The sequence below is a fragment of the Amycolatopsis sp. NPDC051071 genome, assembly GCF_040682875.1.
Taxonomy (GTDB): domain Bacteria; phylum Actinomycetota; class Actinomycetes; order Mycobacteriales; family Pseudonocardiaceae; genus Amycolatopsis.
The window spans coordinates 1-56934 of the sequence record NZ_JBFBBY010000039.1 but is presented as its reverse complement, the minus strand read 5'-3'; the positions used below and the strand labels follow the sequence as shown (position 1 = coordinate 56934).

The following is a 56934-nucleotide window of genomic DNA, read 5'->3' as shown; positions in this document are numbered from 1 at the left end:
AAAACCTGGCGTATCGTGATGCGGCCGTCGATCAGACCGGGCAGGTAGCCCACGACAGGCTTGTCCAGCTCGACCTTGCCTTCGCCCGCGAGCTGCAACAGCACCGTCGACACGAACGTCTTCGTGATGCTGCCGATCCGGAACCGGCCGTTCGCCGGCACCGGGCGGTTCGAACCCAGTTCCGCCTTGCCGGAGCGCGCGGTGAACCGCTGGCGGCCGTCGGTGACCCTGGCCTGCACGCCGAGCGCTCCCCCGCTCCCGGTGACCTGGTCCAGCGTCTCCTGCACGACCTTGCGGTCGACGCCGGTGTCCGCGCTGTTGTCGGCGAGCGCCGTGCCCGTCGTGGCGACCAGTCCTGCCACGGTGAACGCGGCCACAAGTCGAATCTTCCGCAGCGACCGCATCAATTTTCTTTGCATGATAAGAAAATCTCCCCTCGAAGCCCGAAGGCTCTCCCCCAGTGGCGGTCCGCCGCCAAGGCGATCACCAACCACAGTACCGAAAAACGCGACCACTCGAAGAGAGCAGAACTCCGCCGCGTAGCGCTCGGGGACACTGGGCCCTCGGCAAGCGGATGACCTGGTCGGGTCAAGGCGTCTCTGAGTCTCAGACACTCGGCCTGTGACGGTCCGGCGGGTATCGCGACCCGATCGCGTGGCCGCCTCCCTGTCGGGTCACGGGATCTGCCTCCTCGGTGAGAGTTCCTCGCCGAACCCGACACGACCGTGTTGATCTTCCCGGAGCCTCTACCGCGCTTCCTGGCACTATCTTAAATTCAAGTGGGCTAACTCTCGACACGACTGCGGAGGTTGACGATGCCTGCTCCGAAAGACGACGAGGAACCCCTGTCCGGTCAAGCTCGCCGGGACTTCCTGAAGGGCGCCGCGGCCGCGGCGGCCTTGGGGGTCGGCGGGGTCGCCGCCGGCGGACTGCTGGGCGGGGAGGCGGCGCAGGCTTCACCAGAGCAGAGCGGCTTGCCGCCGATCGGCGCGGAGATCCCGTGCAGCTGCCTGGCGATCAACACGCCGCTCCAGATCAGGACGTCCTTGGTCAGCGTGGATTTCCGGGGCGGGATCAAGGTCAGGGTCGACGTCAACCCGGACGACCCGATGAATTCAGTCCGGCTGCGGGTCATCGGGCACCGGGTCTCCGCCGAGCTCCCGGGTGGGGACGGGAGGGAACAAGGCGGGACGATCACGATCGAGCAGAACGACGTGGACGTCGACGCGAAAAGCCTGCTGCGGATGACCAACCGGTTCCCGCCGCGGTACGAGCAGATCATGGTCCTGAGCTTCACCATGACGATCGACCAGCCCGAGGATCTGCTGCGCCGGGCGGGGATCCGCTCCAGCAAGGCCTACGAGCCACTGGTGCTCACCACGAAGGACCCCGCGAAACTGGTCGGGCAACTGACCCAGTTCCCGCCGAGGGGGGACCTCTACCGGTTGCAGAATCCGGTGGACCTCGTGCTTCCGGACGACCCGGACACGACGATCGCGACCATCCAGAAGTTCCCGGTGAAGGTCGGCGGGCTCTGATCCGTGAACCGGCCCGGTTCAGTCCCGCGGGGCCGAACCGGGCCGTTCGACGAGCCCCAGCACTCTCGAGCAGCGCAGGACGGCGTCCGGTTCACCGGTCAAGGTGAGCTTGCCGGTGGCGAGCGCCTCGAACGGCCCCAGCACCCCTGCTCCGATACGGACGAAGGTGGTGGCGTCGGTGCGGATGCTCATCGCCGGCTCCGGGGCCGGGCCGCGCGCGGTGGTCAGCGTGCCGCGGTCGATGGCCAGGTGAAACGTCTCGTCATCGACGTGGAACTCGTAGGTCTCGCTGACTTCCGGCAGACGGCTCGGGTCGGCCATGGCCTGGACGGCCAGTAGCGCCCAATGCGGCCGGGTGATCATGTCGGCGCTGGGCTCGCCGAGCAGGGCGGTGCCCCATTTGGACAGAGCCAGCACCGGTTCGCGCAGCCGTTCCCCCAGCGGCCCCAACCGGTAGGCGTGGCCGGACGCGGTGTCCTCTCGCTCGACAATGCCTGCCGCGCACAGTTTCTTCAGCCGGTCGGCGAGCAGGTTGGTGCCCATCCCGGGCAGATCGGCGAGCAGCTCGGTGTAGCGGCGAGGTCCGAGCAGCAGCTCCCGCACGAGGAGCAGGGTCCAGCGTTCGCCGACGGTGTCGAGCGCGGCAGCCAGCCCGCAGTACTGCCGGTACTGCCGTTCCCGTCGCGCGGTGGTCGTCACCGCCTCAGGGTACTACTGGATATTCAAGTACGGGGTGAGGGCTGCCCGGAGGCCCCCGGGTACGGGCACTGCTTCCAGTCCGCGGGGACCACGGGTCATGCAGGCGACGGCCTGGTGTCCGCGGGCGACCAGCTGGGGCACCGCGATCTCGGTCCGGAAGTAGTCGAAGGCCATCGCGACGCGGTTGCCGTCGAGTTCGGTCAGTGTCATGCGCAGCTCTACGACGTCGTTGGCGGTCAGTTCCCCGAAGTACTCGCAACCGCAGGCGGTGGTGACCATCGCGAACCCGTCGGACAGCGCGGCGAGCACGTCCGGAGCGTGTTCGGCGAGAAAGCGTTCGCGGCAATGGCCTTGCCAGCGCACGTAATGCGCGAAATAAACGTTGCCGACGAGGTTGGTCTCTTCCAATGTCACCGGATGACGGTGGCGATACGAACGCGTCACGACGTACCCCCGGCGGTCAGGACGGCGATCGCGATCGGGCGGGAGAACCCGGCGACGGGCAGCACGACGGACGCGATCCGCGCGTCACCGGCGTGCAGGACGAGCCAGCCGCCGTCGTAGACACCGGAAAACCGCACCGTCGAGGGCGTGATCTTCCGCTGTGCCAGGCATCTTGAGATGGCCGAAACCCGGGCGGTGAGGGTTTCCCGGGGATCGGCGCAGGGGCCCTCGATGACCCGGAGCAGCTCGGCGTCCGGTGTCGCTGATCGCGTCCCGACGGGTTCCCAGGCACCGGCGGTCGGACAAGTGCCCGTGGTGTCCACGGTGAACGGCTCGCCGATCGACACACGCAGCGACCGGTCGAGCCCGAGTGCGGCCGCGGTTCTCGTGATCAGGACCGGCACCAGCGACACCGGCCACGGCCGATCGGCGGGGAGCGGCCCGGAATCCGCCAGCCGCAGGCCGGTCCATCGGACGGCGAGCTGACCTTCGGCGTCCTCGGCGGTGACGTCCCAGGTGTAACGGCCGTTCTCGGCATGACGCTCCGCTCCGCGCAGCCGCCAGGCGCCCCGGGGACGCGGGGACATCTCCACGCGGTCACAGCCGATGGGCAGCAGCCGTCGCGCCGGGACACAGGCTTGCAGGACATGGATGGTGGCATCATGCGCGGCCGAATCCCCGAGCACTGAAGGGAACCAGGGCTCGCCGGCGGCGATCGTGGCACGGCAGGACCACGGGTCCGGCACGGCGACATCGACGACACGGCGAAAGTGCCCGCCGTGGAACAACAGCCGGTCGTACAGCTCGGCGGGCTCGATTCGACCGTGATCCGGCACAGGGTCCGGCATGGGCCCGGCGGAGGCCGGGTGCAACGGGAATTCGGCGTAAAAGTGGTCGACGTCGAAGCCTGCCTCAGCACCGCGCAGGACCGCGGTGATCGTGTCGCCTTCGCGAAGCGCGCAGACGCGGACGACGTGCTCACCGGTGTCGGGAACGACGATCGGCCGGTCGAAGCGGACGTGCTCGGCGACGGTCAGTGCCCGGCCGGCGACCGCGGACGCGGCCTGCGCCATGGCTTCCAGGCCGACGACGGCGGGGAGCAGGGCGAGCCCGTCGACGCGGTGGCCGTCCAGCCACGGGTCGGTTCGCAAGGACAATGTCGCGTCGGCGACGATCTCGACGTCCGGATGGCGGACGCGGATCCGTCGCAGGAACCGGCCGCTGTCCGTCGAAGGGGTGTCCTGGCCGAGCCTGCCGTGTACCGCCACGTTCACCGGAGTGCCGGGCGCGGCGAGCAGCCGCAGGAGCAGGGACGTCCCGTCCGTGACCGGGATCGGCGTGGCTCCGGCGCGAGCGAGGGCCCGCGCGGCCCCCATGCGCTCGGCCATCCCGGTACCCGACCAGGCGGTCCAGTCGAGGTTGAGCACCCGGCAGTCCGGCAGCCGCCGCGCCCAGCGCCGCGCTTCGGCGCGCAGGAGGCCGTTGGCCAGCGCGTAATGACTCTCCCCCGCCATTCCGTGCGTGCCGATCACCGAGCCGAAGGTGACCAGCAGCCGCAACGATTCCGTGGGCAAGGCTTCGAGCAGCACGCGGAGCCCGGTGAGCTTGGGCCGCAGATGACGGTGAAAGTCCTCGGCACGCAGTTCGGTGAACCGGGCGGGAGTGTTGACACCACTCGCGTGCATCAGCGCGGTCACCGGGCCGGTTTCGGCGGTGAGCTTCTCCACGGCCGTCACGACGCCTTCGGGATCGGCGACGTCGACGGGCTGGTAGGCGACCCGGATGCCCTCGGCACGCAGCGCGTCCAGATTGGCCCGCAGCAGTGGATCCGATTCCGGGTGGCCGCGGCCGACGACGGCCAGACTGAGGCCGGTGGCCATCGCGAGCGCGCGGGCGCAGGCGTGACCGATGCCTTTGCCTCCCCCGCTGACCAGCAGCACGTCCCCTGCGCCGAGCGGAAGGCCGCTCGCCTGTTCGGGCACCTGAAACCATCGCTCGACGGGTTCGGTCAGGCCGCCGTCCTCGCCGAGAACGAGTTCGCGAAACCGGCCCGGTTCGGCGTGCAGCCCGGAGAGGTCCGTCTCGCCTTCCGGTGCCTGGACCAAGGTGATGCCCACGTCCGGGTGCTCGTGATGCAGTGAGCGGAAGAATCCCGCGAGGTCTCTGCCGTGGCTGGCCACGACCAGAGCCTTGCGTTCGATGGCCTTCCGTCCGGCGTCGAGCAGCGCTTCGACGTCCTCGGGATCGGGGAGACACACGATGTCGGTGGGCCGCCAGCGTCCTGGACTCGCCGTCACCAGTGTCTCGGTGAAGCAGCCCAGCCAGGGCCGGACGCCGGGGACAGCCGTGTCGACACCGGGGCCGGTGGTCTCCGGCAGCCGTTCGATCTCGGTGATCAAGTCGCCGACCGACGTGTCGGTGATGGCCATGGACACCGAAGGCGGCGTCCTGCCGAGCGCCGAGGCGGCCTCGACCACGAACTGGGTGGCGCGCAGCGAACTCAGGTTGAGGTCGCTGAGCAGCCGGGCACCCGGCTGGATGAGCGCGGCGTCGAGTTCGGTGGCCTCGGCCAGCAGCTCCGTGATCGTGGTGGCCGCGTCGCGGACCGGCACGGCGTCCAAGGCGGGTCTCGGCGCGGGGACGACGGGAGCCGTCACCGCACAGGGATTGGCCAGGAACACCCGCTCCCGGTCGAGGTCGATGGGCCGAGCGGCTCTTCCGGCGAACAGCGGGGTGAGCTCCGCGACGGCGCCCGCCGCGAACAGCGCGGCCGCGGTTTCGGCGGTCACACCGTCGCCGGACGCGCCGGAATCCATGCTGACCGCCGGTATCCGGGTGTCCTGGGCCACCAGACCGGCCAGGGCACGGCCCGGACCGGTCACGCAGAACAAATCGGTCTCGCCTGTCACCGCCGCGACCGCGTCCCGGAACAGCACCGGCGCGCACAGCTGGGTGACCAGCAGTTCGGTCAGATCGTCCGACGCCGTGAGCGATCGCCCATACACAGTGGACACGACATTCCTGTCCACAGAGGACAGTGTGGTACGCGTCAGTTTCGCATGCCCCAACGTCGTGCGCCACGGTTCGGTGCAAGCGGCCATCGCCGGGCTGTGAAACCCGTGGGAGACCGGGAGCCACGTCGCCGTGACGCCTTGCGCGTCCGCCATCTCGGCCACCACACGGAGTTCGGACACCGCACCCGCCAGAACCCGCGCCCAGGAACCGTTGTCCGCCGCGATCACCAGACCGGTACCGGCACACAGCGCCTGCGCCTTGGCGGCGTCGGCGGCCACCGCGAGCATCCCGGTGCCGGTGGCACCGTACTCGGCCATGATCCGGCCCCGTTCGGCCACGAGCCGCTGAGCGTCCACATCGGACAGACGGCCAGCCCAGACGAGCGCGGCGATCTCGCCGACGCTGTGGCCGATGGCGGCCGCGGCGTCCACGCCCAGGTCGTCGAGCCGGGCCAGCGCGGACCGGCAGGCACGGTAGAGCGCGGGTTGCGCCTGCGCGGTGTCGACCGGACCCGTGCGGTCGGCACCCTGTCCGGGGAACAGAAGCGTGACCCGGCCCGGCACCTCGTTGCCCAGCCACAACCCCGGCGAGGTCGACAAATTCCGGGGCAGCAGCGCGGGGAGTTCCGCGGCGGCACGGGCGGCGAGCGTGGCGAGTTCGTCGGGGGTGCGCACCACCAGTGCGGCCCGGACCGGGCCCACCGCCGGGAGACGGCCGTATCGGCAGGCCAGGTCGTGGACTTCCGAGTACGACAGCCGCGCGGCCGCGCCGGCGATCTTGCCGAGTTCACCGGCGACCTCGGCGAGGTCGTGCCCGCTGACGGCGATGACCTCGGTCTCCGGGCTCGGCCGGGTCGCCACGGGGCGAGCGACGGAGCGGCGGTGCGGTGGGGTCGCCGCGCCCAGCACGACGTGGGTGTTGATGCCGCCGAATCCCATCGCGCTCACCCCGGCCAGCCGCCGAGTGTCCGCCCACGGTTCCGCTGACGGCAACACACGCAAGGTCCCACCGAGTGCCGGGTGGGGGTTCATGCAACCCGTCGTCGGCGGCAGCAGTCCCGAGGACAGGCTCAGCGCCGCCTTGAGGACACCCGCGACACCGGCGGCCGCCTTCGTATGCCCGATGTTCGCCTTGACCGAACCGAGCGCCGCGACGGCAGGGGCGCCGGAGCGGACGCGGTCGAGCGCGGTCATTTCGACGACATCGCCGACCGCTGTCCCGGTCCCGTGGCCTTCGTAGAGTCCGACGTCGGCGTGGTCGATCCCGGCCATCTCACTCGCCCGCCGCAAGGCGAGCAGCTGACCTTCCACCTCGGGGCGGGTGATACCGCCGTGCCCGTCCGAGGAGACGCCCCAACCGCGGATCTCCGCGTACACCGGCATCCCCGCCGCGTGCGCGTCTTCGGCACGGACGAGCGCGAGCATGCCGCAGCCTTCGCCGGGCCAGAACCCGGCGGAGCGCTCGTCGTAGATCCGCATGTCCTCGGCGGCGAGCGCACCGGTCTTCGCGAAGCCGACCAGTTCGAACGGGTCGAGGGACAGATCGACCCCGCCCGCCAGCGCGAAGTCGGCGGCGCCGGTGGTCAGCGCGCGGCAGGAGGTGATCACGGCGAGCATCGACGACGCGCAGGCACCGTCCACTGTGTACCCACCGCCGTGGAAGCCGAAATGGTTGCAGATCCGGCCCGCGATGGTGTTGGCAAGGCTTCCGGCCAGTGTCTCGTCCCCGACTTCGGGAAACGCGGCGAGATACCGGGCTTCGACCCGGTCCAGCACGGTGTCGTCCACGCCGGGCAGGGTGGCGCGCAGGACGTCACGGACATAGGGCCAGCGCAGCCGCAAGGCATGCGCTCTGGTGACGTCGCCGGTGAGGCTGTTGCCGACGACGACGGTCACCCTGTGCTTGTCCAGTCCCGCGCCGCCGGGGCGGTCCGCGTCGGTCAGCACGCGGGCGGCGGTCTCCAGTGCCAGCCAGTGCGCGGGGTCCGTGGCACGGAACACCGCGCCGGGGACCCGGAATTCGTCGCGATCGAATTGCCAGCCCTCCAGTACCGCGGCCTGGGTGCTGTAGGTCCGGTCCGGGGCGGACGCGTCGGGGCTCCAGTAGTCGGCGAGGGCGAGCCGTTCGGACGGCAGCCGCCGGAACGCGCGCCGCCCGTGTACCACGGTCTCCCACAGCCGGGCGGGATCGTCGGAATCGGGGTACCGGCACGCCATCCCCACGATCGCGATCGGCTCGCCGCGCTCCCGGCGGGTCACGCCGGTTCCCGTGCCTGCACCGGCGTGGCGGGCGCGATCCGCGGTGACGGCACCAGGACGCTCCACTGCGGACCGTGACGGGCGGCGACGACCAGTACGACCCCGCGCAGCACGCAGGTGATCACCAGCGCGAAGAACAGCCCGAACACGACGTGGAACTGCACGAGCACCCCGTAGACCGCCGCGGTGGCCACTCCGAAGACGACCTGGTTGCGGCGGCTCGCGGGGGTGGTACCGGGGTCGGTGATCATGTAGTTGGTGAACAGGATGAACGCCGTCCCCGTGACCGGCAGGAGCGCGCTGATCAAGGAGACGTCGGTGACCAGTGCTCGCAGCAACGCTTGCGCGCCGAAACCACCCAGCCAGCCGAGGATCAGGGGGACCTTGCCGGTCAGCTTGGCGTTGAGCATCGTCCCGGCGAGCAGCAGCAGCGCGGGCACGACCGCACCCCACCAGCCGGTGACCCATTCGGTGAACTGGTACGGCGGTGCGATGCCGACCCAGGGGAAGAGCAGCAGGACGACCACGATCCCGGTGTTGCTCGGGTTGAGCACGTGCTTCGCTTTCCCGGCGACCCTGACGCGGACGACGTACTTGGTGGCCACCCCGACCCCCACGGCGAAGACGGTGGGCATGAACCGATCGTTGGCGTACAACAGCATCGCGCAGGCCACGCCGGTGATGTAGGCGGGCAGCAGGAAGTCCACGACGGCACCGGGCTTCCCCCGGTAGCGTGGGCGGCGCCGGTCCACGGCCGCCTCCACCGACTCCAGCGCGATCTCGGTCGCGAGCGCGGCGAGCACGGCGACGACCGGGGTGAGGTATGCCTGCTCGAAGCCGAGGACGGTGTGCCCGAGCACGGTCAGTGCGGTGATCGACATCCCGAATCGGCGCAGTGCCGCGGAACGCCGTTCAGCGGGCGATTTACTCACCGTTCCTCCTCGATCGTGCCGTCGGATCCGAGACGCAGCGAATGCCAGCCGGGCGGAAGCGTCGTCGTTCCCGCGTGGTGCCCGCCGCAGGCGTCCCGCCAGGCCAGCCGCACCGGCACGCGTGCCGGTGGCCGGTCACCGAGCCCGAAGTGCAGGTCGGGGGCGTTGACACCGTTGTGCCCGTTGGCCGGGTACAACTCCTGCAGCCGGGTCCCGCCACCTGGTGCGGGTACCTCGGCCTCCGCGCCGATCGCGGGCGTCGTCGGCCCGGAAACGCCGGCGCGGCAGGCCGTGTCCCCGGCGGGACGGCGCAACCGCAGCCCCAGGAACGCACCGGCCGAAGCGGTGTTCCGGTACAAAGTGGACGGTTCCCATTGGTTGGCGACGACGAAGTCCAGGCGACCGTCACCGTCCACGTCGCCGACGGCGAACGCCCGGCTGACCGTGTCGGTGCCGACACCGATCCGGTCGGCGACGTCGACGAACCGGCCGTCCCGGTTGCGGGTGAAGAACGTGTTGCGGTCGTGCCCGGACAGGTCGGTGCCTTCGGTGAACCTGGGCCACAGTGCCGGATGGCGCAGCACGAGATCGTTCGACATCGCGGTCTCCTGCAGTTGCGCCCAGCGATCCACCCGTCCCTTGACGAATCCGGTCGCGTGCATGACCTCCAGCGACCCGGTGTTGTCGAAGTCGGCGGCCTTGACGTCCCACGACCAGCCGGAACGCGAAAGCCCGAGTTCCTCACTGCGGTCTTCGTAGGGTGCCTCACCCTGCCGTAGCCGAACCGCGGCCGCGGCGCGATCCGTCGTGGCGACGAAGGCGAAGTTGCTTTCCTGCAAGGCATAGGGCTCGCCGATGTTGCTGACCAGGATGTCCGGGACACCGTTCGCGTCGAGGTCGGCGAAGGTGGCACCCATGCCCTTGAAGGAGTCGTTGCCGAGCGCCTTTGATTTCGGCGTCGCCGCGTGCCGCGTCCCGGTGGCCATTCGGAACGCCACGTGTCCCTGGCCGGATTCGTTGACCAGCAGGTGATCGGGGCCGAAGTCATTGGCGACGTAGAGGTCCGGCAGCCCCCGGCCGCCCAGATCCTGTGCGGCGAGCGCGAGCGCCCATCCCGTCCGGACCTCCGGCGGGAACGCGTCAGGGACCTCGGCGAATCCTCCGGCACCGGTGGCACGGTACATCCGCAGGGTGCCCGCGTTCGTCGCGTGCGAGAGCGAGTCGTTCATCACCAGTTCCGGCTGCCGCGCGGCAGGATCGAGCACCCGGGATCCGTCGGGGAAGTAGTTGCCGAACACGAGGTCGACCTGTCCGTCGCCGTCGAAGTCGCCGATCGTGGCGGCGTTGGTGTTCCACACCTGCCACGGACTGGCCAGTTCACGGGCGTGGAATCCCGCCGCCGACGCCGCGACGCCGGGGGTGCGCTGGAAGATCACCGGGGACCGGCCCCAGTAGTAGACGACCACGTCCTGCCAGCCGTCTTCGTCCACGTCCACCGGCAGGCACCCCATCGGCGCCGCGAAGGACGGCATCTCCAGGCCTGCCGGAGTCAGGGTGAACGGCTCGTACCGCGTGCCGGTGGTCGGCGCGGGCTCCACGGTCACCGTGTCGGTGCGCGGATCCACCAGGCAGACGTCGTGGGACACCGTGCCGCCGTCGGCGGCGAACAGTGCCGTGGCCGCGCCCACGGACGAAATCCAGGACCGGATCTGGTCATAGGCCGGGGCGACCGTCCGCACCCGCCGCTCACCGGGGACACCGGCCGGGCTGACCGGATGTGCGGTGAACGCGAACTGCTGTGCCAGTGACGTTTCCTCGGCCGTGGACGGTGGTGGTACCACGGTGAACGCGAAGACCGCGGCGCAGCCCAGCAGGGCGACGACCCGGGTGAAATGACGGCGGGCCAGACGCCTCATCCGCTGTTCCTTTCCCACAAGTGCCGGATTTCCGCTCGCCAGCGCTGGTAGTGCGCGAGTGTGTCCGGCCGCGGCCCCAGTACGGCCAGCGACCGGTCGGTCCAATCGGCGACGACGTCGGTGTCGGACCCCGCGAGCACTTCGGCCGCTTTCCCGGTGTGTGCGGGCACGATCCCGCTGACCCGCCGTGCCGCGCAGGCGAACGCGCTGCCCTGTGCGAGATGCGCGCGGAAACGGCCGGACAGGTCGGCGAGCCGGGCGAGTTCACCGGCGTCGGTGCCGCCCGCATAAGTCGCGGCGAGCCCGATCCCGCTCCACAGATCAGCCTGCCGCCCCTGCGGGAACTCGGCGATCCGCAACGCGACACCGTCGGGGTCGGCGCATTCGCAAAACCACAACGCGCGACCCAGCCCCTGGTCCCGGACCTGCCGGACGCCGCTGGGCAGCCCACGCTCGACGCGGTGCCGCCCGATGACCTGGTCGGTGTGGAAGAACCCTTGGTGGAAGCCGAAACCGTCCCAGGACAGCCAGCGCAGCAGCGGATCCGCCGACGACGGCCCCCGGTACGGTCGCAGCCGCAACCGCGCGTACGCCCAACCGGCTCCGACATGCACCAGATGCGGATAGTCCACCGCCGGTCCGCGAAGCAGCGCGGCGACCCGGCCCCGCCGGACGGGAGCGAGCAGGTCAAGTAACGCGCACCCCATCCCCGCGCCCTCGAACGCGAAACCGCGCAGTTCGGGCCCCACCGTGGCCACCCGCACGGACAGTGCCTCCCCTGATGTCTCGAGCGAAGCGTTCAGCCCGGTCAGGAACGCCCGCCCCGCCGATTCGAGGACACCCCGGGCCGGACCGGGACGCAACCGGAACCGGCGGCGCCCGAAGTCGGCCTGGGCCATGTCCTGCCGTGACAACCACGCCACGACGCTCACTTCGCCTCCCCACGCGCGGCCAGCACACTTTCCATCAACGCGGTCACCAGCGACGGCCCGGCTTCCCGCTGGAAGTCGACCTCCGGATAGAACTCACGCACCGTGCCCTCCAGCACCACCAGCGAAAGGATCGGGAACACGAACTGCGGGTCGGCGTAGAACCCGTGCCGCCGCTGGATAGCGAAAAGGCGGGTGGCGAAGGAAACCAGGTCGAACTCGGCGGCACTGCGCCCGGCGCGCTCGGTCACCAATGCGGCGAGTTCGGCGCGGAACGCGTGCTGATCGGCGCTCGGAGCGGCCCCTGCCGTGGACAGGACGATGTCCGCGCAGGCTTCGCCGTCCCCCTGGCTCATGCAGTAGAAGAACGCGGCGAACTTCTCCCGCGCCGGATCCGACAACCGCACTGTGAACCCCGCGTCCAGGATCACGATCGTGCCGTCACCGCGGAAGTAGAGGTTGCCCGGATGCAGATCGCAATGCACCACACCATCGAGGAACAACATCCGGTACACCGCACGCAACGCGGTCACCACCGCACGCCGCCGCTCCGCCTCCCCCATTTCCTGAGGTCTCAGACGGGTGAGACCGTCGACGAAGTCCATCACCACGAGGTCCCCAGTGGACAGTTCCCGGTCCACGGCGGGCACGGTGACGCCGCCGACCTCGGCCATCGCGGCCCGGAATCCGTCGAGCGACTCAGCCTCGCGTTCGAAGTCCAGCTGAGTGCGAATCGTCTCGGTCAGCTGGCTCACGATCTCCACCACCGGGACACCCCGCAACCCCGGCAGCCTTGCCACCAGCCGGGCTCCGCGTTCGAATACCGCGAGGTCGGCCGTCAACGACCGGTCGATACCCGGCCTGCGCACCTTGACCGCGACGTCGCGACCGTCCGGCAGCCTGACCCGATATACGCACGCGATACTGCCCGCGCCGACCAGCCTGGTGCCGACCGCGCCGAACCGCGATCGCACCAACTCCCGCGCCTGAGACGCGGGCATGGGCCGGACTTGGTCGTACAACCGGGAAAGCGCCCGGCACAGCCGCGGCGGCAACACGTCCGAGCGCGTGCTCAGCAACTGAGCCGCCTTCACGAACGCCGGCCCCAACGCGACCACGGTGCCCGCCGACCAGCCATGCCGGGCAAAATCGTCTTTTCGCAGGAGCGAACGCACGGTCCAGAATGCCCGCAACGCGATACGCCCGCCAAGGACCCACAGGACACGTACGACCCGGAGTGCCACCGCACGATCACCGACCACCTGGCTCGTCATCGGTATGGATCGCTCCCTCCGGCCGCCTACCCAGGTCACGTCGATCGACGCTACAACCCCGAATCCGCGATCACTCTCGCCTCATCGCGACACCAGCCGTTCCAGCGACCACCAGGGATGAAGTACCCCGATGAATGAGTAACGCCGAACAATCACACACGCGGTAACCGATCACGACACACGCTTGTCGTCGCACTAATCCGATCACGCACCGGACAAACCAACGAGGTAGCCGACGACGGCCGAAACTACGTAGCGAGACCGGCAGCGCGCATCACCATTCCTGCCCATACAGGTGAAACCACCGGCAACAGAGAGAATTCCAGCTCCGAAGCACACCGCACTCAGCTCTCAACACCGTCCGCGACATGGCAGAGAAGGAAAGCCCTTCAGAGGGACAGCGGTCCGTGTTCGAGGACGGTCTTCGCAAGGGCCTGAACCAAGTGATTGTCGTCCGCGGTGCACCAGATGAGGGCCCAGCGCGCGATGGGGGCGTCCTGGATAGGGACGTAGCTGATGTCGTCCCGGCGGGCGTAACGGATGCCGTGCGCGTGCACGGGGGATATGGCCTCTCCGGTAGCGAGGATGGGGAGCATCTGCTCGAAGTTGGTGACGGTCGGCCCGACGGCGAGCGGTCGGCCGCTGGGGGTGCGGGCCGGAACGATCGCTTCACGCCAATAGTCCGGCGTGACGCCGCCTATCATCACCTCGTTCGCGAGGTCCTCGTAGCTGACCGAGTCCTTCTCGGCCAGTGGGTGTGTGGCTGAGAGGGCAAGGACGACCGGCTCGGTGAAGACGGTCGGGCCCACGGTCAGGTCCGGTTCCCGCACGGGCAGCCACAGCAGCGCGACATCGACGGTGCCCGCGCGCAGCGGTCCGAAGGGATCGGCGAAGCTCAGTGAGCGGATCTGCAATTCGCGTCCGGGGTGCTGGTGCCCGAAGGCCTGGAACACCGGGCGTAGTTCGTCGGTGTTCCAGGAGACCATGCCCAGCCGCAGCACTTCGGTACTGCCCCGCGCGGTACGGGAGGCGCGGTCCAGGCTCGCCTGGAGATCGGTACGGACCGCCGCGAGATCGTCCCTCAGCCGCGCGCCGAGCGGCGTCAGGGCTACGTGTCGGCTGGACCGCTCGAAGAGCACACCGCCGATGCGCCGCTCCATCTTCTTGACCACGTGACTCACCCGGGGCTGTGTGACGTGCAGCCGCTCGGCGGTTCGCCCGAAGTGCAGCTCCTCGGCCAAGGTCAGATAGATCTCGATGTCACGCAACTCCACGTGGCTCCCCGTCCAGCGCACCGATTACCTCCAGCTAATGGAACGGTATCCGATCCGTCGTTGCCCGATGCCGGGGCTTCGGATGGAATGGGATTCGGCCGCGATCACGCTCGGCTGCCCCGTCCGGAACCACGAACCGAGGAATGCCTTGACCGACAGCTCATCCACCACAGCTCTTCCTTCTCTTCCGCCGCTCGCCGCCCAGGCGGAACACCTGATCGAGTTGGGTGTGCACGAACTCGCGGAGCTGTCCGCTGACGACCTGCGTGCCTTCGCCGAGGACGCCGACGGTGAAAGCGGTGGCGCTCTGCTCGCCGTCCACCCGGACCGGGTTCCCGCCTCCGCCCTCGCACCCCTGCTCCGCCGCGACGGCAAGCCGGGCTTCGTCGTCACTGACATGAGTGATGTCGACCGTTTCGCCCCTTGCTCGATCGACCTGCCGGACGCTCCTCTGTACCTCGTCACCGGCATCGATCGCGGTGACCGCATGGCCAACTGGAGTCCGGAGGAGGCCCTGCCCGCCCTTGGCGAGGAGGGACGCACCCCGCTGCTGCTGGCCGAGGGCATCCACTGGGTCCTCCAACAGCCGTCGGCGCTGGAACGCAACCGCTGCTTCATGACCATTGGTTCCCGGCTGCGCAAACCGAACGGTGCCTTCGACGCGCGCACCCCGGCCCTCTGGATCAGCAACGGCACCGGACGGGACGGGCGCGAGCGGCGCGATGCCCCTAAGGTCGGCTGGTGCTGGTGGGAGAACCGCCACACCTGGCTGGGCTTCGCCTCCGCTACGGGCCGCAGGCTCTGACCATCCGGTCGCCGACGACCTTCTGGAGAGGACACACCGCGTGACACACCCCGTTCCCGCCGACCCGACCACCGTGCATCCCATGCCCGGGCAGCCGCGCGTGGTGCTGCTGAAGCCGCTGGTCACTTCGCCGCTGATCGAAGTCGGAGAGTTCTCGTACTACGACGACCCGGTGGAGCCGACCGCGTTCGAGACCCGCAACGTGCTCTACCACTACGGGCCGGAGAAGCTGGTCATCGGCAAGTTCTGCGCGCTGGGCGAGGGCACACGGTTCGTCATGAACGGTGCCAACCATCGCATGGACGGGCCCTCCACCTTCCCCTTCCCCATCATGGGTGGTTCCTGGGCCGAACACTTCGACCTCATCTCCGGCCTGCCCGGCCGGGGCGACACGGTCGTCGGCAACGATGTCTGGTTCGGCTACCGCTCACTGGTGATGCCCGGTGTCCGCATCGGCCACGGAGCGATCGTCGCCTCCGGTTCCGTGGTCGTGGACGACGTCCCCGACTACGGAATCGTCGGCGGCAACCCGGCCAAGCTCATCCGCCGCCGCTACAGCGACGCGGACATCGACCGCCTCCTGGCTGTGGCCTGGTGGGACTGGCCGCTCCGGCACCTCACCGATCACGTCCGCACTCTCATGTCCGGCAGCGTCGACGACCTGGAGAAAGCCGCGGCCGAACTGGTGTGACGGCCGGACGAGATCCCGCCGTGGCATCCGCGTTGCCTAGCGTGGCGTGGGTGGCCGTAGAACACTTTCCCGTAATCAGTTCTGGTGCTCGACGTGCCGGGGCGCCGGTTCATCGACCGGCCTGGACCACGACCGAGGAAAGGGCAGCCCCATGAAGGTCCTGGTAGTAGGCGGAACCGGCTTCATCGGACAGCACATCGTGCGTGAACTACTGGCACGCGGGCACGAGGTCACGGTGCTGGTCCGCACGCCACCCACGAACCTCCCCGCCGCGGTAACGGTCCGACTCGGCGACCTCACCGATCTGTCCGAGGAACGGCTCGACACGATCGTCGCCGGCCACCGAGGCATCGTCGTCGCGTCGGCCGCCGCCGTCGCCGCACCGCGCGACGCCGACATCGCCACGTTCTTGCATGACACCAACGTCGCGCCCGTCGCCAGGTTGCTCGCCGCCGGATGCCGGGCACAGTGCGATCGGGCTGTCATCCTCGGCAGTTTCTACGCCACCCTGCAGCGCGAAGATCCATCACTCCGTCTGGCTGAACTCAGCCCGTACATCGCCAGCAGAATCGAACAAGCCGAGCACGCACGCGCCGCGGTCAACGCGGAAACCTCCGTGGCCGTTCTCGAACTCCCCTACGTCGCAGGCACGACTCCAGGCCGGCAATCACCTCTCGAACCCATGCTGCACAGCCTGTCCGTCAGTAACACAGGCATGTTCGTCTACCCAGGAACCATCGCCGTCGTCACCGTCACCCAGGCCGCGCAGGCAGCCGTCGCGGCGCTGGACCGTCGCGCCGATGGCAACTATCCGGTCGTCACCGCGAACCTCCCGTGGGCCGACCTCTTCACCCGTCTCGCAACCTCAATCGGCCGCCCGCCGAAACGCATCTGGAAGCTCTCCCCGAGAGCCATCGAACTTCTGATCCGCTGGGAAAGTATTCGGCAACGCCGCCAAGGATTCACCATCGGTTTCAACCCGGCACAATGGAGCGACCTGCACGCCACCGCCATGATCCTCGACCCCGACATCGCCCGCGCCGAACTCGGTGTCGAGCCCGACGACCTCGACAAGGCCCTCCAAAACGCCGACCCGACACCACGAGCCGCCACGGAGCTACCCTGACCGCCGGGCGCAGGCCCGGGTATGACTTTCGGTCCTCCAGCCGAACCCATGATCCGGACGGAGTGGTGCGGGCGCTCTCAGAGAGCGCTCTTGCGGCCAATCTCGCAGCGGCTGGTTTCCGCCGAAGCCCCCAGTTTCCCGACCTGCTCGACGTCGTGGGCGACGTCGCACACCGGGTTACCCAGGCACTCGCCAACCGGCTCGCTATCCGCGCGGTGCCCGACGCCGAGCTACGCGCCATCACCGACGCCGCGGTGTCGACTTTCCTGAAAGTGTTCGGAAAGTAGCCACGCCCGACGTCACCCTTCGGCGGCGATCTCCCCGGCGAAGGCCCGGGCCCGGCCGTCGCCGTCCGGATGCCAGACCACACCGAGCACCGACTCCGGCAGCCCGGTGAGCGGCACGAAAACGACCGAATCCCGCCGTCCCTGGTGTTCGGCCGTCGAGCGGCACAGCACCATGCCGCCCTGGCCCGCGGCGGCGAAGCCCACGCCTTCCTGCAGTGTGCCGGCGGCCGGTCCGCGCGGTATCCGGCGACCTCCGGGAGTGCGGTCGGGGGCTTGGGCGTGGCGCCAGTATTCCGGGGCTGGGCCCCGGATCCCGATCAGCGGGCATTCCGCCAGCTCCTCGACGTCGACGGATTCTCTGCCGGCAAACGGATGCCGAGGCGAGACGGCGAGCATCTGCGGCTGACGAGAGAAAACCGGGCCGAGCACGAGATCCGGTTCTGCCACCGGAAGCAGCACCACCGCGGCATCGATCTCCCGGCGGCGGAGTGAGCCGAACGGATCGGCCAGCGGGATTTCGGTGAGCTCCACGGCGCAGTCCGGATGCCGCTTCTCGAATCCGCCGATGGCGTTCGCGAGCCGGTCGTCGATGATGCCCTGGAAACCAATGCGCAGCACGTCGCCGATCCCTCGCGCGGTGGCACGCGTGTGATCGACAGCGTCCCGCAGCGCCTCGTACGCCGGACGCAGTTCGGCGAGGAACTTCTCCCCCAGCGGAGTCAGCTCCGCCCGGCGGCTCGTGCGCTCGACGAGTGTCGCGCCGATCCGGCCCTCCAGCGAGCGGAGCAGCTGACTGACCCGGCTTTGCGAGACATACAGGCGTTCGCCCGCACGGCCGAAATGCAGCTCCTCGGCGAGTACCAGGAACGCCTCCAGCTCACGGATCTCCAGGCCGCTCATCGGTCTCCTCCACCGTGGATCCAGTAGTCCTGCTCATGGAAGGATGAGACATCGGCCGTTGTTCCCGGCCACGCGCGACGGTTGCCTGGAACACATGACGCTCAAGGCGACAAGACAGAGGAAAAGCGGCTGGCCGTCGGTGGGCGCGCTCGCCGGGGCGACCTTCACCGTGGTCACCTCGGAAATGCTGCCGGTGGGTCTGCTGACCCCGATCAGCCACGACCTGCGGATCACCGAAGGCACGGCGGGCCTGACGCTCACGGTCACCGGCCTGGTCGCGGCCGTCTCCGCTCCCCTGCTGATCCCGGCGCTCACGAAGTTCGACCGGCGGGCCGTGCTGTGCGCGCTGATGGCGCTGCTGACGGCCGGGAATCTGCTGGCGGCGTGGTCACCCGGGTTCGGCGTCATGCTGGTCGCGCGGGTGCTGGTCGGCATCGGCATGGGCGGCGTGTGGGCGGTCGCGGCGAGCCTGGCCGTGCGACTGGTCCCGCCGAGGTCGGTCGGATCCGCGACCTCGCTGATCTTCAGCGGAATCGCCGTGGCGTCCGTACTGGGTGTCCCGGCAGGCACCTACCTAGGGGAATTGATCGGCTGGCGGGCCGCCTTCGCCGGTGCCGGAGGGCTTTCGCTGGTGGTACTGGCCGCGCTGGCGCTGTCACTGCCGTCGTTGCCGTCGGAAGGAGACGCTCGCCTTGGCGCGATGCTGCGGCTCGCCGGTGTGCCGAAGGTGCGCGTCGGGCTGATCGTGGTGGCGCTGATCGTCACCGGGCATTTCGCCGCGTACACGTATGTCCGACCGGTACTGGAAGAGGTCTCCGGGGTGAGCGCGGGACAGATCGGCACGCTTCTTCTGGTCTACGGGCTCTTCGGGGTCGCAGGCAATTTCGCCTCGGGCGCCGGAGCGGCACGATCGTCACGGGTGACCCTGCTGGTGCTCGGCGGGACATTGTCGGCGACGATGGCGCTAATGCCGATCCTGGGGCTGACCACCCTGGCGGCAGCGGCCTTGCTGGCGGTCTGGGGCCTGGCCTACGGCGGCGTCTCGGTGGCCTCGCAAGCATGGCTGCTGATGGCCGCACCGGAGGCCCGCGAAGCGACGTCGGCTCTGTTCGCCGGAGTGTTCAACGCGGCGATCGCGCTCGGCGCGTTGGCAGGCGGGCTGGCCGCGAACGCGGCGGGGACCACCTCGGTGCTGTGGCTCGGCGGGATATTCGCGGCCGGGGCAGTGCTGGTCCTTACGGGCGGCAACCGGAAAGGCTTGACAAATGCAAGATGTTCCGGGCGACGCGCCCACCGCCGCGTATGACGGGATCTTCGCCGCGCTGGCCCACCCAACCCGGCGACAGATCCTCGTCACCCTCTACTTCGAGGGAGGCGCGATCGCGGCAGGCGACATCGCGCGGATGTTCGAGTACTCCTGGCCGACGACCTCCCGCCACCTGCTGGTGCTGGAAGACACCGATGACTGATTCGAACCCGAACTCCGGCACCCCGGACGCGCCGATCCTGTTCCGCCTCAACGTCGAAGTGGCAGACACCGGTCCGGCCGCTGCCGAAGTCGCTGTACTTCACCGTCGCCGACCTCGACGCGGTGTACGTCCGCGCTCAGGACCTCGGCTGCTTGTCGACCGAACAAGTACACGGCGAGCCAGGCGGCGAGATCACCGTCCGCCCATGGGGAGAGCGTTCGTGCTACGTCGACGACCCGTGGGGCAACTCCCTGTGCTTCGTCGGGGCAGGCACTGTCTACCAGGGCTGAGCGGCCCGACAGCGGCTTGGGTCACCAGGTGAGCACCAGGGCGAGCCACCCCCCGCCGCCCGCGGCGAGCCCGCCGAAGACGAATCCCAGCCACCGCGGGTAGTGGTAGTCGTCGACGATGAGTTCGTGCACCAAGGCGATGAGCAGGCCGACCGCGGCGAGCGCGATGAGGACCACGTCCATGGTCACGGTGTTGCGCAGATCCACGACCGTGGTGTCCTTGCGCAGGAACACGACCTCGCCGGTCGCCGTGGAGACCTGCACCACCACCGGGGTGCCCGGCTCGGTGTCGATCGCCTGTTGGCCGTCGCCGAACTCGAAGTCCCCGGTCGCGCCGCGGACGGTGATGAAGTAGGTGTAGTACGAGCCTGTGTCCTGCGACGACGCGTGGCGCTCCTGCCGGTGCGAGACGACCGTGCCCTCGATGCTGAAGGTCGGTGCGTCCCGCACGTTCAGGTCGTGGACGGCGTAGGTGAGCACGCCGGCCGAAACGCCGAACCACAGCAGGGTTCCGAGGAACCGTAGTACCACCATCACCCCAGCATGGGGCGGGGTGCGGCAGGCAGGGAGGGTATAACCGCCCTCAGCCCGCTCCGTGACGACGGTCAGGCCGTCATCGCCGAGATCGGTCGAGCGCTGGTGATCAGTGCGGCTCGCCGAACCAGTGCCCGAGCGCCGGTTCGAGGCCATCCGGGTCGCCCGCCCAGCACACGTAGCCGTCCGGCCGGATGAGCATCGGCTCGGTACCGGCACCCTGACCCGCGCGGTCCACCCGGTCCTGCCGGTGGTCGGCGACCTTGGCGAACTGGTCGGCCGGGTCGATCAGGACACCGCGTCCACGCCGCAGCAGCTCGTGCGACCGGACCGGGCCAAGGTCCAGATCCGGCGCGGGAAGGCCGACGAGCGGCTGCTTTTCGGTGCCCGGCATCGGATAGCGGATGCCCATCCCGGACAACATGTCGTCGAGGTGGTATTGCACGTCCCGCAGTCGCGTGAGGTCCGCGAACAGTTCCTTGGCCGCCATCAGATCCGGGTCGCCGGTGCCTTCCTGGTCCATCAGCAGGCTCTGTGCCTGGACGTTGCGCAGCACGGCGGCCGCGACCGGATGACGTTCGCTGTGGTAGGTGTCGAGCAGGTGCTCCGGAGCCCAGCCGCGCACCGCGGCACCCAGTTTCCATCCCAGGTTGAGCGCGTCCTGGATCCCGAGGTTCATCCCCTGCGCGCCGATCGGGAGATGGACATGCGCGGCGTCGCCGGCGAGGAACACCCGCCCGTGCCGGTACCGCGCCGCCTGGCGGGCCGCGTTGGTGATGCGGCGTGCGTACCGAAGTTCGAGCAGTTTCACCCGGGAGCCGAAGACGGCACGCAGCCCCTCGCGGATCTCGTCCTCGGTGACCGGAACCTCTCGAGGCAGTGACCGGCCCGGCCCGCCCAGCGAGAGCCGGCGCAGCGGCCTGCCCTGCGGATCGGTGCCGAGCGGGAACACCATCGCCCAATGCCCGTCCTCGCTCCGGGTGTGCGTCCTCGTTTGGTCGTCACCACTCAACCGCACGTCGGCGGCGACGGTGGTCAGCGTGCCCGGTCTGCCGGGGAACTCGGCCCCCAGCAGTGATCGAACCGTGCTGTGGCCGCCGTCCGCGGCGACCAGGTATCGGGAGCGGACGACATCGCTGTCCGCGAAGGTCGCGGTGACCCCGTCCCCGTCCTGCGCGATGCCGGTCAGTTCGTGGTCGCGCCGCGTGTGGATGCCTTGTGCGGCAAGGTGTTGCTCGAAGAAGCCCTCGATCACCACCTGCGGGATGGACCGCCACGGATGGCGGTGCCTGTCCCGGGTGAGCGGGAGCGTGACAGCGGCGAAGTGGGCGATGCCGATCGGGTGATTTCCGGTAGCCAGCAACGGTTCCAGCAAGCCACGCTGGTCGAATGCCTCTTGCGTGCGGGATTGCACGCCACCCGCCTTCGACAACGTGCTGCGCTGCGGCAGCTTGTCGACCAGCACGGCTGACACCTCCGCCAGCCGCAGTTCGTTGGCCAGCGTCAGCCCGGTCGGGCCCGCGCCGACGATGAGTACATCGGTGTCCATAGGTTCTCCCCTGGTTGTGTCGATCAGGACGAGAGCAACGCTCCGCCTGCCGACACAGACGCGCCAGAAACAGGCTTGATTGCGTCGGTATCCGACACTGGTTACGCTCGGACCGGTGGAATCCGACTACGACGAGCTGGATCGTCGGCTCGTGCACGCCTTGCAGATCAACGGCCGCGCCCCGTTCAGCACGATCGCCGAGGTCCTCGGCGTGTCGGATCGCACCATCGCCCGCCGCTACGCCCGATTGCGGTCGGCGGGGGCGGTGCGGGTGCTCGGCGGGGTCGACCCGACCGCGCTGGGCGCGGTGCTGTGGTTCCTGCGGGTGCGCTGCGCACCCACCGCGTCGGTTCCGGTCGCCGAGGCACTGGCCCGACGCCCCGACACGTCCTGGGTGAGCCTCACCTCCGGCGGCACGGAGATCACCTGCACGGTCCGCACCGAGAGCGAGACCGACAGCGAAACGCTGCTGCTGGGCAAACTCCCAGGCACCCCACGCGTCGAGGGAGTGACCGCACACTCCGTGCTGCACACGTTCTACGGCGGCCCGGACAACGTGATCGCCAAGCTCGGGTCACTGGACGAGGAGGCCATCGCACGGCTGCGCCCGCTCCCCGTGCCGCACTGGCCGGGACCGGTACAGCTCGACGACGGCGACCGCAAACTCCTCGCCACACTCGCCAACGACGGCCGAGCCGAACTTGAGCAACTGGCCGCGGTGACCGGCTGGTCACCGACGACGGTCCGGCGCAGGATGACCGAACTTCGCGAACGCGGGGTGCTGTACCTGGACATCGACATCGACGGAAGCCTGTTCGGCCTCGGCCCCCGGACCCTGCTCTGGCTCTCGGTCGCGCCCACGCACCTGGAAGAGGCCGGTGCGGCACTGGCCGGGCATCCCGAGATCGCGTTCGCCGCCGCCACCACCGGGCCGACGAACCTTTACGCGAGCGTGGTGTGCGCGAACCAGCGGGAGCTGTACCGGTACCTGACCACCCGGGTGGCCATGCTGCCCGCCATCACCCACATCGAAACCGCACCGGTGATCAGAACCGTCAAGCAGGCCGGGAACCAAACATAACGACACCAAGCCGCGGACACGCTGACAGGGCCTCAGTTGCCTCGACACCCTGAGACACCAGCTGCGCCGTCGATTCGCCGCTCATCGGCACGAGAGTGCGTTACGTGCGGCTCCGTGGTTGGTGTTCCGGTAGCGCGGACAGTTCGGCTGGTGGCTGTCCGGGGTGCACGACGCCGAGTCGGTGGTGTCCTGGAAGCAAAAACACTGATCAATACCTCGAGCAGCCCGCTATGCGCCACGGTCGTTCAAGACACCCACCGCCTCGCGGTGAATGTCGTCGACCTCTTGGTCAAGACGCACCGCGGCCGCTCGGTACCGAGGCGAATCCGGCCTGACATCCGAAAATCCGCACACCGAGGAAGAGAGCGTTCGCCAGTCGCCCTCGACAGCGCATCAGCGATACTCGCCCACCATGTCCCCGTCCTCCCTGGTGATCTCAGCCCGAGCACCCCGGCGCGGTGCTGTGGAGGGAACTATCGTCGGAACCAGCGCCGCCGCTTCACCGGCTTGTCCGCGGAGTCGGTCGGCTGCAGTCCCAGCCTTCCGGTCAGGAAGAAGGTCCCGGTCACGATGTTGCCGCGCGCGGGTGGTTGCTCAAGGTCGGTGGCCGCGATAGCGACATCGAGTTCGATCGCGGCGATGGTCCGGACCCGGAGCCGATGGAATGCCGTGCCGGTAACGGTGTTCACGGGAGCCTCCACCTCGATGACCTCGCCGGCGAACAGCGCGTGGGCGGAGGGCGTCCAGTCGGACGAGGATTCCGCCAACGAGAAAGTTCCGGAGGGGATGAAGTGGTCGGCGGCGAACTTCAGCTCGTCATCGACCTGCGAGGCGAAGTAGGCTTCGGCATCGGCGTGCACGGTGACGTCTTCGGCCAGAGCTGCCAGCACCAGGGAACCGTTCTCGAGCCGCCCGCCGGAACGGGCGAGGACCGCTCGGTCCTCCAGCTCCACCGCGACGGGACAGACCGACTCCCCATCGACACTGTCGAGGAGTTCGAGCATGGCGGTCTCGTCATCGACGAGGTGCACGCCTCGCACCGGTACCGCGGGCGTTGTGCTTGCCAGACAGGGCAGAAGAAACTCGATCTTGCCGTTGCGGACCTGTGCGACCAGCCGGGCGCCAGAGGGATCAGTCCACACATGCTCGCTGATCTTCGCAGCGATCTGCCGCGCGGTGCCCGCACTGATCAGCGAGACCACCCTCTCTCCGAACTCATCCTGATTGGCGATGCCGATCCCGATCGCCTCGAAGTGGCTGGACACAATTACTCCCCCTTGTTCCACCGTCCACTGAAGACTACCGCCAGGCCGAAACAAGGTCATCCCGGTTTACGCGGGATGCGGCGACACCGACAGCCGGTCGTGATCGAGGTGCGACGCACGTGCGCCGCCCTGCGTGACCAGCCGCAACTCAGGAGAAGTAACGCTATGGTTTTGACGGCGACTACCTGGGAAGTGATGGCGCGATGCAAGTGACTTGCCTCGCCGACCCTGGCGTGTCCACAAAGGACGCTTATCGACGAGTGGGTGTCCGATTAATGCCGAGGTGTACGGTCTTGTCTATGAAGGATTTGGGACGGTGAGTGTCCCAAATCCTTCATAGACAAGGCCGGGACCAGCTGAAACGCCATGTTAATGTCTCGGCTTCGCGGGTGCATAGGGTTACCGAGGATCGTTGCGTGCCATTCGGGCGTCGCGCATCTCCGCGTACATTTCCCATGGACCTTGCGACAGGACGTGCCCGGTCTCCAGAAAGGTCTTGAGGTTGGCCAGCACGGACGGCCATCCGGCTGAGACCGAGACGTACTCGTCGTGGTCACTCAGATTCTCATGAGTGACGGTGAGCCGGACAATATCGCCGTGCGGCTCGATGTCGAAGGTGATCCGGCCGGGACCGTGGGGCCGCTCCTCGTTCGGGCCGGTCCGGGTGATCATCAGCCGTTGGGGTGGCACGGCTTCCAGCACCGTGCCGACGAGGTCGACGATCCCGGAACCATCGGTGCGCGGATGTTCCCAGGCCGAGCCGACCTGCCAGTCGGAAACGTTGCTGTGCTCTGCCCAGTATTCGGCGGTCACATCGGCGTCGGTCAGCGCGTGCCAGACTTGCTCCGGCGTGGCCTGGATAAAGGTGACGTACACAAAAGTTTGCCAGTCAGCCACGTCATGCTCCCCTGGTCGGTCGAACCGAATGAGTGATCTTGACATACTGCACCGTATCGCCTTGACACAGAAGGGTTTACGGAGCCGCCTTCACCGCGGATCCCGTGTGGGACAAGCGCACCCGCCCCTACCGCTCCGAAACCGAACGCCGCGACGCCTACCCAGACTGGCTATGCCGGTGGCCATCACGACGGCGACCTTGACGATGATCTCCCCGGCCGTCATCCGTTTCAGCTTGGCAGGGGCGATACTGTGCCAGTCGAAGGTGCCGAAGACCAACTCCCGACCCACCGCGACACTCACCGACGAGTTACGCCACTTGCTGTCGCAATCGAGCACGTGAAGCATTGCCGTCATCCGTTTCGACCAACGGCCACGAGGGAGAAGACACTCTACGCGGCTGAGAGGAAATCGTGACGACCATCTTGATCTGCGACGATCGACGTAATGTCCGGGAGGGACTTGCCCGTGTGCTGCTGGCTGTCCCGGGGGTGAACCGCATCGACTACGCCGCGGATGGCGAGGGGTTGCAGACCAGGTATACCCGGCAGCCCGCCGATGTCGTGCTCGTGGGTAGCCAGCGCGCGGTGGCGTCCGGACTCGAGACCACCCGTCTGCTCGTCTCGGCGAATCCCGAAGCGAATGTCCTCGTATTCGGCGCACCCGACGACATCACCACCATCACCGCGGCGATCGCCGGTGGCGCCCGCGGCTACCTGCGTTGGGACGCCTCACGGCCGGAAGTCGTCGCCGCACTCGCCCACACTCTCGCCACCCCGGTCCCGTCCCCGCGAGAGTCGCCGGACCCCGGCGTCCAGCTGACGCAGCGTGAGCTACAGGTGCTGCGAGGCATGAGCCAAGGCAAGAGCAATGGAGAGATCGGCCGCGAGCTGTATCTGGCCGAAGACACCGTGAAAACTCATGCCCGCCGCCTGTTCAGCAAACTCAGCGTGCACGACCGCGCCCAAGCCGTCGCGCACGGATTCCGGCGCGGCCTGCTTTCCTGAATTCCCTGTTCAGGAAAGGCTTACCCGAAAGCAAGATCGATGAAGCAGTGCATCGACCTACCGAGGCAAGTGCTCGGCGCAGCCTGGGTGTGGACGTGATCCCCGATAGGGATGGTTTCCTCTCGACTGTTTCGGGCTTGAGGCAGGCTGGATCGTCGCGGCCAGACCGTGCACCGCGACGATTCAGGATGCTGTCGGCTACACGTGGGAAAAGCTCCAGAGCTGATTGCTGCCGTACTCGTGCGGCCAGGTGAGGATGGGCTGGCCGTTGCCGAGCCCACCGCGGGTGTCCAAGCTGAGAACCTTCCCGGTCGCTCTCACGACCAGAAGGTAGTTGTCTTGTGTCTGGTAGGCCCTGCGCCACATCTGGGTGTCCGCACCCACACAGTGGAACTGGTTGGTCCGCTGGCCGGTGCCCTCGTCGGACAGGTCGACGGTGAGGCACTTGCCGCTATGCCTGGCCACCAGGTAAAAGTACGTGCCGTCGCCGGTAGGCAACCTCGCTAATAGCCGCGCTCGCCGAAGACGCGGCGAAACCGGCGTTGACCACCAGTGCGGCGACAGCCACCAGTGACGCCAACATCCGTATCGATCTGCTGCTCATGATGTCCCTTCGACAGTTGCCAGATAATGGAAACGCGGCCGCGATGTAGCGAAGGTCGCAGGAATCGCGATGACAGGGATAGAACTCGTCTCGTTGAGCGGGACCAGCATGGCGGGGTGAATACTCGGCCGGACGTGCTATCGGGGGGGGGCTGACAGTGGTGGACGAACCGGAACGCAGCACTGCGCCAGGACGCGGAGTGCTGGAAGGCGCGTTCGCGGTGCTGGCGGAACTGGCCAGAGTCGACGACGCCGGACCGGCCCAATTGGCGGCCCGCACTGGGCTGCCCAAAGCGACCACGCACCGGCTGCTTGACCAGCTCACCACGCTGGGGGCAGTTCAACGCCGAGCAGGCCGGTACCGCATCGGGCCACACCTGTTCCAGTTGGGCCAAGGGTGGCGACCCGCACCTGCTCTCCGGGCAGCCGCACGCCACCCCCTGCGTGAGCTCGCCGCCGCCACCAGAGCCAGCGTGGGAGTCATGTCCGCTGACGTAGGGCACACCATGATCGTCGGCGGCCTGCGCGGCGACGCGGAGGAGGTCTTCCCGCTGCGGGCCGGAGTAGCGTTGCCGGCGGGCAGTGCCGTCGACATGGTCTTGGCGGCGGACACACCCGAATTCCCGCAACCCGAGTGCTACTCAGCCGCGGAGTGGACACGGCTCGTGGCCGGCACACGCGAACGGGGCGTGGCCATCGACCGCCTTGAGGAGGTGTCCTCGGCCTACAGCGTGGTGGCACCGGTACACACGAACACCGGAAGGATCGTCGCCGCCGTGGGTGCCGTGGTGCTCAACGGAGGTCAACTGGCCTCAATGGCGACGAACGTTCGCCGCGCGGCGAACATGGTCACCACGAACCTCGGCCGACTTCCCGCCCGTCGATCACGAGCATTCTGGCTTGACGACTGACATCGCGTCAGTCCTGATGTCCACTCCTCTGTCACCCGCCCAGAACCCCAGAACCGGCCCGAGCCGCGACCAAGTCAGTCGCCGGCCTCGGACACCTACAAATTGCCCCGCACCCGCGGGTTTACCTTGGGATACCGTCCGGCGTGTCACTCATGGCGGTCTGGGTGAGCCGGCCGACGGCGCGGCCGACGGCGTTGCGTACCGCGAGTCCCCGGTGGGTGCGCGGGACCATCAGCGTCGCTATCAGCCCGACGCGTCGTTGTCGCGACGCCACCTCGCGGCGGTGTTTCGCCTCGTAGGCCCGGAAGGCGCGGGCGTGGTCGCGGGGGTGCGCCGCGAGTGCCGTGGCGAGCGTGTACGCGCCCACCAGCGCCAAACTGGACCCGTCGCCGAACAACGCGGTGGCGGACGACGCGTCGCCGAGCAGTGCCACGCGGCCGCGTGCCCAATTGTGCAATCGCACATTGATGAGCGGGTCGAAATGCGGTGCCGGGTGCTGCTGGAACACGTCGACCAGCTCGGGGGCCCGCCAGCCCACTCCGGCGTACGCCTCGGCCAGAATGCGTTTCTGTAGCGCGACGTCGTGACGGTCGTATCCATGCACGCGGGGACCGCGGAAGGTGAAAATGGCCTGAGGTGTTTCCCGCGAGGGATGAACGGCGAGCATCCGGCCCGGTGCGGTCATCATCACCATTTCGTGTGGATGGTCGATCGCGTCGGGCGGTAACGGAACAGTGGCCCCGAACATGCCCAGGTCGGTCGTGAACCTCTGTTCTGGCCCGAACACCAGCCCGCGTACCGCGGAATGGATGCCGTCGGCGCCGATCACGAGGTCGAAGCGCCGCGGCGCGGCCCGGCGGAAGGTGACCTCGACGCCGGACTCGTTCTGGTCGAGGCGGGTGATCGTGTCGCCGAAGAGGAACTCCGCGTCATTCCTCGCGACATCGTGGAGTACCGCGGACAGGTCGGAGCGGGTCAGCTCGACGGAAGGCGACCGTTCGGACGTCAGGGGAACCCGCAGGATCCGCCTGCCCGCGGTGTCCAAAAGGGACATCGAGGTGGCGCGGGTGGCCAGCTCGCGCAGTCGCGGCATGATGCCCATCTTCTCGGCGACCGGAACCGCTGGACCTTTGACGACGATGGCGGTGCCGCCGGAGCGCAGTTCTCTGGCCTGCTCCACGACAGTGGGCCGGAACCCGTGCCGGGCCAGCAAGTAGGCGAAGGCGGGCCCGGCGACACCTGCCCCGACGATCAGGATTCTGGGAGAAGACACGACAACGACCTTTCGAAAAGAGAACCGAGACGGGCGATTGAAGAGCCGTTCACCGGCCCCAGGGCAGTGGTTTCCGCTTTAGCCGAGGCTCGGTGCGACGTGGCTCGGCGATGTTGTCGAGCAGCCGCAGGGAGCAGCAACGGTGAGGCTGTGCACGTCTTCCCAGCTTTTGGCGGACGAGGCCATGGACTACTCCTCAGGTACGATGGTTTTCGTACCTGAGTGAAACACGTCTTGAGGTACGATACAAGTCGTACCTGAGGAGGATGGCTCATGACCGGGACGGACGCTGCGCCCGCCGACGTCGACGACATCGAGTTGGGCACGGTGCTCCGCGCCCTTTCCGATGACCACCGCCGTGCCGTGGTGGTAGAGCTCGCCGCAGACGACAGCGACGGCGAGCGCACCTGTAACTCGTTCGACCTTCCGATCAGCAAGCAGACCCAGACCCACCACTTCCGGATCTTGCGCGAGGCCGGGCTGATCCGGGAGATCAACTACGGCAACAGGAAGGGGATCAGGTTGCGGCGGGCCGACATCGACCGGCGGTTCCCCGGCCTGCTCGACCTCCTGGCGGCGGAGTCCGGTGCCCCGTCTCCCGAGGCACCGAGGTAAGCGGAGCACACGCGAAATCGCCCGCACCCGACTTTCGGGCCTACAAGCCGGTGCGCCGTGAGACCTATCGTGTCATGGTCTAGACCTCTCATGAGAGGAACCGTGCGATGAAGTTTTCTCGCTCCGCCGTCAAAGTCGCGATACTGACCGTCGTGTTCGGCACGGTCTCGGTGTTCACCGCCGTCCCGGCCCTCGCGCACGGGTCGATGGGCAACCCGATCAGCCGGATCATGCAATGTTTCCAGGAGGATCCGGAGAACCCGCAGTCCGCCGCGTGCAAGGCCGCCATCGCGGTGGGCGACAGCTGGCCGATCTACGACTGGGACGAGGTCAACATCGGCGACGCCAGTGGCCACAGCCGCGAAATCATCCCGGACGGCAAGCTGTGCAGCGCCGGCCGGGACAAGTACAAGGGGCTCGACCTGGCCCGCGGCGACTGGCCGGCGACCACGCTGCCGGCCAGCGGCCCGTACACGCTGCAGTACCAACTGACCGCCGCGCACGAGGGCACCTTCGAACTGTACGTCACCAAGCCGGGCTACAACCCGACGAAACCGCTCAAGTGGTCCGACCTGGAAAGCACCCCGTTCTACAAAAAGGACAACCCGCCGATCGCCGGCAACGCCTACCAGCTCCGGGCGAACCTGCCCGGCGGACGCACCGGCAGGCACCTGATCTACTCGATCTGGCAACGCCACTGGCCCGACTCCGGCGAGGCCTTCTACTCCTGCTCGGACGTGATTTTCCGCTGATCTCCACGGGCCGGCCGGCAGAGGTGGCGAAGATCCCTGCCGGCCGGCCCGAGGCAACGGATCCTTGGCCCGCCCTCAGTTGACCTTGTCGTCCAGAACTGCCGCTTGCCCAGTCGTGTTGCGTCGCAGGGAAATCTCTCGTTCGCGCGGCGAAGGCCACGCGACCGATGACAACGAACCTGTCCGTGCTCACCGATGTCGATCTTGGCCCGAAGTTCCGCGAGATGGTCGACACCGTTTCTTCTTCCTCCCGGGACCCTGGTTGGCCTGGCGGGACTGGGGCGCACGCGGCACGGTCGTGGCAGCGTCGATGCTGGTGCGGGTGCTGGGCGTGGCGCTGCTGCTGGCCGCCCCGGCAGGGCACGTCTGGCTGTTCGCGGCGGCGGCGCTCTTCCTCGGTATCGGCAACCAGGCATGGCCTGCCGCCCACGCGGCCCTCGTGGCCACGGTCGCCCACGGCCGCGAACGCGACGTCGCTCTCGCAGCAGGCCGCGCACTGCGCAACGCCGGCATGGGTGTGGGTGCGCTACTGGCCACCGCGTGCCTGGCGGGTGGCACCACCGCATTGCAGGCGCTGGCAGCCCTCACCGGGCTCGCCTATCTCGCCGCGGCGGCGTTGGCGTGGTCGACCCACCTGCACGCGCATCCGGCCGCTACTCCTGCCGAGGACAGGGACGAGGTGCCCGCACCTCGGATGCGCGCGCTGCTGGCCGCCAACGTGGTCTACGCCTTCTGCCTCAACATCTTTGAAATCGGGGTCCCGCTGGTCCTGGCGACCCGGTTGCACGCATCCCCGATGTGGTCGGCAGCCATCTTCGTGGCCAACACGGTGCTGGTGGTCACCCTGCAGGTTCCGGTCACCGTCCTGATGGCCCGCTTCTCCCGGCGGTCCGTGCTGGCCTTCTCCGGCGTGGTACTCGCCGCGTCCTACCTCGGCTTCCTCGCGGCCACTTCATTGGGACCCGGCTGGGGACCTCCCGTCGTCGCCATGGTGGCCGTGGTTTGCACCATCGGCGAGATCATTTATGCCGGCAGTGCCACCGCACTCGTCACCGCCCTCGCCCCGGCCCATCTCCTGGGACACGCCCTCGCTCGCTTCCAGCTCTCCACGGGCTTCGGCCTCGGCGTCTCCCCAGCGGTCATCACCGCTCTCGCCTCCTACGGCTCGCCCGTCCTCTGGGGCAGCCTCGCCACCGCGACACTGCTCTCCGCCTCCGCGGTTGCCACCGGGAAACCCTCACCGTGCAGGGCGGGCGGGCTGGCCGAGGGTGCGTAGTCCCTGCAGGACGCGTTCCAAAGTGGCCGGAGCCGGGCCGCCGTCGTCGTGGTCGTCGGGGGGCTGGATGTGCAGCACGCCGCGGTCGGCGAGGTCGCTGACGAGGACCCTCGTGACGCCGATCGGGAGGTGCAGGGTGGCGGCGATCTCCGCGAGTGCCGTGGGCCGAGCGCACAGTCGAGTGATCCGCTGGTACTCAGGGAGCTCGGTGACACGATCCTGCCGGTTCCTCACCGTGGAGACCAGGGCTTCGACCCGGATTTCCTGCGTGTTCCGACCCCGTCCGCCGGTGATGGCGTAGGGCCGCACGAGTGCCCCGGCGGCTGCGAAGTCGTCGAAATCGACGTCAGCTGACCCTTTACTGAGGAGCGGTTCCGCACCCGGCGATGCGGAATGCGGAAAGTTTCGTTGGACCGCCGCGTCAAAGGGCGTGTCAAGGGCAGCGCGGGCACGCAGATCAGCCAGTCCGGCCGCGACGTCGAAGTCCGGTGGCTGGGGGTCGGCCTGGTGCGCGCGGCGGACCAGGTCCCGGGTCGTGTCGTCGGGTTCGGTCACCACCGCTCACCTCCTCGGCTCAGTTCGACAATGCGGTCCCGATGGGGCCGGAAGACAGCCCGTAGCCGTTCGATGTGGGTTCTCACCGTCGACGGGCTGATCCCCAGGACATCGGCGATCTCCTGGTCGTTCAGGTCCTCCAGGAAGAACAGCACCCCGACCGCCCGTCGGCGAGGAGGCTGCCGGGCCAGCAGTTCCCGCACCGATCGCCATACGGACAGCTCGTCGAGCACCGCGTCGAACGCCCCGTCCTCGACCAGCACGGCGACGTCGTCGTCATCGAGTTCGACCTGCTGCCACCTGCGTGCGCGATAGCCGTCGAGGATCTTGTGCACGGCTATCTTCCGCACGTATTTGCGATTGTCCTCCAGCTCCCGGCCCCGCCGCTCGTGCCAGGTTTTCCACATCGCGAGGTAGGCCTCCTGGACCGCGTCGCGCGCCAGGTACACATCCCCGCCTGCCACACGGTGGATCGCCGCGAACGTCCGCCCGGACGTCGCCGCGTAGAACGCCTCGAAGTCCGCCTCGAACACGGGCGTCTCGGGGACTCGATGCCGGCCCATCACCGTCAGGCCGCCGGCCGCTCAGGAACCGAAGAGTGCTCGGAGTCCACCACCACGTGGTGCACCGTCACCTCGATCACCCCGTCGACGTCCTGATCCACGATCCGTGCGCCCGGCCCGGCGGCGGCCACCACACGCTCGAGACTGTCCCGCCGCAACCGGTACCGCCGCAGCGATATCAGCATTCGCGCCACCGCGCAGCAACTGGAGACGACGCTGACGATGAGAACCGACCACACGTTCACCGCCACCACGTCCCCTCGGTATGCCCTAAGACCAGACCTCGGACCACGCACCCCTTTCTGTCTACAAGACCCGAGAAAATGTTCCAGGTCTCCGAGAGCCCAGCGAAAGGAGACCCGAGACCACCGTAGCGACGGTGTCGAGATCACCAGCGTGATCGCAGCACGGGTCAGTTTCCTGACTTGTGCCTCTTCCACGCCTCCAGGCCCTGCTTGATCAGCCTGCCCGTTCCTGCGACGAAGACTATTACCGCCGCCAAGACGGTCGAGAAGACGAGGGAGAACTGAAGGTCGTCGAGACCGAATGGCACGGTCATCAAAAAGCAGGCACCCCAGATGATCGCAAACACGACCATGACATTCGCGACTCGCTTCAGGGAACCACTCACCTGAAGAACCTCCAACTTCGCCAAGTCCCGAGGAGGGCCTGCCTACTCCGGCGTGATGCCCATTTGCCGACCCTGAAACCGTAGCGTCAGGCTGGACAGAGGCTCGACGACCGGTTCGTAGCTGTCAGCTCCGCCGCGGCGGAGCCGTGGTCCACTAAGTTCGGCGACAGGCGGTGTCCGCGAACGTCCATGGCTCGCCGGTGCTCTGAGCCCTGGAGCACGCGGGCGTAGGCTTCCAGGGATGCGGATCGGCGAGCTGTCCAAACGCACGGGCGTCAGTCCGCGCTCACTGCGGTACTACGAAGAGCAGGGCCTGCTGACCAGCTCACGCTCCGGCGCGGGGCAGCGTCACTATTCCGATGCCGCGGTCCAGCGCGTGTCGCTCATCCGGCAGCTGTTCGAGGCGGGTATGTCCAGCCGCGTGATCGCGACTGTGCTGCCTTGTGTGGACGTCCCGGGTGACCTGGGTGTCGCCGAGGAGACGTTCACGGCGATGATGCGCGAGCGCGAACGGATCGACGCCGACATCGCGCATCTGATCGAGACCCGGAGTGCGCTCGACGTGCTGATCAAGGCCAACAGCAGGCACCGGGCGGTGCTGTCCACGACCCCGGAACCGGTGGCACAGCCGGCCTGATGCTGTGACCTGCGTCTCAGCCGGTTGCCCCTTACATCGATGTCAGCGGTGAGGATGGCGACAGCGCCCGGAATGACCGGGCCGGTCATCCGGGAGGCGGCGGAATATGGGGCAGGCGTGGGGTTTCGGCAGGTATGGCGGGCCCGAGGTGCAGGAGTTCTTCGATCGTCCCGATCCCGTCCCCGGTCGCGGCGAGGTGCTGATCCGGGTCACCGTGGCCGGCGTGAATCCCCTCGATCACCTTCTGCGCTCGGGTCTGGTCCCCGGGCTCGATGGCGGGCGTCCGTTTCCCCGCGTACTGGGCGTGGAGGCGGCGGGAACCGTTCTCGCCCTTGGCGAGGACGCCGACGGGCTCGAGGTGGGTGACGCGGTCTTCGGCTTCGCACTGACCGGTGGCGGTACCTACGCCGAGACGACGGTGCTGTCCGCGCCGAACACCGCGCGCATCCCGGCGGGTCTGTCCGCGACCGTGGCGGCAACGCTGCCGATAGCCGGGACGACCGCGGTGGACGTGCTCGACCAGCTCGGCCTCCCGGCCGGTGCCACGGTCCTCGTCAATGGGGTCGGGGGCGGGGTCGGCCTCGCCGTCGCCCGGCTGGCCATCGGGCGCGAGCTGCGGGTGTTCGGCACCGGAAGTACCACCAAGCGCGCGCACGCCGAAGCCATCGGGGTGCGGTTCATCGACTACGCCGCCGAGGACGTCGTCACCGCGGCACGTGAGCTGGTCCCGCATGGCTTCGACGGGATCGTCGACCTGGTCGGAGGCAACTCGCTACGGACGGTCGCTCCGCTGGCCCGGGATCGCCGCAACATCATCGCCGTAGGTGACATGTCTGTGCCTGATCTCGGTGGGCGTTTCGTCGAGCGTCGCCTCGACCGCGAGAACCTGGAGCGGTCCGCCCGGCTGGCCCTCGACAGAGTCCTCGCACCCGTGATCACCGCGGTCCATCCGCTCTCCGACGCCCCGGCCGCCCTCGCCACCGTCGAGAACGGTCACACTTCGGGCAAGATTGTCATCAAGGTGGCATGAGAAGTGCCGGGCCGCCCATGGCTGTCCTGACCGCGTACACGTCGCTTTCCCCGCACCGATACCGGTAAATGATCCCCTCGACCATCGACCGTGCGGAACGCTCAACCTGTGCCGGACATGCCCTGGCCGCACCGGCCAATGGCGTCGGGTCAGGTCCGCTTGCGGCTCGCGATCGCGTCAGAGAGTTGCCGCACCTGGGCGGGGTCCGCGTCCCGGGCAAGGGCGACGTAGTGGTCCATGACGGCCGGCCGGTAGCGCACGGGCAACGTCTGTCCTGGGGCGAGCCGGGTGAGCTCGGTGATCGTGAGGTCTTCGTCTGCGATACCGCGGAACGAGATGCCGCCGGCGGTCTCCACGTCGAACATCAGGACCACGCGTGGACTGCCGTCGCTGCTGACCTCCCGCCAGTCGACGAGAACGCCGAGCGCGAGCGCCCCCGTACGCAGTTCCGCGTTGCGCTTCCCCGCATCACTGCTCAGGAGCGGGTTCGGGGCGACGCCCGGGAAGTCGGGCCCGACGCCGAGCGATTCCCGACTCAGGTCGGGCCTGAGCTGCGCCATCAGATCGTCGAGCTTCTTCTTCGAACCGAAGAACATCCTGGCCTCTCCCCCACCCCGGTGCCGGAATCTCGGCCTGGCGCTTCGCCTTCGCCGCGATTGTACGTCGCGGGCATCCCCGACACGATCTCCCGCTCAACGCCGGACAGCTTCTCCGGAAAGGCTTGCCGCCGACCGCGCCGGTGGGATCAGGGGGCCGCCAGCGCTTCGGTCGGCGTCAGACGTGACGCCCTGATCGCCGGGTAGACGCCCGCCAGCACACCGATCAGCAAGGCCGCGCCGACACCACTGAGCACAGCGGTGGCCGGGATCACGGGCGGCCAGTCGCGGGACACCGCGTAACCTGCCGTGCCCAGCACGCCGAGGAACGTCCCGGCGATGCCGCCGAGCAGGCACAGTGCCACCGACTCGGCGAGGAACTGTCCGCGCACCTGACGCCGGTTGCCTCCCAGTGCTCGGCGCAGGCCGATCTCCCGCTTGCGTTCCAGCACCGAGATGACCATGGTGTTGGCCACCCCGACGCCACCGACCAGCAGGGCGACCCCGGCCAGCCCGAGGAACAGCCCGGAGAACGTGGTCTCGGTGATCCGCTTCGCCGCCAACGCGTCCGAAGGTCGGCTGATCTGGATCTTGGCCGGGTTCTCCGCGTACACCGTGGCGGCCAGCACCGAGCGGACGCTCTCGATCGCGGCCTCCTGCGCTCGGAGGAATACCACCGTGGGATGACCGTCGAAGCCCAGCCGGGTGCGTGCCGCTTCCCATCCGACGAGCACGGCGCGTTCGACGTCCGGGGCGAGCGGGATCGCGTCCAGGATGCCGACCACGACGAACCATTGGTCGCCGATCCACACCTGGGGGTTGGGCTCGCCCGGCCGGAGTTCGGTGATTCCCAGCCTGGTGGCCGCTTTGTCGCCGAGCACGGCGGCGGGGAAGGAACCGGTGGCCTGGTTGAGGAAAGTGCCGGAGCCGAGCTTCGCGCCGATGACCGGGAGCAGGCCGGACTGGGCGGCGAGCACGGTCAGCCCGGAGTCCTCGGTGGCCGGGATCCGGTCGGAACGGCGGACCGTGCTGTGTGTGTTGGCCACCGCGCCGGCCATCTCGACAGGTCCGATCCGGGTCGTCATCGCGGCGGCGGATTCGGGAACGGGAGGAAGGGTCTGCGTCAGCGGATCGACCATCGCTTCGGCACGCAGCAGGTTGGTGCCCAATGTGGACAGTTCGTTGTCGAGCGCTTGCCTGCTGGAGGCGGGAATCCCGACGACCACGATCATGGTGGCGATGCCGATGGAGATGCCCAGTGCCGACAGTACGGCACGCATCGGCCTGGTGCGGACCCCGATCAGCCCGAGCAGCAGCAGATCGACCGGACCGAGACGAACCGGCTTCACGAAGGAACTCCTTGGAGCGTGTCGGACAGGATGCGGCCGTCCAGGATCTCGACCCTGCGCGGCAGCACGGCGGCGATCTCCCGGTCGTGCGTGATGATCGCGATGGTCGTGCCGGTGTCGTTCAACTCCGCCAGCAGATCCAGCACGGCCTGACCGTTGGCGGTGTCCAGCGCGCCGGTCGGTTCATCGGCGAGCACCAGCGATGGCTGGTTGACCAGTGCCCGCGCGATGGCCACCCGCTGCCGCTCCCCGCCCGAGAGCTGGTTGGGAAGATGGGCGACGCGGTGCCCGAGCCCGACCCGCTCGAGTGCCTCAACCGCGAGTGGCCGCCGTTTGCGGCGTGATACTCCGGCGTAGAGCAGTCCGGTCGCGACGTTCTCCGCCGCCGATAAGCCATCGGTGAGGTGGAACTGCTGGAACACAAAGCCGATCTGCTGTCCACGAAGGGCGGAGAGCCGACGGTCGGAGAGGGTGGCGATGTCGTGGCCGGAGATCATCACGGTGCCGCTGCTCGGCAGGTCCAAGGTGCCCATCAAGTGCAGCAGCGTGGACTTGCCGGAGCCGGAAGGGCCGACAATAGCCAGCAGTTCACCGGCTTCGATCGCCAGCGAGACGTCGTCCAATGCTCGCACTGGACCGGGATAAACCTTGCCGGCATTGCGGATTTCGAGGACGGGTGTCATGACGTGGTCACCACTCTCATCCCTTCGAGCAGACCTTTGCCGCTGATCTCCACCATGCCGTTGGCGAACATGCCGGTCTTCACCGCCAGCAAGGTCGTCTTGCCGTCGGCGACGACCTGGAGCGCGTAACCGCCTTCCTGCAAGGCGATCAACGCGCTCACCGGTACCGCCAGGACGCCCTGCCTGGTCTCGGTGGTCACGCGGACCTGCACCGGGCCGGAATCCAGCGTGGCCGCCGCCGCCTGGTCGTCGACCGTGATGGTCACCGTCATCTTCGGCGACATCGGGTCAGCGTTCTGCTGGTCAGCGTTCTGTGCCGTGGCCGTGGCGGTCGCGGTGGTGCCCGTGGTCTGCTTGCCGTCGGGCATCATCAGGGTGACTTTGGTGCCCTGCTTGACCGCGTCGACTTGCGCCGGGGCGATCTGCGCGGTCACCGCCTTGTCGACGCCGGTCAGCCCCAGCAGTTCGCCCGCCGCCGGGGCACCCAGCTGGGCTCGCACCGAGTTGATGCGGACCTTGCCTCGCAGCACCACGACGTCACCGACGTCGATCGCACCGGTCTCGTCAAGGCCGTTCGCCTTCTGCCAGCGCTTGACGACGTCCGTGTCGAGTTTGCCCCCCGGCGACTTGTACCCCAAGGCGCGCAAGTTGGCGATGATCTCCTTGACGTCCGGTCCCGCCGTCGAAGTGGCATCCACCTTGCGGTACAACGGAGTGTCACCGAAGAACAGCATCACCGGTTTGGTGTCCACTGTGTACAGTCGCTTTCCCTGTCCGACGACGGAGCCGACGGCGGGCAGCCAGGTGACGGTTCCTTCCTTTCGGCCGGTCAACGAGGTCGGGGCACCGTAGCCGAGAGTGCCGCTGAACGTGGTCGTGTCGGCCAGATCCGTCTTCGTCACCGCGACCGTCCGCGGGTCGGCCGGTGCACTGGACGCCGTGGCCGGTGCTGGTCCGGTCAGCCAACGGTAGCCGGTGACACCGCCGACGCCGAGGACCGTCAGCACGATCAGTCCCGGCAGCAACCACTTCCTCACTTCGCCCCGCCGGCGGTGAGTTCCTTCTCGCACACTGGAATCATTTCCATGCCCTTGGCGACCGACTCGGCGTCGTTGCTCTCACCGCCGAGTGCGAGCATGTTCCGCTCCGAACCGGCGGCGGGCGGCATCTCGCTGACCTGCTTGACACCCTTCTGGCGCAGGCACTGCACCATCTTGTGCACGAAGTCCATCGACTCCGGGTTGTTGCGGTCGTACTGCCACGGCGGCAACGGGTACTTCGGCAGGCAGGCCGCCCACGCGGGATCACCCGGTTTGGCGCTCTGACCGGGATCGCTGATACCAGGACCCGTGCTGGACGGCAGGGGCGAGCCGTTCTCGGCCATGCACTGCTTCCACGGCGCGCGCAGCTGGTCCATGTCGGCGTTGGTCATATCCAGCCGGTATCGGGGTCGTTCCAGGTCGGGCGACGAAGTGGACGCGGCAGGCGGCGCGCTGCTCGCGCCCGTCGTCGCCAGCGTCGCGACCTTCTCCGGCGGAGGCTCCGCGGTGGAGCAACCGGCCAGGGCGAGCGCGATGACGACGGCTCCAGGGATGAACTTCATACGATCAGCGTGTCCGCCAATCATGAAGAACTTGTTGGGACGTTATGAAGGGTTCTTCGCCAGCTTCAGTGTGAACGTCGTGCCCACGCCCAGTGCGCTCGCCACGGACACCGTGCCACCGTGTGCCTCGACGAGATGGCGCACGATCGCCAGCCCGAGGCCACTGCCGCCGGTCTGGCGGTTCCGGGACCTTTCCGCACGCCAGAAGCGGTCGAACACCTGCGGTAGATGTCCGGGGTCGATTCCGCTGCCGGTGTCACTGACCTCGATCAGGACGTGGTCGCCGTGTTCACGGCCTCGTAAGGTGATCCGCCCGCCCGCCGGGGTGTGCCGCACGGCGTTGACCACCAGATTGCCGACGGCCTGCCGAAGCCGGACCGGATCGGCGTACAGGTCCAGATCGCCGGTCTTCTCCACGACCAGCTCGGCACCGTGCGCGGCGGCGACCTGGTCGAGCAGGTCGCCGATGTCCACCGGCTCCGGGAACAGCCGGAGTTCACCGGCGTCGGCGAGCGCGAGTTCCTGGAGGTCGTCGACAAGGTGTTGGAGCAGCAGGGTTTCCTCCAGCAGCGAGGACACCAGCGCCGGGTCCAGGTCGGCGACGCCGTCCTGTGCGGCCACCAGCCAGCCACGGATGTTGCCCAGCGGCGTCCGCAGCTCGTGCGAGACGTCGCTGACCAGTTCCTTGCGCTGACGTTCCGTCCTGGCGAGGTGTTCGGACATCTGGTTGAACGCCTCGGCCAGTTCGGCGACCTCCCACCGGGCCTTCACCGTCGCCCTTGCCGCGCTGTCCCCGGCACGCATGCGCTGTGCCGCGACGGTGAGCGTTCGCAGCGGGCGGATCACCCTGCCCGCCAGCAGAATGCTCACCACGGCGGTGAGCACCAGCACCAGCACGGCGGCGCCCACAATCCTGGCTGTTCCCGCGGAGGACAGTCCGACGTCCGAGGGCTGTCCACTCGGGGAACTGATGAACAGCAGCGATACCGGTGCCACGTAAGGGAGAAGTTGCTCACGCCGGGCGGTGGCGACGCAGTCGGCCGTCTCCTGCTGGTCGCCGATGACGCCCATCGGCACGATCTTGCCCGCATAGGTGAGCCCGAGTTTGGTCGTGGACCGGCCCTTGCGGGACAGGCAGGCGTTCACCAGTCCGTCGAGCTGCTCCAACGCCTTCTGCTCGGTGGGCGCCGACGGGACGACCTGGTCCTGGAACCGTTGCCCCGACAGCACAATCGGCGAGTTCCGAGCACAGTTCACCTCGGCAGGCGCGGTCGAGGTGATGACCGGCCGCCCGCTCGGTGTGTCGGCGACCTCCGTCCGGTGGCCCGCCGTCCGCAGGCAGTCCGCGACGACCTCGAGGGAACTCCGCAGCGCGGTTCGCTCGTCGACGGGCAGCAGGAACGGTCCGACCGCACGGGCGTCGATCCGATCCGCGCCGGCACCCGGTTGCAGCGTGACGTCGACCGCGAGCGGGTCGATCACCGCCGAAGCCTTGGCAGGCAAGGGAGTTCCAGCCTCGGAACGGGCGATCGGGACGCGGTCACCGGAGGTGACGTCGATGCGCAGGCCGGTCTGCTCGCGTAAGCCGGCGATCACCGGCTCGACCGCGTCCCAGTTCGGATGGGTCGCGCCGTAGCCGAGCAGCGTGTCGTAAATGTGGGTGTCGGTGGCCAGCTCCTGGCCGCGCTCCTGCTGGATGGACCCGGTCGTGCCCTGCACGGACAGCCAGGCTGTCGCGGTGATCGAGCAGATCGCCACCAGGATCGTGCCGCCGAGCAGCCGGATCTTCAGGCTGTGCCGCCACGGGGAATCAGCGGCCATCGGTCATCTTGTATCCGACGCCGTACACGGTCAGCAGGCAAGTCGGCTTGCGCGGATTGGCCTCGATCTTCTTGCGCAGGTTCATCACGTGCACGTCCACGGTCCGCTCGGTGATGAAACCGTCCACGCCGTACGTCTGTTCAAGCAGCTGCGCACGGCTGAACACCCGCTCGGGGCTGGACGCCAACGTCGCCAAGATCCGGAACTCCACCGGCGTGCAGTCCACCCGCCGGTCACCCGCCCGCACCTCGTGCCGAAGGGGGTCGAGCACGAGATCACCGACGCGGATCGGCAGCGCGGCCGGTTCCTTGGCCGGCTGCGCACGGCGAAGCAGCGACCGCACCCTCGCCATCAACTCCCGCGGGTCGTACGGCTTGGTGAGGTAGTCGTCGGCACCGAGGTCGAAGCCGATCAGCTTGTCCTCACCGGTCGACCTCGCGGTCACTATCAGCACCGGGATGTCGGACTCCCGCCGCAGCACCCGGCACACGTCGAGGCCGTCGACCACCGGCATCATCACGTCAAGGATCAGCAGGTCAGGGCGACGGCAGCGCACTTCGTCGATAGCGGAGCGGCCGTCGTGCACGACGTGCACCGAATGGCCCTCACGGCGCAGGTACCGCTGAACCAACTCGGCCTGCTTGAGGTCATCCTCGGCGACGAGGACGTACGAGCACACGGTGTGACACCTCCCTGTCCGCGGCCAGCATAGATCGGGACGACACGCTGGTTGACCGCGCGACACCGGTGGCTCATAGGGTGGCGAGACCCAGGTCACTCACCCACGGCGGCAGGTTGGCCGGTCACAGGTCACGCTAAGCTGACCGCCCGCGATCTGGAGGTGCCGCCGGTGAAGGGAACTCGGAGTGCCGCCGAAGGTCGCATACGAGCGGAAGAGGTCCAGGACCTCCACGCGATCAGCCACCTCGCACCGGAGCCGATCGGGCCGCCCACCGGCTTTCCGGTGGTCGTCAAGGACAACATCCACGTCGCGGGGATGCCGAACACCGCGGGAACCCCGGCACTGGCGCACCACGTTCCGCGTGAGCACGCGGGGGTGGTCCGCCGCCTGCTTGACGCGGGCGCCACTGTCATCGGCAAGGCGGCCATGCACGAACTCGCGTTCGGCATCACTTGCGACACGACTCCACTGGGTCCGGTGCGCAACGCCCGCGACCCGTCCCGCTTCGCCGGGGGCAGCAGCGGCGGAACCGCCGTGGCCGTCGCGGCGGGCATCGTCCCGGCAGGCCTTGGCACTGACACCGGGGGTTCGGTGCGCGTGCCCGCCGCGCTCAATGGGGTCTGCGGTTTCCGGCCCACCACGGGCCGCTACCCGTCCGACGGCATCACGCCGTTGAGCAGCACCCGGGACACGGTGGGGCCGATCGCCCGCACGGTCACCGATCTCGCGTTCCTCGACGCCGTCCTCGCGGCGGAGGAACCGGAACCCCTGCGCGAACTCCCGCTGATCCGGCTGGGCGTGCCGCACGGTTTCCTGACCGGCGACTTGGCCGACGACGTCGAAGAACTGTGGACGGTCGCGCTGATCCGCCTGCGCGCGGCTGGGGTCACTCTGGTGCCGGTCGACGACACGCCCCTCGCCGAACTCGTCACCGATCAGGGCATGCCGCTGGTGATCCACGAAGCCGGTATCGGACTACGGGCGTACCTCGCCGAGTATGTGCCCGAGGTTTCGTTCGACCGACTCGTCGACGAAGTCGCCGCGGCCGACGTCCGGGCGATCTTCGCCGAGGCGGTCGTGCCGGGCGTCGAGCCGGCCGTCTACGAGGCCGCCCTCGCCAACCGCTCGGCCTTACGCCGCGCCTACGCGAAGATCTTCGGCGAGACCGGCATCGACGCACTGGGATTCCCCACCACACCGGCGACAGCCCAGGACTTCTCCGCCGTCGAGAAGTTCGTCCACCGTGGGCGCGCGGTCCCGACCTTCTCCACCTTCATCCGAAACTGCCAGCCCGGCAGCATCGCTGGTGTTCCCGGCTTGACCGTCCCGATGGGACTCGGCCGCGGTGGCCTGCCCGCCGGGCTGGCTCTCGACGGCGCCGTCGGCGATGACCGGAAACTGTTGGCGGCCGGTGCTTTCGTCGAACGGGTCCTGATGACCTGACCGGCCTCCGAACGGCCCATCCGGCGGACAAGGAGCTGGATGGAGCAGGTTGGGTCCGTCGACAAATACCTCGACAAGCGGCTCGGCGATCGGAGACGCTTCACGCGATGACCAGAATCGATGACACACCGCCCGCATGGGACGAACGTACCCAGCTCACCACGTTTCTCGACTACGCACGTGACACAGCCCGCGCCAAATGCGATGGCGTCTCAGAGGAGAACGCACGCAAGGCGCTCCTGCCGAGTTCACCGCTGATGACCATGAGCGGAGTGATCAATCACCTGCGCTGGGTCGAGCACTACTGGTTCGACGCGGTCTTCCTCGGCAAGGAAGACCTGGGCCCCTGGACCGAGGAAGACCCCGACCGCGAGATGCGTACCGCCGTCGATTTCCCGCTCACCCAGTTGCTCGACGAATACGCCGGACAGAGCACCCGCCACCGCGAACTGGTCGCCGGGAACAGCCTGGACAAGCAGGCCCAGCGAGCCATCCGCAACGGCCTCCACGTCGACCTGCGCTGGATCCTCCTCCACCTCACCGAGGAAACGGCCCGCCACAACGGCCACCTGGACATCCTCCGCGAGATGCTGGACGGCAAAACCGGCTGCTAGTGAGGGAAGCGCAAAGGTGGCGTGGCTGGGCCGGTGTCGCGATGGCCGGTTCTGGACTGGCCGACGAGGCAAGTCGTGCCTTGCGTGTCCACAAAGGACGCAATCCTGTGGGTGAATGTCCGCTTAATGCCTGGATGTGCGGTCTTGACCGGGTCGTGGGTGGCAACGCGGGTTCTATTGAGGGGTAAGGCAAACGTGGCGTGGTGCCTGGGCTCGCTGCCCGACTTGTTCGCAGGGTCGGCGGCCAGAGCGAAGGCGTAACTCGCGTGCTTGAACACGTAACTCGCGTGCTTGAACGCGTAACTCGCGTGCTTAAAGACGGATCTCACGTGCTGGATGCCGAACTCGGTGTGCGGGGTCTGAGCACGCGAGTTACGGCTTCAAGCACGCGAGTTACGTCTCTGAGCACGCGAGTGCGGTGTCGGGCCTTCAGCAGCGCTCTCCTCAAACACGACCTCCTGACCGGTACCACCGAAACCCACGAGTTCGGCCGTGACGCGAGCGCGGGCGAGACCGTGTTCGTCCCGGCGGGCGGGGCGGACGCGGAAGATGACGGCTACAACCTGGTTTACGTCCACAACCCCGACCGGGGCGCGGCGGACCTGGTGATCCTGGCCGCCCAAGACTTCTCCGGCGAACCCCTCGCCATGGTCCACCTGCCCGCACGCGTCCCACTGGGGTTGCATGGCAGCTGGATTCCTGTCGAGTGATTCGGTCTCGCCGACCCGCTCGACCTTGCCGACCAAGAACACGCAGGAGGAGATTCCTACGATGGTGATCACTGCCATGTAAGCGAAACCGGGCGCGAAGGATTCTCGCGCCCTAAGCAGGATCGAGTTCACTGTCCTCGCCGCGCGACGGCGTGCAAAAGTCACCCAGACCCGTCGAAGACATGATGGATCCGTAGAGAATCACCGAACCGTCGTCTCAAGGACCTGTGGCCGGGATAACCGGTACAGCGGCTGGTGAGAGCTTGCCCGGCCGTCACAGCGCGACGACAAGGTGGGGTGTGGTCAGTTCTGGGTCACGGGCCACGCCGCGGCGGGATGGCAGCGTGCCGGGCACGCGAAGATATAGACCATGTTGCCGAGGAACAGCCCGTACTGGTCACCGTGAAACGTGAAGTTCTGTTCAGGCTGATCCAGGTGCTTGTCGAACCCGGTGTCCTCGGGAAGCTGGCACACGAAAACCAGCTCGGTCCCGCAAGGACAGATGTAGGACTCACGAGCCTGAGCCCAGCACGGAACACCACCGACCTTGAACTCGTTCACACCGTCACCCCGCGCGGCGAATACATCGTCCACAGGGCGTTCGTCCAGCAACGCATCCCCGAGCGACCACACCGTGATCCGCTCCGTCGCCGACCTGAGCTCCAACGGTCGCGGCTGAAGATACGGATCCACGTCATCGGCAGGCACAGTGTCGTCGCGGTGGAGCATGATCCGCCAGAACGCGCCCTCATCGTGGTAACGCCGCGGCGGACAATCCCAGAACCTCTCCGGCAACACCTCGGAACCGTCATCGACGGAGACCGCGTCGTTGTGCACCGGGCACTGGAAAACCAGCAGATGCTCCCCACCGAACACAACGACGTCGACCGGAATGTCGAGCTGAAAGAACAACACCATCCGCTCGCCACAGAAACACACCGGCCACGACTCCCCCACCGGAAGAATCGGCCACCCGCCGACCGTGTCACGGGCACCTCGCTCGACCGTCCCGCTCCCCTCACGCACCAGATACATCGGAATATCCGACTCGTGAACCACGGGCTGTTCCGGCAACGCGCTCATCCGCCTACCCTAGCCACACCGTAATGATCAACCAACGGCCCGACCTCCGCGCTGACAAGCTCGCTCACCGAACGATTCCGTAGGACTCGTCCGTGGCCGCGATGGCGAACACCTACGGCGGCCTCATCATCGTGGGCGTGTCGGACCGGCCGGGCGAGGACCGGGTCGTCGGGCGAGCGCCGACACCGTCGAGAAGGTCGTGAACTGGTGGTGATCCGCGTGCGTCCCGAAAGGGCACCCCAGCCTGTCCTGTTCAACGAGACCCCCAGCCGCTCGCAGGGATGGATACCGGCACCAAACCTGGCCGACACCGGACCGGCGGCTCGATCGGCGACCTGGCCGACATCATGGCCTGGTCAGCGTCGATCCATCGGGCCCCACTCTCGGGATCCTTGCTCGTCAACGAGCTTGCGAGCTTCGTGCAGCACCTCGTCGGCGACCCAGGCCAACGGCCGTTCGCAGTGCACCAAGGGCTCGTTGTCCGGGCCGCGCGCCACCTCTCGGCCACGGAGCACCCAAGGACGGACGTCAGGGCCGCGCAAGTCCGGCAGGTGCTGGTAGTCATAAAGCCGACGGGCCAGCCACAGGCGCAACGACCGCCCGCCCCACCACGCTTCCCGCCGCAGCGAGTTGGCGGACAGCCCGGGCAGCCGTATGCCCGTTAGTCCGTCCCGGCTGGCTTGCTCGAGCCCCTCCCCCAGGTCTACCTGCGGTCCGCGCGACCACCGGACGTAGAGCTCGTCACCGCCCTCGGACTCGACCAACCTGACCAGGTCGTCCAGATCACGCACCGTCGATAGGTGCATCGCCACGAATGCGTCCACGATCGGCAGTATTACCTTTGGTGCGGGCACCTAAACAGCCGTCTGTCGACGTCCAGGCACCGGTCAGTGAGCTGCCTCGCGTCTTCCGGACAGTAGCGATCCGGCCACCAGCCGTGCGAGATGTCGATGTGACGTCGGTGTCCTCACACAGTCGCACCCCTATCCCATTTCCCCAGGTAGGCATGCGTGAGGTGGTCGACGACGTCGCTGAGCCTGCCGCGGTAGGCGGCGCGTTGGCGGTCGGCTCCGGTGCCACTGTCGTGCAGCCGCCGCCATTCGGTTTCGACGAGCTGGTGATCTCCGTTGCGGTGAACGGCCGTCATGACATGGGCCCGCAGCTCGGCGGTCAGTGTCGTCGCGGGCAGCAGATGTCCGGTGTGCGGGTGCACGGCGTGGCCGCCGAGACCATCGCGGGCGGCACGCCAGTGGGCGGCGCGCAGGGTGTGCGGGTCAGGATCGGGATCTGGTGCTCCGGCGGCGATGTCGGCCAGGGCTGTGTCCGCCAGGGCGCGGATCAGCGCGGTGAACAGCTGGGTCTCGGCCACCGTGGTGGCCGCGTCGGTGACTCGGACCTCCACGGTCGGCAGGTGGCTGGAGGGGCGCACGTCCCAGTAGACGCCGGCGCGGTCCATGATCACGCCCGCTTCCAGCAGCCGGCCGACCAGTTCGTCGAAATGGCCGGGCGAGCAGAAGTACGGAGGTGGTCCGGCAGCGGGCCACCGGGCCCAGGCCATGGTGCGCCAGCTCGCGTAGCCGGTGTCGCGGCCGGCCCAGTAGGGCGAGTTGGCCGAGAGCGCGACCAGGGTCGGCAGCCAAGGCCGCAGATGGTTGCTGACCCGCAGTGCCAGCGCCCGGTCGGCCAGTCCGACGTGGACGTGGCAGGCGCAGACCACCTGCTCGTCGTCCAACGCCCGGAAGTGGGTGACACTGGCCGCGTAGCGGGGACCGTCGGTGATCGGTGGTGGGATCGGGTCACCCAGCACCGGGCTACCGGACGAAACCACGGACAACCCGTGATCGGCCGCGGCACCAGCGATGACCGCACGCATGTCCCGAATTTGCTCACCGAGGTCGCCGAGGCCGGTATGCGGCTCGGTCCTGGCCTCCAGCTGGAACCGGGTCAGCTCCGCGCCGACGCGCCCGCCAAGCACACCGGTGGCGCCGTCTATCACCGCTGCGGCCGCCGGCCGCAGCTTCCGGCTTCGCGAGTCGACCACGAGGTACTCCTCCTCCACCCCGACAGTCGATGTGCCGCTGCGCGCCATGGAATCAATCTTTCCGGAAATCGCGAGCCAGGAAGGCGCTGTTCGGGTGAATGAGCGGATGGATCCACCCGTAGTGGTAGTCGACGACGGACCGGCCGGCTCGACGATCGCACGACGCGGCAGGTCGGCACGCTTTCGTTCGCGTTGTCAGCGACCGTTCGATGGCACGTTCTGGACAGCGGTCGTTCAGGGCAGGTTCTTCTCCAGGGCGGTGATGTAGGCCTTCATAAAGTGATCCCGCAGTCCATCGGAGGCCGGCGCGAACGGGTCGGCGAGCATGCCCTTGCCGCGGTCGAGCAGATTCGACACCGCGGGCATGGACTCGCGGACCCGGCCGGAGGAGTCGATGTAGCGAAGCTCCGCGACGTGGTGGAACACCGGTTCCGGCGGGACCTGGGTGACGAAGTCGTTGTTGTTGACCACCCGGAACGTGCGTCCTGCCAACGCTTTGTCATAGGCGCTGGCCAAGGCGCGGTCGCAGGTACGGGGCTGACCGAAGGTGTAGACGCCCTGTGCCGAAAGCCGCGGGTCTTCGAAATGCAGCCACGCCGCGGCCAGCATCGCCAAGGCGCCACCGAGACTGTGCCCGGTGAACCACACCGTCTGCTCGGCGTCACGCAATTCCTCGATGGCCGCGAGCACGGACGGGAACACCGCCCGCAGTGCCTCGGCGAACCCGTAGTGGACCAGGCCGGTGTTCGCCGGACCGGACCACGGTGGCGTGGTCGTGTCCGACAGCCAGTCACGCAGCTGGACCGGCTCGGTTCCGCGGAACGCGGTCACGATCATGGTCGGGCTGGCCATGGTGTATGCCTGGGTGTCGCTGAGCGCGAATGGCGGGGAGAACGTCGAGTGGTGGTGACGGACCCGGTCGAAGCCCCACTCGGCCGCGGTGGCCTCGATCCGTTCACGGTCCTGGTAAGCCAGGTCGGCGGCCTTGGCCATGCAATAGGCCTGGCGGGCGTCGTATCCGGTGGTCTGGTGGTTCAGTGTGGGCGCAGACATCATCTTGTTCCTCACAACGACAACAGGGTGCGCGGAAGCAATGCCCCGCCCTTTATGCGTACCTGCGTCAATACCAGCTCACCACCAGCTACCCGGTCCTTCACTCCACTGAGGCGCCTTCTCACCCGTCCTCGCCGTGTTCACGCGCTACGTGCACAATCCCAGCCTCTTTTAGGAAAGCGCTGTTCGCATGTCGTCGAGTTCGGCGAACAGGTCGCCGTACTCGTCCACACGGTCAAGGACGTCGTCGGCGGTGAACTCCAGCTGTGAGGCACGGCAGCAAGCTCGGACTTCGTCCCAGGCGATCGGAGTGGAGGCGGTGGGACGGTCGCGGCCGCGTAACGAGTACGGGGCAACGGTGGTCTTGGCGGGGTTGTTCTGGGACCAGTCGATGAACACCCGGCCTGTCCGCTGTGCTTTGGCCATCACCGCGGTCACCTTGTCCGGTGTTTCCCGTGCCAGGCGTTGGGCGAGTTTCTTGGCGTAAGCCGACGGCGCGGAGGGGTCGTCGGTGGCGATGGCGCAGTAGAGCTGCATGCCTTTCGAGCCGGACGTTTTCGCGAGTGGCGTTAGTCCGTCGGCGGTCAGGGCGTCGTGGAGTCGTTCTGCGACGCGGCAGCAGTGCACGATCGAGGTTCCTGGCCCGGGATCGAGGTCGAACACCAGCCGGTCCGGTGACTGCCGGATCCCGCCGGAATCCACGGTCCATTGTGGAACGTGGAGTTCGAGGGCGGCCATGTTCGCCGCCCACACCAGGGCGCCGAGTTCGTCGAGCAGGGCATAGGTGATCACTTCACCCGCGCCGCGGGAACCGGTACGAGCCAGCCGCACCGTGGACAGCCACGCCGGGGCTCCTTTGGGAACGTTCTTCTCGAAGAACTGCTCGCCGGCAACACCATCGGGGAATCGGATGAACGTGACCGGCCGCCCGGCCAGATGCGGCAGCAGGACCGGGGCGATGCGGGAGTAATAGTTGATGACCTCACCCTTGGTGAACCCGTCCGGGTACAAGGTTTTGTCCAGGTTGGACAGAACGAGTTGCCGTTGTCCCGCTTGTACGGTGATCTTCGGCCCCAGCCGCGCAGTAGTTGCCGGTCGCCGCTCCGCATCGGGTTCGGGTGATGCCGCTGGGCGTCCGGATGTTCGTATCAGATCAGTGTCGCGGGGTCCGTGCGACGACTGGGGCTTGAGGACTTCGCCGGGATGTTTGTCTTCGCGCAGTCCTCGCCATGCGGTGTGACGCAGGCGGCCCGCGCCGCGGGTGAACTGCCGAAACTCGACCTCTCCGACCAGGACCGGTTTCACCCACAGCGCCCGCGCGGTGTCCGCGCGAGGCGGCGTGACCGCGAACGAGGGCTTTTGCTGCGTCAACTCATCCAACCGTCGTTGCAGGCGGGTGCGTTCTGCTTCGGTGAATCCCGTCCCGACGTCGCCGATGTAGACGAGGTCGCCCGTGTCAGGGTCGTGAGCGCCGAGCAGGAGCCCGCCCATCCGGCCGGCGATCCGGCCTTGGCCTGGCCGGTAGCCGCAGACGATGACCTCGGTTGTCTGAGTCAGCGGGTGCTTGAGCCACGCATCGCTGCGGCGCCCGGGGTTGTAGGCAGAGGCGCGGTGTTTGGCGACGAGGCCTTCGTGGCCGCTGGCGACGATGTGCTCGAGCAGGTGCCGCGGTGTGCGGCGGTCCGCGGCCAGGTCGGTGAAGGTGAAGCCACGCACCACCGAGATCCGGTAAGGATCGGGCATCTGCAGCTGGGTGAGCAGTCGCCGTCGTTCGTCATACGACTCGCGCTGCAACTGCTCCGCACCCAGCTGCAGTAAATCGAAGGCGAGGAACCGGACTGGGACGTCCTCGAACGGTTCGCCAGGCCGTCCCGTGCTGTGGGTCTGGTAGCGGCCACGGCGTTCCTGTAGCGCCCCGAAGTCGATCTGCCCGGCCTCGTTGTAGACGACGATCTCCCCGTCCAGCACCGCGGCCTGGCCCTCCAGAGCTTCGGCGAGAACACCGGCAAGGTCAGAGAACTCGGCGGTGAAATCGATACCGTTGCGACTCGTCAGCACCGTTGTACCGTCCGGGGCGATCCGCATGCACGCCCGGTAGCCATCGAGCTTGTACTCATACGCCCACTCCGGCCCTTCCCGCAGCCGACCGCCGTCCGGGCTGGCCAGCATCGGGTTCACCCACCCGGGAACACCGCGCACCGCCTTCCGCGCCATCACGAGCTCCCGTCACCGCCAACCGCGCACCAGGCACCGCGCGCGTCGTCCGCGATTCGACAGTAACCCGCTTGGCCTAGCAGCGCCGGATATGCGCAGGTCACAACCCCGAGACGGGTGATTTCAGTGCACAGCCAGGAACCGCCGGCGCACCAGCGAGTTCGGCGGTGGCCCGCCACGCCGACGCCGGGTCACCTGGTGCTGGTCCGCACCGTGGCCGTCCACTCGGCGCCGCGGCTCGGCCAGCGCTCGCCGAGCGCGATCAGGGCGCAGTCCCGGCCCTGGTCGAAGAGTGACTGGGTGATGGTGGTGAGGCCGGCGCGGTCCGCGTCCGGGCCGTCGTCCCAGCCGGCGACCGCGATGTCCACCGGCACGCACAGGCCACGGCGGCGAGCGGCGTCGAGCACAGCGAACGCGAGCTGATCGCTCATGGCGATCACGGCGTCGGGTTCGCACTTGCCGAGGAGTTCGTCGACCGTCGTCGCGGCTTCTTCCCGGTCGTTGCGGGCCACGACGGCCACGGGGAGGCGGCTCGGGTCGGCGCAGTGGTCGAAGATGCCGAGGAGGCGCTCGCGGGTGACCGGGAACGCGACACTTTCTGCGTCGGGCCCGGTTTCCAGCCGCGGGCGGCGATCGCGGTCGAAGGGGAAGCTGACCACCGCCGGCCGTCGCGCACCGGGGAAGGTACGCGCGGCCAGTTCGCGGGCGGAGGCGCGGTTGTCGATGCCGACCACACTGGCGCCCGGGACAGCCGGACCGCCGTGGATCGCGACGGGCTTGCCGAGCCCGCTCACCACGGCGAGCACCGGGTCGGCGTCGACGGTCGTCCAGAGGATGTAGCCGTCGACGGACGCCGACCGCACGCGCTCGACATCCTCCCCGGTCCCGGTGGTGGGGATGAGATTCAGCCCGCTCCCGCGCTCACGGCAGACCTCGGCGACGCCGGCCAGGAAACGGCGGGCCTGCGGGTCTTCGAAGGCGTAGGCGAGGTGCTCGCCGAGCACGACGCCGATGGCGCCGTTGTGGCGGCGACGCAACGATCGCGCGGTCGGGTCCGGCCCGCGGTAGCCCAGCTCGGCGGCGACCTCCCGGACCCGGCGCAGCGTGTCCGGCGCGACCCGGTCCGGCTGGTTGTAGCAGTACGACACGGTCATCACCGAGACCCCGCAGCGGCGCGCCACCTCCGCCATGGTGACGCGCGACGACCCGGCACTGGACATGGCCACACTCTACCTGTGTATCGTTAAACAATGCCCGTCGAGCCGAGGACGCGCGTCGCATTGGGCGCCTTGAGCGCCGCTTGCTTCGTGTCCGTGACATCGGAAAACCTCCCCGTGGCGCTGCTGCCCCAGCTCGCGTCCGGACTGGCGGCCGGGGACTCCGCGATCGGCTTGCTGATGACCGGGTACGCGGTCGTCGTCGCGGTGACGGTCATACCGCTGGTCGCGCTGACAGCACGCTGGGATCGCCGGGTGACGGCGCTGGTCACGATCGCGATGATCGTGGTGTCCAACCTGGTGCTCGCCGCCGCACCGGGGTACGGCGTCGCGGTGGCCGCGCGGCTGGTCGCGGCCGCGGGCCACGGGGTGTTCTGGTCGGTCGTCGCGGCGATGGCCGCCCGGCTGCTCGGGCCCGGCCGGGGTGGCCGCGCCACGGCGGTGGTATTCGCCGGCAACTCGCTCGCGTTCCTGTTCGGGCTCCCGCTGAGCTCCTGGCTCGGCGCGACGCTCGGCTGGCGAACCGCTGTCCTGGTCGTGGCGGGTGTCGCGGCAGTGGCGGCGCTGGTCATCCGGGTCACGGTTGAGCCGATGCCGCCGGAGGCACCGCACCAAGGTTCGGTGACCGTCCGGCGGGTCATCGCGGACCGGGCGCTGCTCCCCGTCAACCTGACGACCCTGCTCGTGGTGACCGGGCACTTCGCGGCGTTCACCTACATCACGGCGATCATCGCGGACTCCGTCCGCCTGACCGGCCCGGCGACGTCGAGCCTGCTGTTCGCCCACGGGACAGCCGGTCTACTCGGCCTTGTCCTGATAGGGCGCCACGTCGACCGGCATCCGCGAGTGACCGCGCTGGTCACCACCGGCGGCCTCGCCGTCGCCATGCTGGTGCTGCTCGTCGGCGGGCCGGGTTTCGTCTCCGGCGCGGCGATTGTGCTGTGGGCCGCACCTGCGGCCGGGATCGGCGTGGTGCTGCAGGCAGCGGTCCTGCGCGTCGCGACGACCCGGCCGGATCTCGCTTCGGCGGTCTACATCGTGGCGTTCCAGATCGGCATCGCCTCGGGCGCCGCGCTCGGCGGGCTCGGCCTGGACAACGGGATGCTCCCGGCCGTGGTGCTCATCGCGGCAACGGGCGGCCTCACAGCGGCGATCGTCGTGTGCCGGTCCGCGGCGTTCGAGTCACCCGTCCACGGTAAGGCCGGATAGTTCGGCGCGAGCGAGGCGGCGAGCTTGAGGGCGCGATACGAAGGAACTGGATCAGCCGGTCCGGCGGTGTGTCGCGATGCCGTCCACGAAATGCCGCTGGGCGAGGAAGAACACGATGATCATCGGTAACGTGGTGAGCACGCTACCGGCCAGCACGATCTCCCACCGCTGCTCACCTGCCTGGCCGAACTGGTCTGAAAGGGCCTTGAGGCCGCGCGGTAGCGTGTACAACGCCGGGTCCCGCAGATAGATCAACGGCTTCAGCAGATCCGACCAGCTGGCCTTGAGTTCGAAGACGAAAGTCACCACCATCGCCGGTTTGCACAGCGGTACCGCGATCCGCCAGAACAGCGTCCAGTAGCTCGCACCGTCGATGCGCGCGGCCTCGAAGAGTTCCCTTGGCAACCCGAGGAAGAACTGCCGCAGCAGGAAGATGTAGAACGCGCTGCCGAAAAGGTTGCCTGCCCACAACGGCACCTGGGTGCTGGCCAACCCGGCCTCGTTCCAGATCAGGTAAACCGGGATCATGGTGACCGCGCCCGGCAGCATCATGGTGGCGAGCACCAGTCCGAAAAGCGCGTTGCGCCCAGGGAACCGGAAATAGGCGAAGCCGAAAGAGACCACTGAGCTGGCCACCGTCGCGGCGAGCGCGGCGGCAAGGCTCACCGCCACACTGTTGACCAGCCACGCCGCCACCGGTGCCGCGCGCCAGATCTCGGCGTAGTTGCCCAACACCATCTGCTGGGGAAACAACGCGTTGTCGAAGACCTGATCGCCCGGTTTCACCGACGCGCTCAACAACCAGGCGAACGGGTAAACGAACAACACGGCCGTGGCCACCAGAGCCACCCACACCAGTGGGCGCCGACGGCCGCGCCGGCGCACGTCCCGCGCCGATCCGGGACGCGGCTCGGCGACCGGCGTCAAGCTGCTCGTCACGACCATGCTTCACCGGCCCTCGTAGTAGACGAAACGCTTGCTCAGTCGCACCTGGACCAGGGTGATCACCATGATGATCGCAAACAGCAGCCAAGCCATGGCCGAGGCGTAACCCATGTGCAGGAACTGGAAACCCTGCTGGAACAGGTAGATCAGATAGAAGAGGGCGGCATCGCTGCTGTACCCGGCGGAGGAGGCGTTGCCGTAGAACGCCGTGTACGCCTCGTCGAACGTCTGCAACGCCGCGATGGTCTGCACGATGAGGGTGAAGAACAGCGCACCACTGATCATCGGAACCGTGATGTGCCGGAACCGGCGCCACCGTGACGCCCCGTCGAGTTCCGCGGCTTCGTACAGTTCCGGTGGCACACTCTTCAACGCGGCGAGGTAGATCACCACCGTGCTGCCGACCGACCACAGATTCATCAGCACCAGCCCCGGTTTGATCCACGCGCCGTCAGTGCTCCACTGCGGCCCCTGCACACCGAACAGCCCGAGCACCTCGTTGACCAGGCCGGCCTGCCCGTTGAACAGGAACAGGAACAGCACGCCGACGGCCACCTTCGGAGTGATCTCCGGCAAGTAGAACAGGGTACGGAAGAGCCCTGCCGACCGGCGCCCCGCCCTGGCCAGCAGCGCGGCGAGCCCGAGTGAGACGGCCATCGTCGACGGTACCGACATGAGCGCGTAGAGCAGGGTGTTGGTCAGGCTTTTGCGGACGTCGGGGTCTTCCAGCAACTGGCGATAGTTGGCGAGACCGACCGCGGTCGGTGCCCGCAGGGCGTCGTAGTCGGTCAGTGAGAGCAGGAAACTGGCCACCATCGGAATCAGCATGAAGAGCAAGAAGCCGATCATCCACGGTGACAGGAACGCGTACGCGGCCAAGGTTTCCCGCCGCCGGAAGCCCCGCGCCCACTTCCGGATCCTCGCCCCGCGAGGGGGCAGGGCCGCGCTCACCGGTGCTGCGCCGCGAGATCGAGCGCCCGCTGAGCCTCCGCCTGTGCCTGGCGCAGCGCGGCCGCGGGGCTCTGGACACCGGAGAGCACCCGGTTCACCGCGTCCTGCCAGGCCGCCTTGAATTCCGCACCGGCGGGTGAGGACGGCATCGAGAAGGCAGTCTTCTGCGCTTCGAGCACCGCTTTGACGGCGTTACCGAAAATCGGTTTGTCATCGAGCTTGACCAGTTCGCTGAAGATCTTCTCGTCGGCGACCCGGTTTCCGGTGTAGACGCCGGTGAACGGTTTCCCGGCGGCCTTGCGCGCGTCGGCCCGTGTCCGTGCGGCGGCGATCCAGGAACTCGAGTTGGTCATCGTCGCGATCCAGGCGCACGCTTCCTTCTTGTGCTTACTCGTCGCCGGGATGGCCCATGCGGAGCCGGTGACCCAGTCGATCGACGCGCCGTTCTGGTCCCTGAACGGCTGGACGGAAAGGTCGATCTGCGGGGAGTGGTTGGCCAGCACGTTGAGGTACCAGTCGTCCATGGGCCCGGCGGCGAGCTGACCGGTGGCGAACGGGTTCTTCGCGCCGAAAAAGTCGAAGGTGTCGCGGAACGCTTTCAGCCTGCCCCAGCCGCCCTGTGCCTCGATCAGACCAGCCGTATAGTCCAGAATTTCGATCAGCCGCGGGTCGTCGAGGTTGGCCTTTAGTCCGTCTTCGCTGAGCATCGTGACCCCGTTGACCTTGGCCCACAACGGAAGGAACTCGGGGAGCTTCGGGTCGAAACCGATCCGGGTGAGCGCTCCGCCTCCGTCGCGACCGGTGAGGGTTCGGGTGAGTGTCGCCAGTTTCGCCCGGTCCGCGGTGCCGACCTCCGCCGGATCGGCACCGGCTTGGCGCACCACCGCGTCATTGACCATGATCAGGCGGTTGTTGTAGGACTCCGGCAGCCCGTACAGCTGACCGCGCAGGGTCACCTCGGCCACCGCGGCCTCCCGGAACTCCGCCATCCGCACCTGGCTGTCCCGGACACATTCACCCAGCGGCGCCAAGGTGCCCCGCGCCGCATAGGTGCCGAGCAGCTGGCGATCGAGGTAGACGATGTCCGGGGGACTTCCCGCGGCCACCGCGGCCAGGAACTGCTGTGCATCGAAAGCACTGCCGCCGATCTTGACGGTAGCCGGGGCGATGACCTTGTCCGCCAGCTCGATCCGGGTCTTGGCGATCTCGTCCCCTGCCCCGAATCCCATGGTGACGAGTGTGGTCTCGCCGGATTCGACCGTCGAGCTGACTCCGCCGCAGCCACTCACCGCCAGCGTGATTATCAGCAGCCCCGCCCGCAGTCGTGCGTATCCACCCGGCATACGCCACCTCCGCCCGATCGCCGATCAGCCAGACTTGAATACCCACCGACGGCGCCGCGCAAACCACATTCGCGCTTGAGCGTCAGTCTCCCCCCGCACGGGGTCGGCCGCCGCACCGTGGCACGACACCTGCCACTATGACGCGCCGCCCTCGTGCAACCTTTCTCTGATGCGCCTTCTTTGGCGGTGTCAGTGACGGGCGTGGCAGGTGTGACTGCTGTGGCGCGCCCGCCCCAAGTACAGGAAGGCCCCCTTCCTGTACCTAGGCGCAAGGAAGGGGGCCTTCCTGTACCTCAGGCGAGTACGGGCGCCGGTACCGAGCGGGTCAGGTTCTCGTGAGTGATTTGGGTC

General features: G+C 68.1%; 56 protein-coding genes and 1 pseudogene (1 of these 57 only partly in view). 21 read left to right on the top strand and 36 right to left on the bottom strand.

Annotated features, from left to right (window positions below):
* Positions 1 to 419 carry the beginning of a serine hydrolase domain-containing protein gene (locus tag AB0M65_RS15725; RefSeq protein ID WP_364027483.1) on the bottom strand. Its footprint begins 703 nt before the window's first position, so only the first 419 of its 1122 coding nucleotides appear in the window; its start codon is at positions 417 to 419; its stop codon lies off the left edge, out of view.
* A 396-nt stretch (positions 420 to 815) separates the two neighbouring features.
* Between AB0M65_RS15725 and AB0M65_RS15720 the strand changes: the two genes are divergently transcribed.
* A complete protein-coding gene (locus tag AB0M65_RS15720) occupies positions 816 to 1538 on the top strand; it encodes a hypothetical protein (protein ID WP_364027480.1) in 723 nt (240 codons plus the stop codon).
* 18 nt (positions 1539 to 1556) lie between these two features.
* Here the strand turns inward: AB0M65_RS15720 and AB0M65_RS15715 are convergent, their stop codons facing one another.
* From AB0M65_RS15715 to AB0M65_RS15680, 8 genes are all read right to left on the bottom strand, one after another.
* On the bottom strand, positions 1557 to 2237 hold the full coding sequence (locus AB0M65_RS15715; protein ID WP_364027477.1) for a winged helix-turn-helix transcriptional regulator: 681 nt from the start codon (positions 2235 to 2237) through the stop codon (positions 1557 to 1559).
* A gap of 12 nt (positions 2238 to 2249) precedes the next feature.
* A complete protein-coding gene (locus AB0M65_RS15710) occupies positions 2250 to 2651 on the bottom strand; it encodes an acyl-CoA thioesterase (protein WP_364027474.1) in 402 nt (133 codons plus the stop codon).
* A gap of 26 nt (positions 2652 to 2677) precedes the next feature.
* Positions 2678 to 7954, bottom strand: coding sequence for an SDR family NAD(P)-dependent oxidoreductase (locus AB0M65_RS15705; protein ID WP_364027471.1), 5277 nt, complete (start codon positions 7952 to 7954; stop codon positions 2678 to 2680).
* Complete coding sequence (locus AB0M65_RS15700; protein ID WP_364027468.1) at positions 7951 to 8886, bottom strand: enediyne biosynthesis protein UnbU; 936 nt, start codon at positions 8884 to 8886, stop codon at positions 7951 to 7953. Before AB0M65_RS15700 ends, AB0M65_RS15705 begins: the two co-directional genes overlap by 4 nt.
* Positions 8883 to 10802: a CRTAC1 family protein gene (locus AB0M65_RS15695; protein ID WP_364027465.1), complete on the bottom strand. Its 1920-nt coding sequence runs from the start codon at positions 10800 to 10802 to the stop codon at positions 8883 to 8885. The genes AB0M65_RS15700 and AB0M65_RS15695 overlap by 4 nt, the downstream gene beginning before the upstream one ends.
* A complete protein-coding gene (locus tag AB0M65_RS15690; RefSeq protein WP_364027462.1) occupies positions 10799 to 11734 on the bottom strand; it encodes a DUF1702 family protein in 936 nt (311 codons plus the stop codon). Before AB0M65_RS15690 ends, AB0M65_RS15695 begins: the two co-directional genes overlap by 4 nt.
* The gene (locus tag AB0M65_RS15685) at positions 11731 to 13005 is read right to left on the bottom strand and encodes an AarF/UbiB family protein (RefSeq protein ID WP_364027459.1); all 1275 of its coding nucleotides are present in this window, start codon (positions 13003 to 13005) and stop codon (positions 11731 to 11733) included. The genes AB0M65_RS15690 and AB0M65_RS15685 overlap by 4 nt, the downstream gene beginning before the upstream one ends.
* Before the next feature lie 389 nt (positions 13006 to 13394).
* Positions 13395 to 14279: a LysR family transcriptional regulator gene (locus AB0M65_RS15680; RefSeq protein WP_364027456.1), complete on the bottom strand. Its 885-nt coding sequence runs from the start codon at positions 14277 to 14279 to the stop codon at positions 13395 to 13397.
* 37 nt (positions 14280 to 14316) lie between these two features.
* On the opposite strand from AB0M65_RS15680, the gene AB0M65_RS15675 reads away from it, so the two are divergent.
* The 4 genes from AB0M65_RS15675 to AB0M65_RS15660 all read left to right on the top strand — a co-directional run bounded on the left by AB0M65_RS15675 (position 14317) and on the right by AB0M65_RS15660 (position 17188).
* On the top strand, positions 14317 to 15084 hold the full coding sequence (locus tag AB0M65_RS15675) for a DUF5701 family protein (protein ID WP_364027453.1): 768 nt from the start codon (positions 14317 to 14319) through the stop codon (positions 15082 to 15084).
* Positions 15085 to 15166: 82 nt separating this feature from the next.
* Positions 15167 to 15775 carry a CatB-related O-acetyltransferase gene (locus AB0M65_RS15670; protein ID WP_364027489.1) on the top strand — a complete coding sequence of 203 codons (609 nt, stop codon included), beginning with the start codon at positions 15167 to 15169 and terminating at the stop codon, positions 15773 to 15775.
* Between the two features lie 151 nt (positions 15776 to 15926).
* Positions 15927 to 16901 carry an NAD-dependent epimerase/dehydratase family protein gene (locus AB0M65_RS15665; protein ID WP_364027450.1) on the top strand — a complete coding sequence of 325 codons (975 nt, stop codon included), beginning with the start codon at positions 15927 to 15929 and terminating at the stop codon, positions 16899 to 16901.
* A gap of 62 nt (positions 16902 to 16963) precedes the next feature.
* Entirely contained in the window at positions 16964 to 17188 is a 225-nt protein-coding gene (locus AB0M65_RS15660; RefSeq protein WP_364027447.1) for a hypothetical protein, read from the top strand.
* 12 nt (positions 17189 to 17200) lie between these two features.
* On the opposite strand, the gene AB0M65_RS15655 is transcribed toward AB0M65_RS15660, so the two are convergent.
* Positions 17201 to 18088, bottom strand: a complete 888-nt coding sequence (locus AB0M65_RS15655) for a LysR family transcriptional regulator (RefSeq protein ID WP_364027444.1) — start codon at positions 18086 to 18088, stop codon at positions 17201 to 17203.
* Between the two features lie 94 nt (positions 18089 to 18182).
* On the opposite strand from AB0M65_RS15655, the gene AB0M65_RS15650 reads away from it, so the two are divergent.
* The 3 genes from AB0M65_RS15650 (at position 18183) to AB0M65_RS15640 (ending at position 19847) form a co-directional block, all read left to right on the top strand.
* Positions 18183 to 19394 (top strand): MFS transporter, encoded by a 1212-nt coding sequence (locus tag AB0M65_RS15650; RefSeq protein WP_364027441.1) that lies wholly within the window; start codon positions 18183 to 18185, stop codon positions 19392 to 19394.
* Complete coding sequence (locus tag AB0M65_RS15645) at positions 19354 to 19557, top strand: ArsR family transcriptional regulator (RefSeq protein WP_364027438.1); 204 nt, start codon at positions 19354 to 19356, stop codon at positions 19555 to 19557. The genes AB0M65_RS15650 and AB0M65_RS15645 overlap by 41 nt, the downstream gene beginning before the upstream one ends.
* A 122-nt stretch (positions 19558 to 19679) precedes the next feature.
* Positions 19680 to 19847, top strand: a complete 168-nt coding sequence (locus tag AB0M65_RS15640; RefSeq protein ID WP_364027435.1) for a VOC family protein — start codon at positions 19680 to 19682, stop codon at positions 19845 to 19847.
* A 21-nt stretch (positions 19848 to 19868) separates the two neighbouring features.
* Here the strand turns inward: AB0M65_RS15640 and AB0M65_RS15635 are convergent, their stop codons facing one another.
* A complete protein-coding gene (locus tag AB0M65_RS15635; RefSeq protein ID WP_364027432.1) occupies positions 19869 to 20381 on the bottom strand; it encodes a hypothetical protein in 513 nt (170 codons plus the stop codon).
* 109 nt (positions 20382 to 20490) lie between these two features.
* Positions 20491 to 21930: an FAD-dependent monooxygenase gene (locus AB0M65_RS15630; RefSeq protein WP_364027429.1), complete on the bottom strand. Its 1440-nt coding sequence runs from the start codon at positions 21928 to 21930 to the stop codon at positions 20491 to 20493.
* Between the two features lie 115 nt (positions 21931 to 22045).
* On the opposite strand from AB0M65_RS15630, the gene AB0M65_RS15625 reads away from it, so the two are divergent.
* Positions 22046 to 23011 (top strand): Lrp/AsnC family transcriptional regulator, encoded by a 966-nt coding sequence (locus tag AB0M65_RS15625; protein ID WP_364027426.1) that lies wholly within the window; start codon positions 22046 to 22048, stop codon positions 23009 to 23011.
* A gap of 473 nt (positions 23012 to 23484) precedes the next feature.
* On the opposite strand, the gene AB0M65_RS15620 is transcribed toward AB0M65_RS15625, so the two are convergent.
* Both AB0M65_RS15620 and AB0M65_RS15615 read right to left on the bottom strand, forming a co-directional pair.
* Positions 23485 to 24276: a hypothetical protein gene (locus tag AB0M65_RS15620; protein WP_364027423.1), complete on the bottom strand. Its 792-nt coding sequence runs from the start codon at positions 24274 to 24276 to the stop codon at positions 23485 to 23487.
* Positions 24277 to 24675: 399 nt separating this feature from the next.
* Complete coding sequence (locus tag AB0M65_RS15615) at positions 24676 to 25173, bottom strand: SRPBCC family protein (protein WP_364027420.1); 498 nt, start codon at positions 25171 to 25173, stop codon at positions 24676 to 24678.
* Positions 25174 to 25586: 413 nt separating this feature from the next.
* Between AB0M65_RS15615 and AB0M65_RS15610 the strand changes: the two genes are divergently transcribed.
* Positions 25587 to 26180 carry a response regulator transcription factor gene (locus AB0M65_RS15610; protein WP_364027417.1) on the top strand — a complete coding sequence of 198 codons (594 nt, stop codon included), beginning with the start codon at positions 25587 to 25589 and terminating at the stop codon, positions 26178 to 26180.
* Between the two features lie 198 nt (positions 26181 to 26378).
* Here the strand turns inward: AB0M65_RS15610 and AB0M65_RS15605 are convergent, their stop codons facing one another.
* Positions 26379 to 26678 carry an RICIN domain-containing protein gene (locus AB0M65_RS15605; protein ID WP_364027414.1) on the bottom strand — a complete coding sequence of 100 codons (300 nt, stop codon included), beginning with the start codon at positions 26676 to 26678 and terminating at the stop codon, positions 26379 to 26381.
* Between the two features lie 263 nt (positions 26679 to 26941).
* On the opposite strand from AB0M65_RS15605, the pseudogene AB0M65_RS15600 reads away from it, so the two are divergent.
* Positions 26942 to 27124 (top strand): annotated as a pseudogene (locus tag AB0M65_RS15600) (helix-turn-helix domain-containing protein); the annotation flags it as partial.
* Between the two features lie 141 nt (positions 27125 to 27265).
* Positions 27266 to 27694 (top strand): hypothetical protein, encoded by a 429-nt coding sequence (locus AB0M65_RS15595; protein ID WP_364027492.1) that lies wholly within the window; start codon positions 27266 to 27268, stop codon positions 27692 to 27694.
* 121 nt (positions 27695 to 27815) lie between these two features.
* Here AB0M65_RS15595 and AB0M65_RS15590 read toward each other — a convergent pair whose 3' ends face one another.
* The gene (locus tag AB0M65_RS15590) at positions 27816 to 28967 is read right to left on the bottom strand and encodes an FAD-dependent monooxygenase (RefSeq protein WP_364027411.1); all 1152 of its coding nucleotides are present in this window, start codon (positions 28965 to 28967) and stop codon (positions 27816 to 27818) included.
* 273 nt (positions 28968 to 29240) lie between these two features.
* Between AB0M65_RS15590 and AB0M65_RS15585 the strand changes: the two genes are divergently transcribed.
* The 3 genes from AB0M65_RS15585 (at position 29241) to AB0M65_RS15575 (ending at position 31610) form a co-directional block, all read left to right on the top strand.
* Positions 29241 to 29582 carry a helix-turn-helix domain-containing protein gene (locus AB0M65_RS15585; protein WP_364027408.1) on the top strand — a complete coding sequence of 114 codons (342 nt, stop codon included), beginning with the start codon at positions 29241 to 29243 and terminating at the stop codon, positions 29580 to 29582.
* 107 nt (positions 29583 to 29689) lie between these two features.
* On the top strand, positions 29690 to 30334 hold the full coding sequence (locus AB0M65_RS15580; RefSeq protein ID WP_364027405.1) for a lytic polysaccharide monooxygenase: 645 nt from the start codon (positions 29690 to 29692) through the stop codon (positions 30332 to 30334).
* Positions 30335 to 30449: 115 nt separating this feature from the next.
* Positions 30450 to 31610 carry an MFS transporter gene (locus AB0M65_RS15575; protein WP_364027402.1) on the top strand — a complete coding sequence of 387 codons (1161 nt, stop codon included), beginning with the start codon at positions 30450 to 30452 and terminating at the stop codon, positions 31608 to 31610.
* On the opposite strand, the gene AB0M65_RS15570 is transcribed toward AB0M65_RS15575, so the two are convergent.
* The 4 genes from AB0M65_RS15570 to AB0M65_RS15555 form a co-directional block, all read right to left on the bottom strand.
* Entirely contained in the window at positions 31572 to 32165 is a 594-nt protein-coding gene (locus AB0M65_RS15570) for a DUF742 domain-containing protein (protein WP_364027399.1), read from the bottom strand. The two genes, AB0M65_RS15575 and AB0M65_RS15570, sit on opposite strands and share 39 nt — an antisense overlap.
* Complete coding sequence (locus AB0M65_RS15565; protein ID WP_364027396.1) at positions 32162 to 32728, bottom strand: sigma-70 family RNA polymerase sigma factor; 567 nt, start codon at positions 32726 to 32728, stop codon at positions 32162 to 32164. Before AB0M65_RS15565 ends, AB0M65_RS15570 begins: the two co-directional genes overlap by 4 nt.
* 5 nt (positions 32729 to 32733) lie before the next feature.
* Positions 32734 to 32979: a hypothetical protein gene (locus AB0M65_RS15560; RefSeq protein ID WP_364027393.1), complete on the bottom strand. Its 246-nt coding sequence runs from the start codon at positions 32977 to 32979 to the stop codon at positions 32734 to 32736.
* A gap of 161 nt (positions 32980 to 33140) precedes the next feature.
* Entirely contained in the window at positions 33141 to 33359 is a 219-nt protein-coding gene (locus tag AB0M65_RS15555; RefSeq protein WP_364027390.1) for a hypothetical protein, read from the bottom strand.
* A gap of 241 nt (positions 33360 to 33600) precedes the next feature.
* Between AB0M65_RS15555 and AB0M65_RS15550 the strand changes: the two genes are divergently transcribed.
* Together AB0M65_RS15550 and AB0M65_RS15545 are read left to right on the top strand one after the other, a co-directional pair.
* Positions 33601 to 33996, top strand: coding sequence for a MerR family transcriptional regulator (locus tag AB0M65_RS15550; protein ID WP_364027387.1), 396 nt, complete (start codon positions 33601 to 33603; stop codon positions 33994 to 33996).
* A 106-nt stretch (positions 33997 to 34102) separates the two neighbouring features.
* Positions 34103 to 35026 (top strand): NADP-dependent oxidoreductase, encoded by a 924-nt coding sequence (locus tag AB0M65_RS15545; RefSeq protein WP_364027384.1) that lies wholly within the window; start codon positions 34103 to 34105, stop codon positions 35024 to 35026.
* Between the two features lie 149 nt (positions 35027 to 35175).
* Here AB0M65_RS15545 and AB0M65_RS15540 read toward each other — a convergent pair whose 3' ends face one another.
* The 7 genes from AB0M65_RS15540 to AB0M65_RS15510 form a co-directional block, all read right to left on the bottom strand.
* Entirely contained in the window at positions 35176 to 35622 is a 447-nt protein-coding gene (locus AB0M65_RS15540) for a hypothetical protein (RefSeq protein WP_364027381.1), read from the bottom strand.
* Between the two features lie 149 nt (positions 35623 to 35771).
* A complete protein-coding gene (locus AB0M65_RS15535; RefSeq protein ID WP_364027378.1) occupies positions 35772 to 36971 on the bottom strand; it encodes an ABC transporter permease in 1200 nt (399 codons plus the stop codon).
* Entirely contained in the window at positions 36968 to 37654 is a 687-nt protein-coding gene (locus AB0M65_RS15530) for an ABC transporter ATP-binding protein (protein ID WP_364027375.1), read from the bottom strand. The genes AB0M65_RS15535 and AB0M65_RS15530 overlap by 4 nt, the downstream gene beginning before the upstream one ends.
* Complete coding sequence (locus AB0M65_RS15525; RefSeq protein ID WP_364027372.1) at positions 37651 to 38691, bottom strand: efflux RND transporter periplasmic adaptor subunit; 1041 nt, start codon at positions 38689 to 38691, stop codon at positions 37651 to 37653. Before AB0M65_RS15525 ends, AB0M65_RS15530 begins: the two co-directional genes overlap by 4 nt.
* On the bottom strand, positions 38688 to 39257 hold the full coding sequence (locus tag AB0M65_RS15520) for a hypothetical protein (RefSeq protein ID WP_364027369.1): 570 nt from the start codon (positions 39255 to 39257) through the stop codon (positions 38688 to 38690). The genes AB0M65_RS15525 and AB0M65_RS15520 overlap by 4 nt, the downstream gene beginning before the upstream one ends.
* Before the next feature lie 42 nt (positions 39258 to 39299).
* On the bottom strand, positions 39300 to 41078 hold the full coding sequence (locus AB0M65_RS15515; protein WP_364027366.1) for an ATP-binding protein: 1779 nt from the start codon (positions 41076 to 41078) through the stop codon (positions 39300 to 39302).
* Positions 41068 to 41757 (bottom strand): response regulator transcription factor, encoded by a 690-nt coding sequence (locus tag AB0M65_RS15510; protein WP_364027363.1) that lies wholly within the window; start codon positions 41755 to 41757, stop codon positions 41068 to 41070. Before AB0M65_RS15510 ends, AB0M65_RS15515 begins: the two co-directional genes overlap by 11 nt.
* A 171-nt stretch (positions 41758 to 41928) precedes the next feature.
* On the opposite strand from AB0M65_RS15510, the gene AB0M65_RS15505 reads away from it, so the two are divergent.
* From AB0M65_RS15505 to AB0M65_RS15495, 3 genes are all read left to right on the top strand, one after another.
* On the top strand, positions 41929 to 43203 hold the full coding sequence (locus AB0M65_RS15505; protein ID WP_364027360.1) for an amidase family protein: 1275 nt from the start codon (positions 41929 to 41931) through the stop codon (positions 43201 to 43203).
* 107 nt (positions 43204 to 43310) lie between these two features.
* Positions 43311 to 43817 carry a DinB family protein gene (locus AB0M65_RS15500; RefSeq protein WP_364027357.1) on the top strand — a complete coding sequence of 169 codons (507 nt, stop codon included), beginning with the start codon at positions 43311 to 43313 and terminating at the stop codon, positions 43815 to 43817.
* A gap of 413 nt (positions 43818 to 44230) precedes the next feature.
* Positions 44231 to 44527, top strand: a complete 297-nt coding sequence (locus tag AB0M65_RS15495; RefSeq protein ID WP_364027354.1) for a carotenoid oxygenase family protein — start codon at positions 44231 to 44233, stop codon at positions 44525 to 44527.
* 303 nt (positions 44528 to 44830) lie between these two features.
* On the opposite strand, the gene AB0M65_RS15490 is transcribed toward AB0M65_RS15495, so the two are convergent.
* The 6 genes from AB0M65_RS15490 to AB0M65_RS15465 form a co-directional block, all read right to left on the bottom strand.
* On the bottom strand, positions 44831 to 45610 hold the full coding sequence (locus AB0M65_RS15490) for a hypothetical protein (RefSeq protein WP_364027351.1): 780 nt from the start codon (positions 45608 to 45610) through the stop codon (positions 44831 to 44833).
* Between the two features lie 356 nt (positions 45611 to 45966).
* Complete coding sequence (locus AB0M65_RS15485; protein WP_364027486.1) at positions 45967 to 46416, bottom strand: DUF6098 family protein; 450 nt, start codon at positions 46414 to 46416, stop codon at positions 45967 to 45969.
* Between the two features lie 161 nt (positions 46417 to 46577).
* Entirely contained in the window at positions 46578 to 47699 is a 1122-nt protein-coding gene (locus AB0M65_RS15480; RefSeq protein ID WP_364027348.1) for a glutamate--cysteine ligase, read from the bottom strand.
* Positions 47700 to 47885: 186 nt separating this feature from the next.
* Positions 47886 to 48704 (bottom strand): lipase family protein, encoded by an 819-nt coding sequence (locus AB0M65_RS15475; protein ID WP_364027345.1) that lies wholly within the window; start codon positions 48702 to 48704, stop codon positions 47886 to 47888.
* 171 nt (positions 48705 to 48875) lie between these two features.
* Positions 48876 to 50918, bottom strand: coding sequence for a DNA ligase D (gene ligD / locus AB0M65_RS15470; protein WP_364027342.1), 2043 nt, complete (start codon positions 50916 to 50918; stop codon positions 48876 to 48878).
* Between the two features lie 191 nt (positions 50919 to 51109).
* Positions 51110 to 52138: a LacI family DNA-binding transcriptional regulator gene (locus tag AB0M65_RS15465; protein ID WP_364027339.1), complete on the bottom strand. Its 1029-nt coding sequence runs from the start codon at positions 52136 to 52138 to the stop codon at positions 51110 to 51112.
* Positions 52139 to 52168: 30 nt separating this feature from the next.
* Between AB0M65_RS15465 and AB0M65_RS15460 the strand changes: the two genes are divergently transcribed.
* Entirely contained in the window at positions 52169 to 53344 is a 1176-nt protein-coding gene (locus tag AB0M65_RS15460; RefSeq protein ID WP_364027336.1) for an MFS transporter, read from the top strand.
* A 51-nt stretch (positions 53345 to 53395) separates the two neighbouring features.
* Here the strand turns inward: AB0M65_RS15460 and AB0M65_RS15455 are convergent, their stop codons facing one another.
* The 3 genes from AB0M65_RS15455 to AB0M65_RS15445 are packed head-to-tail and all read right to left on the bottom strand — an operon-like array spanning position 53396 to position 56583.
* A complete protein-coding gene (locus AB0M65_RS15455; protein ID WP_364027333.1) occupies positions 53396 to 54283 on the bottom strand; it encodes a carbohydrate ABC transporter permease in 888 nt (295 codons plus the stop codon).
* 9 nt (positions 54284 to 54292) lie between these two features.
* Entirely contained in the window at positions 54293 to 55240 is a 948-nt protein-coding gene (locus AB0M65_RS15450; RefSeq protein ID WP_364027330.1) for a sugar ABC transporter permease, read from the bottom strand.
* Positions 55237 to 56583, bottom strand: a complete 1347-nt coding sequence (locus AB0M65_RS15445; protein ID WP_364027327.1) for an extracellular solute-binding protein — start codon at positions 56581 to 56583, stop codon at positions 55237 to 55239. The genes AB0M65_RS15450 and AB0M65_RS15445 overlap by 4 nt, the downstream gene beginning before the upstream one ends.
* Between the last annotated feature and the right edge of the window lie 351 nt (positions 56584 to 56934).

What these genes read in the sequence shown, in the direction of transcription:
- AB0M65_RS15650 (WP_364027441.1), top strand. Translation starts at nt 18,183, where the DNA reads ATGACGCTCAAGGCGACAAGACAGAGGAAAAGCGGCTGGCCGTCGGTG.
- AB0M65_RS15720 (WP_364027480.1), top strand. Translation starts at nt 816, where the DNA reads ATGCCTGCTCCGAAAGACGACGAGGAACCCCTGTCCGGTCAAGCTCGC.
- AB0M65_RS15695 (WP_364027465.1), bottom strand. Translation starts at nt 10,802, where the DNA reads ATGAGGCGTCTGGCCCGCCGTCATTTCACCCGGGTCGTCGCCCTGCTG.
- AB0M65_RS15675 (WP_364027453.1), top strand. Translation starts at nt 14,317, where the DNA reads ATGGAACGGTATCCGATCCGTCGTTGCCCGATGCCGGGGCTTCGGATG.
- AB0M65_RS15545 (WP_364027384.1), top strand. Translation starts at nt 34,103, where the DNA reads ATGGGGCAGGCGTGGGGTTTCGGCAGGTATGGCGGGCCCGAGGTGCAG.
- AB0M65_RS15445 (WP_364027327.1), bottom strand. Translation starts at nt 56,583, where the DNA reads ATGCCGGGTGGATACGCACGACTGCGGGCGGGGCTGCTGATAATCACG.
- AB0M65_RS15515 (WP_364027366.1), bottom strand. Translation starts at nt 41,078, where the DNA reads ATGGCCGCTGATTCCCCGTGGCGGCACAGCCTGAAGATCCGGCTGCTC.
- AB0M65_RS15465 (WP_364027339.1), bottom strand. Translation starts at nt 52,138, where the DNA reads ATGTCCAGTGCCGGGTCGTCGCGCGTCACCATGGCGGAGGTGGCGCGC.
- AB0M65_RS15595 (WP_364027492.1), top strand. Translation starts at nt 27,266, where the DNA reads ATGTCCGCTGACGTAGGGCACACCATGATCGTCGGCGGCCTGCGCGGC.
- AB0M65_RS15540 (WP_364027381.1), bottom strand. Translation starts at nt 35,622, where the DNA reads ATGTTCTTCGGTTCGAAGAAGAAGCTCGACGATCTGATGGCGCAGCTC.
- AB0M65_RS15500 (WP_364027357.1), top strand. Translation starts at nt 43,311, where the DNA reads ATGACCAGAATCGATGACACACCGCCCGCATGGGACGAACGTACCCAG.
- AB0M65_RS15475 (WP_364027345.1), bottom strand. Translation starts at nt 48,704, where the DNA reads ATGTCTGCGCCCACACTGAACCACCAGACCACCGGATACGACGCCCGC.
- AB0M65_RS15485 (WP_364027486.1), bottom strand. Translation starts at nt 46,416, where the DNA reads ATGCACCTATCGACGGTGCGTGATCTGGACGACCTGGTCAGGTTGGTC.
- AB0M65_RS15580 (WP_364027405.1), top strand. Translation starts at nt 29,690, where the DNA reads ATGAAGTTTTCTCGCTCCGCCGTCAAAGTCGCGATACTGACCGTCGTG.
- AB0M65_RS15670 (WP_364027489.1), top strand. Translation starts at nt 15,167, where the DNA reads ATGCCCGGGCAGCCGCGCGTGGTGCTGCTGAAGCCGCTGGTCACTTCG.
- AB0M65_RS15480 (WP_364027348.1), bottom strand. Translation starts at nt 47,699, where the DNA reads ATGGCGCGCAGCGGCACATCGACTGTCGGGGTGGAGGAGGAGTACCTC.
- AB0M65_RS15520 (WP_364027369.1), bottom strand. Translation starts at nt 39,257, where the DNA reads ATGAAGTTCATCCCTGGAGCCGTCGTCATCGCGCTCGCCCTGGCCGGT.
- AB0M65_RS15565 (WP_364027396.1), bottom strand. Translation starts at nt 32,728, where the DNA reads ATGGGCCGGCATCGAGTCCCCGAGACGCCCGTGTTCGAGGCGGACTTC.
- AB0M65_RS15685 (WP_364027459.1), bottom strand. Translation starts at nt 13,005, where the DNA reads ATGACGAGCCAGGTGGTCGGTGATCGTGCGGTGGCACTCCGGGTCGTA.
- AB0M65_RS15665 (WP_364027450.1), top strand. Translation starts at nt 15,927, where the DNA reads ATGAAGGTCCTGGTAGTAGGCGGAACCGGCTTCATCGGACAGCACATC.
- AB0M65_RS15630 (WP_364027429.1), bottom strand. Translation starts at nt 21,930, where the DNA reads ATGGACACCGATGTACTCATCGTCGGCGCGGGCCCGACCGGGCTGACG.
- AB0M65_RS15550 (WP_364027387.1), top strand. Translation starts at nt 33,601, where the DNA reads ATGCGGATCGGCGAGCTGTCCAAACGCACGGGCGTCAGTCCGCGCTCA.
- AB0M65_RS15530 (WP_364027375.1), bottom strand. Translation starts at nt 37,654, where the DNA reads ATGACACCCGTCCTCGAAATCCGCAATGCCGGCAAGGTTTATCCCGGT.
- AB0M65_RS15490 (WP_364027351.1), bottom strand. Translation starts at nt 45,610, where the DNA reads ATGAGCGCGTTGCCGGAACAGCCCGTGGTTCACGAGTCGGATATTCCG.
- AB0M65_RS15635 (WP_364027432.1), bottom strand. Translation starts at nt 20,381, where the DNA reads ATGGTGGTACTACGGTTCCTCGGAACCCTGCTGTGGTTCGGCGTTTCG.
- AB0M65_RS15645 (WP_364027438.1), top strand. Translation starts at nt 19,354, where the DNA reads ATGCAAGATGTTCCGGGCGACGCGCCCACCGCCGCGTATGACGGGATC.
- AB0M65_RS15655 (WP_364027444.1), bottom strand. Translation starts at nt 18,088, where the DNA reads ATGAGCGGCCTGGAGATCCGTGAGCTGGAGGCGTTCCTGGTACTCGCC.
- AB0M65_RS15585 (WP_364027408.1), top strand. Translation starts at nt 29,241, where the DNA reads ATGACCGGGACGGACGCTGCGCCCGCCGACGTCGACGACATCGAGTTG.
- ligD (WP_364027342.1), bottom strand. Translation starts at nt 50,918, where the DNA reads ATGGCGCGGAAGGCGGTGCGCGGTGTTCCCGGGTGGGTGAACCCGATG.
- AB0M65_RS15460 (WP_364027336.1), top strand. Translation starts at nt 52,169, where the DNA reads ATGCCCGTCGAGCCGAGGACGCGCGTCGCATTGGGCGCCTTGAGCGCC.